This window comes from Pseudomonas sp. C9D1 (genome assembly GCF_056491235.1).
Genome location: NZ_JBSZIE010000002.1, coordinates 1 through 57,671, shown reverse-complemented (window position 1 = coordinate 57,671; position 57,671 = coordinate 1). Strand labels below are relative to the sequence as shown.

General features: G+C 66.6%; 35 protein-coding genes and 13 pseudogenes (1 of these 48 running past the window's edge). 19 read left to right on the top strand and 29 right to left on the bottom strand.

Annotated features, from left to right (window positions below; translation table 11 throughout):
* From ACXI0U_RS08645 to tagH, 8 genes and pseudogenes are all read right to left on the bottom strand, one after another.
* Positions 1-79, bottom strand: partial view of a serine/threonine-protein kinase gene (locus ACXI0U_RS08645; RefSeq protein WP_479550051.1) — the 5' end (the start) only. It extends 3,062 nt beyond the left edge of the window; 79 of the gene's 3,141 nt are visible here — the first part of the coding sequence; it begins with the start codon at positions 77-79; its stop codon lies beyond the left edge, outside the window.
* Between the two features lie 19 nt (positions 80-98).
* On the bottom strand, positions 99-773 hold the full coding sequence (locus ACXI0U_RS08640; protein ID WP_479551088.1) for a PP2C family protein-serine/threonine phosphatase: 675 nt from the start codon (positions 771-773) through the stop codon (positions 99-101).
* A gap of 54 nt (positions 774-827) precedes the next feature.
* Positions 828-1,519 (bottom strand): annotated as a pseudogene (tagF, locus tag ACXI0U_RS08635) (type VI secretion system-associated protein TagF).
* Positions 1,516-5,031: pseudogene (gene tssM, locus ACXI0U_RS08630) on the bottom strand (type VI secretion system membrane subunit TssM). The pseudogenes tagF and tssM overlap by 4 nt, the downstream one beginning before the upstream one ends.
* Positions 5,028-6,393: pseudogene (locus ACXI0U_RS08625) on the bottom strand (DotU family type VI secretion system protein). Before ACXI0U_RS08625 ends, tssM begins: the two co-directional pseudogenes overlap by 4 nt.
* Positions 6,394-6,399: 6 nt before the next feature.
* Complete coding sequence (gene tssK, locus ACXI0U_RS08620) at positions 6,400-7,734, bottom strand: type VI secretion system baseplate subunit TssK (RefSeq protein ID WP_031287027.1); 1,335 nt, start codon at positions 7,732-7,734, stop codon at positions 6,400-6,402.
* A 17-nt stretch (positions 7,735-7,751) separates the two neighbouring features.
* Positions 7,752-8,231, bottom strand: a complete 480-nt coding sequence (gene tssJ / locus ACXI0U_RS08615) for a type VI secretion system lipoprotein TssJ (protein ID WP_479550050.1) — start codon at positions 8,229-8,231, stop codon at positions 7,752-7,754.
* A 70-nt stretch (positions 8,232-8,301) separates the two neighbouring features.
* Positions 8,302-9,984 (bottom strand): annotated as a pseudogene (gene tagH / locus ACXI0U_RS08610) (type VI secretion system-associated FHA domain protein TagH).
* A 402-nt stretch (positions 9,985-10,386) separates the two neighbouring features.
* Here tagH and tssA point away from each other — a divergent pair.
* The 10 genes from tssA (at position 10,387) to ACXI0U_RS08560 (ending at position 23,340) form a co-directional block, all read left to right on the top strand.
* Entirely contained in the window at positions 10,387-11,421 is a 1,035-nt protein-coding gene (gene tssA / locus ACXI0U_RS08605) for a type VI secretion system protein TssA (RefSeq protein WP_479550049.1), read from the top strand.
* Positions 11,422-11,514: 93 nt separating this feature from the next.
* Positions 11,515-12,030, top strand: coding sequence for a type VI secretion system contractile sheath small subunit (tssB, locus tag ACXI0U_RS08600; RefSeq protein ID WP_021217506.1), 516 nt, complete (start codon positions 11,515-11,517; stop codon positions 12,028-12,030).
* 12 nt (positions 12,031-12,042) lie between these two features.
* Complete coding sequence (tssC, locus tag ACXI0U_RS08595; protein ID WP_021217507.1) at positions 12,043-13,539, top strand: type VI secretion system contractile sheath large subunit; 1,497 nt, start codon at positions 12,043-12,045, stop codon at positions 13,537-13,539.
* Positions 13,540-13,612: 73 nt separating this feature from the next.
* The gene (locus tag ACXI0U_RS08590) at positions 13,613-14,101 is read left to right on the top strand and encodes an Hcp family type VI secretion system effector (RefSeq protein WP_031287032.1); all 489 of its coding nucleotides are present in this window, start codon (positions 13,613-13,615) and stop codon (positions 14,099-14,101) included.
* A gap of 229 nt (positions 14,102-14,330) precedes the next feature.
* Positions 14,331-15,116, top strand: coding sequence for a type VI secretion system accessory protein TagJ (locus ACXI0U_RS08585; protein WP_021217509.1), 786 nt, complete (start codon positions 14,331-14,333; stop codon positions 15,114-15,116).
* 2 nt (positions 15,117-15,118) lie between these two features.
* Complete coding sequence (gene tssE / locus ACXI0U_RS08580; protein ID WP_021217510.1) at positions 15,119-15,637, top strand: type VI secretion system baseplate subunit TssE; 519 nt, start codon at positions 15,119-15,121, stop codon at positions 15,635-15,637.
* Positions 15,634-17,493 carry a type VI secretion system baseplate subunit TssF gene (gene tssF / locus ACXI0U_RS08575; protein ID WP_184490503.1) on the top strand — a complete coding sequence of 620 codons (1,860 nt, stop codon included), beginning with the start codon at positions 15,634-15,636 and terminating at the stop codon, positions 17,491-17,493. The genes tssE and tssF overlap by 4 nt, the downstream gene beginning before the upstream one ends.
* Positions 17,457-18,485 (top strand): type VI secretion system baseplate subunit TssG, encoded by a 1,029-nt coding sequence (gene tssG / locus ACXI0U_RS08570; protein WP_021217512.1) that lies wholly within the window; start codon positions 17,457-17,459, stop codon positions 18,483-18,485. Before tssF ends, tssG begins: the two co-directional genes overlap by 37 nt.
* 115 nt (positions 18,486-18,600) lie before the next feature.
* Positions 18,601-21,300 (top strand): type VI secretion system ATPase TssH, encoded by a 2,700-nt coding sequence (gene tssH / locus ACXI0U_RS08565; protein WP_479550048.1) that lies wholly within the window; start codon positions 18,601-18,603, stop codon positions 21,298-21,300.
* 126 nt (positions 21,301-21,426) lie between these two features.
* The gene (locus tag ACXI0U_RS08560) at positions 21,427-23,340 is read left to right on the top strand and encodes a type VI secretion system Vgr family protein (RefSeq protein ID WP_374981907.1); all 1,914 of its coding nucleotides are present in this window, start codon (positions 21,427-21,429) and stop codon (positions 23,338-23,340) included.
* Positions 23,341-23,694: 354 nt separating this feature from the next.
* Here ACXI0U_RS08560 and ACXI0U_RS08555 read toward each other — a convergent pair whose 3' ends face one another.
* The 5 genes from ACXI0U_RS08555 to ACXI0U_RS08535 all read right to left on the bottom strand — a co-directional run bounded on the left by ACXI0U_RS08555 (position 23,695) and on the right by ACXI0U_RS08535 (position 26,905).
* On the bottom strand, positions 23,695-24,228 hold the full coding sequence (locus ACXI0U_RS08555; RefSeq protein ID WP_021217445.1) for a hypothetical protein: 534 nt from the start codon (positions 24,226-24,228) through the stop codon (positions 23,695-23,697).
* Complete coding sequence (locus tag ACXI0U_RS08550) at positions 24,225-25,523, bottom strand: PAAR domain-containing protein (protein ID WP_479550047.1); 1,299 nt, start codon at positions 25,521-25,523, stop codon at positions 24,225-24,227. The genes ACXI0U_RS08555 and ACXI0U_RS08550 overlap by 4 nt, the downstream gene beginning before the upstream one ends.
* 46 nt (positions 25,524-25,569) lie before the next feature.
* Positions 25,570-26,004: a DcrB-related protein gene (locus ACXI0U_RS08545; protein WP_043245421.1), complete on the bottom strand. Its 435-nt coding sequence runs from the start codon at positions 26,002-26,004 to the stop codon at positions 25,570-25,572.
* Positions 26,005-26,213: 209 nt separating this feature from the next.
* A complete protein-coding gene (locus ACXI0U_RS08540; RefSeq protein WP_021217448.1) occupies positions 26,214-26,477 on the bottom strand; it encodes a hypothetical protein in 264 nt (87 codons plus the stop codon).
* Positions 26,477-26,905: a guanosine-3',5'-bis(diphosphate) 3'-pyrophosphohydrolase gene (locus ACXI0U_RS08535; RefSeq protein WP_021217449.1), complete on the bottom strand. Its 429-nt coding sequence runs from the start codon at positions 26,903-26,905 to the stop codon at positions 26,477-26,479. The genes ACXI0U_RS08540 and ACXI0U_RS08535 overlap by 1 nt, the downstream gene beginning before the upstream one ends.
* Before the next feature lie 384 nt (positions 26,906-27,289).
* Between ACXI0U_RS08535 and ACXI0U_RS08530 the strand changes: the two genes are divergently transcribed.
* The 7 genes and pseudogenes from ACXI0U_RS08530 (at position 27,290) to ACXI0U_RS08500 (ending at position 35,435) form a co-directional block, all read left to right on the top strand.
* Positions 27,290-29,515, top strand: coding sequence for a type VI secretion system Vgr family protein (locus tag ACXI0U_RS08530; RefSeq protein WP_479550046.1), 2,226 nt, complete (start codon positions 27,290-27,292; stop codon positions 29,513-29,515).
* A gap of 28 nt (positions 29,516-29,543) precedes the next feature.
* A complete protein-coding gene (locus tag ACXI0U_RS08525) occupies positions 29,544-29,990 on the top strand; it encodes a DUF6484 domain-containing protein (protein WP_021217654.1) in 447 nt (148 codons plus the stop codon).
* A 13-nt stretch (positions 29,991-30,003) separates the two neighbouring features.
* The gene (locus tag ACXI0U_RS08520) at positions 30,004-31,104 is read left to right on the top strand and encodes a DUF2169 family type VI secretion system accessory protein (RefSeq protein WP_479550045.1); all 1,101 of its coding nucleotides are present in this window, start codon (positions 30,004-30,006) and stop codon (positions 31,102-31,104) included.
* A complete protein-coding gene (locus ACXI0U_RS08515) occupies positions 31,104-32,141 on the top strand; it encodes a hypothetical protein (RefSeq protein WP_021217656.1) in 1,038 nt (345 codons plus the stop codon). Before ACXI0U_RS08520 ends, ACXI0U_RS08515 begins: the two co-directional genes overlap by 1 nt.
* Positions 32,141-33,232 carry a PAAR-like domain-containing protein gene (locus ACXI0U_RS08510; protein ID WP_021217657.1) on the top strand — a complete coding sequence of 364 codons (1,092 nt, stop codon included), beginning with the start codon at positions 32,141-32,143 and terminating at the stop codon, positions 33,230-33,232. Before ACXI0U_RS08515 ends, ACXI0U_RS08510 begins: the two co-directional genes overlap by 1 nt.
* A 225-nt stretch (positions 33,233-33,457) precedes the next feature.
* The gene (locus ACXI0U_RS08505; RefSeq protein WP_479550044.1) at positions 33,458-34,144 is read left to right on the top strand and encodes a beta propeller repeat protein; all 687 of its coding nucleotides are present in this window, start codon (positions 33,458-33,460) and stop codon (positions 34,142-34,144) included.
* Positions 34,145-34,189: 45 nt separating this feature from the next.
* Positions 34,190-35,435, top strand: a pseudogene (locus tag ACXI0U_RS08500) (TIGR02270 family protein).
* A 22-nt stretch (positions 35,436-35,457) separates the two neighbouring features.
* Here the strand turns inward: ACXI0U_RS08500 and ACXI0U_RS08495 are convergent.
* Both ACXI0U_RS08495 and quiC read right to left on the bottom strand, forming a co-directional pair.
* Positions 35,458-36,117, bottom strand: a pseudogene (locus tag ACXI0U_RS08495) (TetR/AcrR family transcriptional regulator); the annotation flags it as partial.
* 80 nt (positions 36,118-36,197) lie between these two features.
* Positions 36,198-38,111: pseudogene (gene quiC, locus ACXI0U_RS08490) on the bottom strand (3-dehydroshikimate dehydratase QuiC).
* A gap of 577 nt (positions 38,112-38,688) precedes the next feature.
* Here quiC and ACXI0U_RS08485 point away from each other — a divergent pair.
* Together ACXI0U_RS08485 and ACXI0U_RS08480 are read left to right on the top strand one after the other, a co-directional pair.
* Positions 38,689-40,070 (top strand): annotated as a pseudogene (locus ACXI0U_RS08485) (MFS transporter).
* Positions 40,071-40,252: 182 nt separating this feature from the next.
* A pseudogene (locus ACXI0U_RS08480) lies at positions 40,253-41,452 on the top strand (OprD family porin).
* Positions 41,453-42,446: 994 nt separating this feature from the next.
* On the opposite strand, the gene pcaC reads toward ACXI0U_RS08480, so the two are convergent.
* From pcaC to ACXI0U_RS08410, 14 genes and pseudogenes are all read right to left on the bottom strand, one after another.
* Positions 42,447-42,842, bottom strand: coding sequence for a 4-carboxymuconolactone decarboxylase (gene pcaC, locus ACXI0U_RS08475; protein ID WP_479550043.1), 396 nt, complete (start codon positions 42,840-42,842; stop codon positions 42,447-42,449).
* Between the two features lie 27 nt (positions 42,843-42,869).
* The gene (pcaD, locus tag ACXI0U_RS08470) at positions 42,870-43,658 is read right to left on the bottom strand and encodes a 3-oxoadipate enol-lactonase (RefSeq protein WP_479550042.1); all 789 of its coding nucleotides are present in this window, start codon (positions 43,656-43,658) and stop codon (positions 42,870-42,872) included.
* Between the two features lie 10 nt (positions 43,659-43,668).
* Positions 43,669-45,030, bottom strand: coding sequence for a 3-carboxy-cis,cis-muconate cycloisomerase (locus ACXI0U_RS08465; RefSeq protein WP_479550041.1), 1,362 nt, complete (start codon positions 45,028-45,030; stop codon positions 43,669-43,671).
* A gap of 232 nt (positions 45,031-45,262) precedes the next feature.
* Positions 45,263-46,468, bottom strand: coding sequence for a 3-oxoadipyl-CoA thiolase (gene pcaF / locus ACXI0U_RS08460; RefSeq protein WP_479550040.1), 1,206 nt, complete (start codon positions 46,466-46,468; stop codon positions 45,263-45,265).
* Positions 46,465-47,264: pseudogene (locus ACXI0U_RS08455) on the bottom strand (CoA-transferase subunit beta). Before ACXI0U_RS08455 ends, pcaF begins: the two are co-directional and overlap by 4 nt.
* Positions 47,261-48,112, bottom strand: coding sequence for a CoA transferase subunit A (locus ACXI0U_RS08450; protein WP_479550039.1), 852 nt, complete (start codon positions 48,110-48,112; stop codon positions 47,261-47,263). The pseudogene ACXI0U_RS08455 and the gene ACXI0U_RS08450 overlap by 4 nt, the downstream one beginning before the upstream one ends.
* A 124-nt stretch (positions 48,113-48,236) precedes the next feature.
* A complete protein-coding gene (locus ACXI0U_RS08445) occupies positions 48,237-49,508 on the bottom strand; it encodes a benzoate/H(+) symporter BenE family transporter (protein WP_479551087.1) in 1,272 nt (423 codons plus the stop codon).
* Between the two features lie 83 nt (positions 49,509-49,591).
* Positions 49,592-50,391 (bottom strand): annotated as a pseudogene (locus ACXI0U_RS08440) (MFS transporter).
* A 19-nt stretch (positions 50,392-50,410) separates the two neighbouring features.
* A pseudogene (locus tag ACXI0U_RS08435) lies at positions 50,411-50,713 on the bottom strand (MFS transporter); the annotation flags it as partial.
* Between the two features lie 266 nt (positions 50,714-50,979).
* Positions 50,980-51,745, bottom strand: a pseudogene (locus ACXI0U_RS08430) (1,6-dihydroxycyclohexa-2,4-diene-1-carboxylate dehydrogenase).
* 53 nt (positions 51,746-51,798) lie between these two features.
* Entirely contained in the window at positions 51,799-52,812 is a 1,014-nt protein-coding gene (gene benC, locus ACXI0U_RS08425; RefSeq protein ID WP_479550038.1) for a benzoate 1,2-dioxygenase electron transfer component BenC, read from the bottom strand.
* 45 nt (positions 52,813-52,857) lie between these two features.
* Positions 52,858-53,346, bottom strand: coding sequence for a benzoate 1,2-dioxygenase small subunit (gene benB, locus ACXI0U_RS08420; protein ID WP_350448638.1), 489 nt, complete (start codon positions 53,344-53,346; stop codon positions 52,858-52,860).
* Positions 53,343-54,701: a benzoate 1,2-dioxygenase large subunit gene (gene benA / locus ACXI0U_RS08415; RefSeq protein WP_350448637.1), complete on the bottom strand. Its 1,359-nt coding sequence runs from the start codon at positions 54,699-54,701 to the stop codon at positions 53,343-53,345. The genes benB and benA overlap by 4 nt, the downstream gene beginning before the upstream one ends.
* Before the next feature lie 907 nt (positions 54,702-55,608).
* Complete coding sequence (locus ACXI0U_RS08410) at positions 55,609-56,568, bottom strand: AraC family transcriptional regulator (protein ID WP_479550037.1); 960 nt, start codon at positions 56,566-56,568, stop codon at positions 55,609-55,611.
* Positions 56,569-57,671 lie beyond the last annotated feature (1,103 nt).

The window sequence follows — 57,671 nt, the reverse complement described above, 5'->3', positions numbered from 1 at the left end:
GGGTGGCCAGGTAGACCACGGCCATCGCGCCGTCGCCCAGCTCGCGCTCGATTTCATACCCCGGAATTTCTATGTCCATGCTGGTCTTTTTTTCTTTTTCAGGATGCTTTGACGACTACCGCCGTGATGTTGTCCGGCGCGCCCCGGGTCAAGCCCAGATGCACCAGGCTGCGGACCACCTGATAGGGGTCCTCGTGGCCCAGCACTTCACACAGTTCGTGGTCTTCGGCGGTCTTGTTCAGACCGTCGCTGCACAGCAGGAAGCTGTCGCCGGGCAGCACCACGAACCTCGTTTCTTCCACGTCCAGGTCATCCTGAACCCCCACCGCACGGGTGACGATGTTGGCCATGGGATGCACCTTCGCCTCGGCCTCGCTGAGCAGGTGGCTGTCCACCAGTTCCTGCACGTAGCTGTGGTCGCGGCTGATGGGTTCCAGCTTGCCCTCGCGCAGGCGATAAAGGCGGCTGTCACCGGCCCACAGGCAGGTGCCCTCGCTGCCCCGCGCGGCCAGCAGCACCACCGTGCTGCCCATGGTGCTCACCCCGCGATGCTGGGTCTCCGCGCGAACCAGGGTGTTGACGTGTATCAGCGCCGCGCGCAAGGCGTCGACATAGGCATCGAGCCCGTCGCCGTATTGCACGCCGCGAAGGGTATCGACGATCAGGTTGCTGACGTAGTCACCGGCGGCGTGGCCGCCCATGCCGTCGGCGACCACCCAGAGGCCGTTGTCGCCGGCATCCAGGCAGGCGTCTTCATTGACCTGGCGGACCATGCCGACGTGGCTGTGGCTGGCCGGAGCGGTATTGCGCAACCGGAGGCAATGGCATCACAGGCTCCCGAAATCGATCTGCCCGATGCCGGCGGGCTGCTCTACGGCGCCCTCGCCCACCAGGAAGCGGCTGAAATACCGCGTCGGCGGCAAGCCCGCGAATCTCACCAGCTCGGCCGCGACACGCTCTGAACCATGCCCCCACCAGAAACTGCAGCCGTCGCTGGCGATCTGCGCCAGTACCGCCTGTCGCGACTCGCCGCCCTGCACCGCGTAACGCAACGCCCCCACCTCGCTGAGCCGCGCGTCATGGCGCGTGGTCACCAGTGGGAGCGAGCCCTGCACCCCGGCTTCGAAGGCGTCGAAATCCGCCTCCGGCTCCAGGTGTACAGCAGCAAGGCTTCGGCGCGGTCGAACCAGTCATCGGCGCCACCGACGATGGCACCGAGGTTGGTGCGCTCGTCCAGCAGCACGGCGATGGCCAGCGGGAAGTAGCGGCCGACCCGGTCGATGCTGGGCATCACCACGCCGACCACGGCGTCCCCGCCCAGCAGGTTGGGCGCGATCGCGAACCGCCACAGGGGGCTGACCAGGTAGGCATCCAGCCAGGCAGCGCCCAGCTCGGCCTGGCTCTGCGCCATGCCGGCGGCCAGCCATTGGTCCCAGGCCTCGATGAAGGCCGGCGGCAGGCCGCGATGGATGAAGTCGCCGCGGCCAGCGAGCTTGCCGTAGAAGCCCGCCGTCGTCATAGGCGCTCCGGCAGGCCGAAGCCGCTGACCACACGGCTGCGGAACGGGTTGAAGGCACTGCTGGCGCGCAGCTCGCTGGAGATGCTGGCGTTGTCCACGCGCATGCGCAGGGTGAAGCGGTCCGGCGCGTTGCCTTGGGTCAGGTCCGACTGATCGAGCAGGCGGAACCAGGCCCAGGGGCCTTCCATGGTGATGGCCGAACGGCCGCTGGAGGACGGCGGCGAGATGGTCAGGCGCACCACACCCAGGCTGTTGGGGCTCGGCCACTGCATGGCCACCGGCCGGCTGGGGCCGTGGTCATAGCTGAACTGCTGGCCGTCCAGGTCGAGTTGGAACTGGTCGATGGCGGCATCCATGGCCACCGCCTTCAGCTCGAAGCGCACCATGGGCGTGGTGTTGCCGGAACGGAAGAAGGCGTCGCGGATCTGCGCGGCACGCTGGAAGGTGCCCAGCACGCCGGAGCCGATGCCGAGCTTCTCCGCCGCGCCCGGCTGCCAGCGCCAGGTGGTGGCGGAGGTGTCGACGTAGGGCTGCAGGTATTTGCGGAAGTAGCTGTCCATAACCCCGCCGACGCCGAAGAAGGCGCCGAAGTCGTCCAGGGTGGCATCGCGGGTGCTGTTGCGATCCAGCGGGTAGCGGCCGGCCAGGGACTGGCGGTAGACGTTGACCACTTCGGCCGTCCAGGCGGCGTTCAGCTGGTTGCGGATGCCGCCCATCATGGTGCTGGTGGTGGCGCTGACCACGGACTTGACCAGCCCCTGGACCAGCGGCGGCTGGCGCTCGGCACCGAGGCTGACGCGCTGGGCGGCGGCCTGGGCCTGGTTCTTCGCTTCACCCAGCAGGGCGTCGCCGCTGGCACCGCTCATGGCGCTGATCTGCACGTAGAGGGCGTTCATGTCCGCCAGCAGGCCCGTCGATGGCCGCCGGTTCGTTGTCGTTCTTGGCCACCAGGCTGTTGAGCTCGGCGAAGTGCGCGGTGATCGGGTCCTCGCTCGGCGCCTGCTGCTGTTGCGGGGCGTCGTCGCCCTGCCCCACCAGGGAGCCGAGGCGATCCTTGAGCTTGCCGACGGTGTCGCTGGTGCCCTTGAGCTTCTCGGCGGCCAGGCGTTCTTCCTTCTGCAGGTCGGTCTCCTTGGCCACCGCTTCGAGCAGCTTCTTCAGCGGCGACTGCGGGCCGGAGAGCACGCGCAGCACGTCGGCGGCCTGGGCGGTGCTGGTGATGGCGACGAAGTCGATATCGGCCAGCAGTGCATCCCATTGGCGCAGGTAGTCCTGGAAGTACAGCTGGCGCACTTCCAGGGCCAGGCTGGCGGCGTCCTGGGTGTCGTCCATGGTGCGGCCGAGTACCCATTGCTCCTCGGCCAGGGTGCCGGACTGGCTCAGGCTGGAGACCATGAACACTTCGCGGTAGCCACGCTGGGTAAAGAAGCCCGACAGCGGGTCGTTGAGCAGCTTGCCGCTCTTCGCGAGAACACCAGGGCGGCGTCGCGGCCGGCGGCTTCGCTGATGCGGAAGTCCGGCAGGCCCTGGGGCAGCTTCTGGCGTTTGACGCGGTCGTACACGCGCTGAGCGATGGACAGCTGCTGCAGCTGGCGACGGGTGTCCTGCACCAGGTTGTCGTCCAGGCGCACGGCCGGCGGCGCACGGTCGTAGAGTGCGGCCAGGTGCTCGTTGAGCGCCTGGCGCTGTTCGGGCACCAGGTCGCGCGGCAGGCTGCGATCCCAGTCCAGCGCCACCCAGGCCTTGATGAAGTCGCCGTCGTAGTGTTCCGGGTCGGCGAGCATCAGGTAGGCCTTCAGGCCCTCGTAGAGGAAGTCCGAGGAGCCGCCGCTGCGCAGCTGCTCTTCGATGCGGGCCATGACCCGCGGCGCCATCACCGCGATCAGCAGCTTGCGGTACACGCTGGCGCCTTCGGCACCGAGCATGTCGCCCTGGTAGAGGCCGTAGCCTTCCGCCCAGCTCGGCGCATCGCCGGACACGTTGCGGATGGCATTGAGCAGCGGCAGCACCGCGAGCACGTCGCGTTGTGCCGGGCTGAGGCCCTGGAGTTCACCGTGCAGCGGTTTGACCCGGCCGTCGACGGCGGCGATGTAGCTGCGGTTGGCACTGAAGCTGGCGAACCAGATGGCGGCGATGCCCAGGACCAGGATCGCCGTCGCGGCGAGCACGCCACGGGCCATCCATTTGCGCTGGCGCTCGACCTTGGGGTTGGCCCCCACCAGGCCGCGCTCGCCGAAGGCCACTTCGCGGAACAGGCGCTCGATGAAGTAGCTGCGCCCGGTGCCGGTCTGGCGGGCCAGGTGCTGGCGGTCGAGGTTCATGCTCTGCGCCATGGCGCCGATCAGGCGGTCGATGGGGCTGCCTTCCTGGGTGCCGCTGGTGAAGTAGACGCCACGCAGCAGCGCGCGCTCTTCATAGGGGTTGGGCTTGAACACGCCGTCGAGGAAGGTGGACAGCGCATCGCGCAGGGCCGCGAACTGCTGCGGGAAACCGTAGATCAGGTCGCGCCGCGCGGGGTCGCGTTCCTGTTGCAGGCGCTCCACCAGGCGCTCGTTGAGGCGCTGCTCGAGCAGGGCGAACTCGTTGCCGAACACCGACAGCGGGCCTTCGGCGCTCTTGCCGTCGTCGAGGGCGAAGGTCATGCCCCAGACCTGGGCGCGGTCTTCCTTGCTCAGCGAGTCGAAGAACTCCATGAAGCCCGGCACCAGGTCGAGCTTGGTGAGCATCACGTAGATGGGGAAGCGCACGCCGAGCTGAGCGTAGAGCTCCTGCACCCGGGCGCGGATGGCGCGGGCGTGGGCGGCACGCTCGGTTTCGCTGCCCAGCAGCAGGTCGGACAGGCTGATGGCCACGAAGGCACCGTCGATGGGGCGGCGCTTGCGCTGGTTCTTCAGCAGGTCGAGGAAGCCCAGCCAGGCAGCCTTGTCCACCTGGGCGTGGCTGTCCTGGGTGGTGTAGCGGCCGGCGGTGTCGAGCAGCACGGCTTCGTCGGTGAACCACCAATCGCAGTTACGGGTGCCGCCGACGCCACGGATGGCACCGCTGCCCATCTGCTCGGCAAGGGGGAAGTTGAGGCCGGAGTTGACCAGCGCGGTGGTCTTGCCCGAACCCGGCGGGCCGATGATCACGTACCAGGGCAGCTCGTAGAGGTTGCGCCGCTCGCTACCGCCGAGCTTGGCGCGCTTGAGCAGGACCAGGGCTTCGTCCATGCGCTGCTTGAGGGTGGCCAGCTCTTCGCTGGTGGCCACGCTGGCGGCATCCGGTGCCACGGCGACCAGGCCCTGCATCACCTTGGCGGCGTTGCGACGGGCCTGGATGATGCGCAGCACGCGCCAGCCGATCCACACCGCGAACAGCAGGCCGATGAGCACCCAGCGCACGGTGGCCGAAGCCAGGGGCTCGACGTCGCCGATGGCGATCAGCGGGCCGACGAACCAGATCACCAGGCTGAGGGCGATCAGGCCCAGCACCGGTATCACCCAGCGGGCGAGGAAACTGAAAAACGCCTTCACTCGACGCCCTCCGCAAAGACTGTGATCTCCACCCCGACGGTTGCGCGAACGGCCGTCGGCGGTGTCATTGGATGCGACCGGCTCGGTGTCGCTGCGACCCTCGGCGCGGAAGCGCTCGGGTTGGCCGCTCTTGGCCGCGAGCACGTCCATCACCTGCTGGGCGCGGTCCTGGGACAGCTTCCAGTTGGACGGGTAGCGCAGCGTGGCGATGGGCCGGTTGTCGCTGTGGCCGGTGACCAGCACATTGCCCTTCACCTTGCGGATCGCCTCGGCGATGCGCAGCAGCAGGGGCTGGAAGTCGTCGGCGATGGTGGCGCTGCCGGAGGCGAACAGCTGGTCGCCACGAATGGTCACCACCGAACGGTCGACGGCGTCTTCCACCGCGACCTTCTGCTGGCGGATCTCCTCGGCGAGGAAGCCGGCCAGGCGCGGGCGCTCGACGATCTTCGGCTGTTGCGGCGGGCGGTCGATGGTCTGCACCGGGACGTCGCCCAGGGCATGCAGGTTCTTGAACACCGGCTCGGCTTCGGCGGCCAGCTTCAGGCGCATGCCGAACAGCAGCGCCAGGAGCAGCGCGGCACCGATGGCCACAGCCACCCAGGGCGGCAGGAACTGGCGCAGGCGATCACGCGCCACCACCAGGCCGCGCCAGTGCGGCGACAGCTCGCGTTCGATCTCGCCGTGGGTGCTGCGGATGGTGCCGGCCACGCGCTCGCGCAGGGCGTCGAGCTGGCTACGGCCATCGTTCATCACCCGGTAGCGGCCTTCGAAACCGAGGCTGATGCACAGGTACAGGAGCTCCAGCAGGTTGAGGCGCTGGCGCGGGTTCTGCAGGCAATGGTCGAGCAGCTGGAAGACCTTCTCGCCACCCCAGGCTTCGTTGTGCAGGGTGATCAGCAGGCTCTGCTTGCTCCAGTCGCTGCCGCTGCCCCAGGGGGTGCTGAGCACGGCTTCGTCCAGCGCGGTGCAGAGCACGTAGCGGCTGAGCATGACCTCGTCCTGGGCGATGCCGGCGGCACGGGCCTTCTCTTCGAACTGGCGCAGGTAGCCCAGCAGTTGCGCGCGCAGGCTGGCGGGCATCGGGTGGGCGATGGTGTTGCGCAGGCGGGTGAGCAAGGCCAGCATCGGCCCGGCGGCGGCTTCCAGGGGGTTGAGGCCCTGGCCGCGCGCGGTGAGCATCGGGCCGGTGGGCGCCGGACCGACAGGCGGCGGCGTGGGCGCGTCGTAGCGCGGCGCGGCCGGGTCCGGGGCACGGCCACCGGGGCGCGGCATGATCATGGTGCGGTCGTTGTTGCCGTTACCGTTGCCGCCGCTGCCACCACCGGCGGGCGGCCCGCCGAAGGGATCGTCGATTGGATGCATCGCGAATTAACTCCGGATGGCCCAGAAGGCCAGGTTCAGGCCAGGGAACTGGCCAGCGATGTGGAAGGCGAAGCCGCCGGAATGCACCAGTTGCTTCCAGTGGTCGCTGCCGCGGTCGAGTTCGAAGTAGGTGCTGCCCGCGTGGTACGGGATCTGCCGTGGCGCCACCGGCATCGGCAGCAGCGCGATACCTGGCAGCTGCAGGTTGACCAGGTCGCGGATGTGCTCCACGGAGCCGATCTTGGCCTGCTGCGGGAAGCGCGAACGCAGCGACTCGCCGGGCACGTCGGCACGCACCACGAGGATGAACGCCGAGTTGTCCAGCAGGCTCTTGTCCGCGAGCATCGCCACGTGCACGCCGTAGGCTTTCTCGATGATGGGGATCGGCACGGCGCGGCTGTCGATGACCATCGACAGGGCCTGGCGCAGGGCGAGCATCACCGGGGCGAAGGTGGTGGCCAGGTCGTCGTGCTCATAGGCCGGGAATTCCGCCGGGCGACGGCCGCTGGCGGAGAAGGTGGAGAACTCGCCGGCCAGGCTCACCGCCTCGCGGTAGAACCATTCCGGGTGCAACGGGGTGATGTTGGCCAGGTGCGAAACCAGGGGCTCGGCACGGTTGACCAGTTGCAGCAGGAGGAAGTCGGCGATCTCCGAAGCGCCGCCGGCGCCGGAAGCGACCACGCGACCGGCCAGGGCCTCGCCGCGCTGATGCAGCAGGCCCAGCAGTTCGCTGCGGAAGGCCGCCAGGGGTTGCGAGGCGGTCACATCCAGCAGCGGCGGAATGTAGCTTTCGTCCAGCGCCAGGGAACGGTCGGCACGCTTCTCCACCACCCGCACCACGCCGACGGCGGCGTATTCGCCGAGGCCGTCACGGGCGGTGAGCAGGCGCAGGGCGCGGCCACCGATGGACACGGGGGCTCGGCTTTCGAAGGGGGCGTTGTCGTCGCGCACTTCGCGCACCGCGCTCTGGTAGCGGGCGCCACCCAGGGCCTCGCCCTCCTCCACCGTGTCGCGGGCACCGGCGCGCTTGAGCGGCAGGGCCAGGTAGATGATGCCGTCACGCAGGCTGTCCTCGACGTCCAGCGGCACCGGGGCCACATCGTCGCCGGGGATGTCGAAGGGGGTGCCGTCGGGCAGCACGCCACGAGCCGAGACGATGGCCAGCTTGCCCTGGGTGAGCAGCGCCTCGTCGATCTTCAGTTCGGAGAAACCCCAGCCGCCGGCTTGCAGTGCTCGGCAGCGGCCTTCCACCAGGGACTCCAGGTAGCGGTCGTGCTGCTGGAAATGCTGCGGGCGCAGGAACATCCCCTCAGACCAGACCACTCGGTTGTTCCAGGACATGGACGAACTCTCCGTTTCTATTTGGCCGGCTCGGCGATGGGAGCCGGCGAGACGCTGATGGCGTGGGCGCCGAATTTCACGCTGTAGGCGCTGGTCTGGTTCAGGGGCACGGTGATCACGTCACGCCAGACCGCGCTGTCGAGCTCGCGGTAGCCGACGACGATGCCGAACTGGCGGGTGGCGTCGTCCAGCTTGCGCTCCTGCATCTGCTTGTCGCCGGGCTTGACCGGCAACTCGTCCTGGGCGACCAGGTCGGTGGACAGGGTGGCCTGCGACTGCTCCACCAGGGAGAAGTAGTCGGCACGGTTGAAGGCGGTGGCGCTCTTGAGCTCGAACACCCGCACGCGCACGGGTGCGCCCTGCCCGCCCGGACCCGGGTTGACGTCGCTGGAGGCTTCGATATGCAGCTGCACCACGGTGGGCGGTGGTGGCGGCGGTGGCTCGGAAGCACATGCGCCCAGAAGCGCTACTACGGCTACCAGTAGAATCCTTGGCATTTCGATTCGTCCTCAATGACTGCTGTTGATCCGCGGGGCCGACTGCCTGGCACCCAAGGGGTTGCGGGGGTCAATGCCCGCGAAGTCTGGCGCTGTGCTCCTCGTAGGCGCGGCTGAATTCGCGCCCGAAAAGGTCGTTGAAATCGTCCTCGGCCTCCCGCGAGATGCTGGCGTAGAGGTCGGTGAACAACTCCCAGTATTGCGACTGCCGGGAACCCGGCAGCAAGGCCGAAAGCCCCGAGGGCTTGTTCAGCCGCGCTTCCAGCACCGAGGGCTCGAAGCGTTTAGAATGTGCTTGATGGCCGCCTGCACGCCGGCCATCACCGCCACTGATGGGCCTTGAGGTCGTCGAAGCTTTCGCCCACGGCCTGGTCCGGCGGCATGAACGCGGCGTTGCCGTGGCGCAACAGGAGCAACAGGGCCTCGTCGACGTTGGGGGCGAATTTGAGCGGGTTGTTCTCCACCGGTCGGATCATGGTCTGCGCCATGCGGAACTCGCCCTTGAGACTGGAGCGCGCGCGCAGCACATCCACCAGGCCTTCCACCATCAGACGATAGCTGCGACCGATGGCTTCCATCTGCGCGGCGGCTTCGGCGCGGTCGATGCGCAGTTGGCCAAGGCCGGCGCCACGCAGGAAGGCATCCATCAGTGCACCGTCGTCGCCGCTCGGTGCAGGTGCATGGGCCGGCGCCTGAGTGGCCGGGGCGGACACCGCGGCGGCGTGGGTGGCCTGGGCAGTGGGCGTCAGCGCAGGCGGTGCCGGAACCGGTGCGGGCGTGGCAACGGCAGCACCGGGATCGCCGCTGGCGCCATTTCGATGGCGGGCGGCATCGGTGCGATGGTCTGCTGGGCAATGGGCTGCGGGTCGGGGATGGGCGTCGGAATCGAGGTGGCGGCGGAGTCGTGGCCAAGCGGCGGATTGCTGAAGAAGTCCGCCGGCAATTTCGACGGCTACCGGTGCCGGTTCCAGCGGTGCCGCCGCCGTGGGCATCGGCACCGGAACGGCCGGCGCGTGCTGGGGCGCAGGGCTGGTGAGGCCGAGGTCGGCGAAGGGGTCCCAGTCGGCGGGGATCGCCGGTGCGGCGCCTGCTGGCTCGGCGAAGGCGGCAGGTGCACTCACGGGCGGCACCGGCATCGGCTCGAAACTGGGGATCGGCGTCGGCGGGCGGAAGTCGTGACGGGCTCGGCGGCACGTGATCGGGAATCGACGGTGCGGCAGCCGGTGGGGGGTTGAGGAAGTCGAACAGGTCGGGCTTGGTGTCCAGCGGCGAACCGCCACCCTGGATATGGGCCATGGAAGCCGGCGGCGGCGCCATCGGCTCGGGAATCGAAGGCGTGGAGGTCTCCGCTCATCAGCGCATCGAAGCTGCTGAAGGGGTCGCCGCCCCCGCTCATCGGCGCGGCGCTGGCGGGCTGCATGTTCATGCTCATGCCCTGCACCTGAACGAGGATCTCGTACTCGCCGAGCTTGAGGATTTCGCCATCCAGCAGCGGCTCGCTGTTACCGCGACGCAGGCGCACGCCCGACTGCGCGAGCATCACGCCGTTGGTGCTGGTGTCGGTCAGGTAGTAGGTGCCGTCGCGGAACTGGATGGTGCAATGCTGGCTGGAAACGAGGCGCTCGGGATCGGGCAACACCCAATCGTTATCGGCACTGCGGCCAATCCTCAGCTCACCACGATCAAGCTCCACCTCGGGACGTTGTCCTGGCGTCAGCTTGTGATAACTGGTGATGGTCAAACGCAGTGGCATTGCGACTCCTTGCACTTCTCACTGTGGACGCGAGCACCGAGTCCCTTCGATGCCGTGCAACTTCGATCCGGTCCCTGTTCTGCACGTGGCCCTTGGCCATACACCCATCGTATAGACGAACGGAAATATGCATGGCTTTAGCCGAAATATCTTAGATCGAAAAAAGACAAAAATGACAGCTGAAAGAGGCTAGCGTGGACTGGTGCACATCTGTCGTTTGTGCTCTGGGATTGTCTTGACAAGGGCGAAATACGACCCCAAGAATGGAAAAGAGTTGCAGCGGGTGAAGCCATGAAATTGGCGTCATCGGAACGTTGATCCAAGGGACTGTGATCAGGCCGTACGTTCACTCTGAATACTGCTCGCCTTTACCTCTGAGGCCTGACAAGGAGAACACCCACCGTGGTGGATGTGTCGCGTTTGCTATCCCCTGTTTCCGCTGATTCGCCTTGCGGCGACGACCTCGAATACGACGCTGCGTATCTCGAACTGGAACGTATTGCCCAAGGGCAACCCGAGCGCCAGATGGGCGACTCCGTACTCCCCGCCGAGCCCCCTGTCTGGCGTGATGTTCGCGAGCTGTCCAGTGAGCTGCTGCAACGCAGCAAAGACCTGCGCATCGCCAACTATTTCCTGCAGAGCACCCTCGCCCTCGAAGGGCTGCCGGGTCTCGCCCAGGGCCTGATCCTGGTGCGCGAGCTGCTGACCCAATACTGGGACGGCCTGTACCCGCAGCTCGACGCCGACGATGACAACGACCCCACCTTCCGCATCAACGCCCTCACCGGGCTGGCGGCGGAACCGGTGATCCAGCTGCTGCGCGAAAGCAGCCTGACCAGCTCGCGGGCCTTTGGCTCGGTGAGCCTGCGTGCCGCCCTCAACGCCCTCGACCTGCAGCGCTTCCCCAGTGAAACGCTGACCCCCGAGCAGTTGCAGGGCGCCTTCCGCGACAGCGATGAAGCGCTGCTCGCCAGCACCCGCAGCGCCCTGACCGATGCCCAGTCCGCGCTGGCCACCATCGAGTCGACCCTTTCCGATCGCGTGGGCTCGGCCCAGAGCGCCGACCTCGGCGCCCTCAAGCAGTTGCTGCGCCACGCCCTGCAGATCCACAAGGACCAGGCCCCCGGCGACGACGCCGTAGCCGACGAGCCGGCGGCCGGTGACGACACCGCCAGCGACGCCGGCAGTACCGGCAGCGCACCGAGCGCCCGCGCCACGCCGCGCATCTCCGGCGAGGTGACCAACCGCGACGACGTGCTCAAGACCCTGGATCGCATCCTCGAGTACTACGCGCGCCAGGAGCCATCGAGCCCGGTGCCGATCCTGCTCAAGCGTGCGAAGACCCTGGTCACGGCCGATTTCGCGGCGATCGTGCGCAACCTGATCCCGGATGGAATGTCCCAGTTCGAGAATTTGCGGGGCCCCGAGTCCGAATAGTGCAGGGCACGTTCGAAGCGGGTTCACGCATCCGTTACCGGCTAGCTGCCGATGACGCCAATACAGCCGCACAGGCAGCGAAGGAGGAGCACCATGGGTAGCACCAGCAGTCAGAAATTCATCGCACGCAACCGCGCGCCCCGCGTCCAGATCGAGTACGACGTGGAACTCTACGGCGCCGAGAAGAAGGTGCAGTTGCCCTTCGTCATGGGCGTCATGGCCGACCTCGCCGGCAAGCCGGCCGAACCCCTGGCCGCCGTTGCGGACCGCAAGTTCCTGGAGATCGACGTCGACAACTTCGACTCGCGCCTCAAGGCCATGAAGCCGCGCGTCGCCTTCAACGTGCCCAACGCCCTGACCGGCGACGGCAACCTGTCCCTGGACATCACCTTCGAGAGCATGGACGACTTCAGCCCCGCCGCCGTGGCGCGCAAGGTCGACTCGCTGAACCAGCTGCTCGAAGCCCGCACCCAGCTCGCCAACCTGCTGACCTACATGGACGGCAAGACCGGCGCTGAAGAGCTGATCATGAAAGCGATCAAGGACCCGGCCCTGCTGCAGGCCCTGGCCAGCGCGCCGAAGCCGCAAGACAACGAGCCGCAAGCTTAAGAGGACACCCAGATGGCCGAATTGATGACCGACGCTGCGCCCCAGGGCGGCGAAGCGACCGAGCAGACCAGCGAGTTCGCCTCGCTGCTGCTGCAGGAATTCAAACCCAAGACCGAGCGTGCCCGCGAAGCGGTGGAAACCGCCGTGCGCACCCTCGCCGAGCATGCCCTGGCACAGACCAGCCTGATCTCCAACGATGCGATCAAGTCGATCGAATCCATCATCGCTGCGATCGACGCCAAGCTCACCGAGCAGGTCAACCTGATCATGCACCACCCGGATTTCCAGCAACTGGAAAGCGCCTGGCGTGGCCTGCATTACCTGGTGAACAACACCGAGACCGACGAGCAGCTGAAGATCCGCGTGCTGAACATTTCCAAGGGCGAGCTGCACAAGACCCTGAAGAAATTCAAAGGCACCGCCTGGGACCAGAGCCCGATCTTCAAGAAGCTCTACGAAGAGGAATACGGCCAGTTCGGTGGCGAGCCCTACGGCTGCCTGCTGGGCGACTACTACTTCGACCAGTCGCCGCCGGACGTGGAGCTGCTGGGCGAGATCGCCAAGGTCTCCGCCGCCATGCACGCGCCGTTCATCTCCGCCGCCTCCCCCACCGTGATGGGCATGGGTTCCTGGCAGGAGCTGTCCAACCCGCGTGACCTGACCAAGATCTTCACCACCCCGGAATACGCCGGCTGGCGCTCGCTGCGCGAGTCCGACGACGCGCGCTACATCGGCCTGACCATGCCGCGCTTCCTGGCCCGCCAACCCTACGGCGCCAAGACCGACCCGGTGGAAGAGTTCGCCTTCGAGGAAGACACCGCCGGCGCCGACAGCGCCAAGTACACCTGGGCCAACTCGGCCTACGCCATGGCGGTGAACATCAACCGTTCGTTCAAACTCTACGGCTGGTGCTCGCGCATCCGTGGCGTGGAATCCGGTGGTGAAGTGCCGAACCTGCCGGCGCACACCTTCCCCACCGACGACGGTGGCGTGGACATGAAGTGCCCGACCGAGATCGCCATCTCCGACCGCCGCGAGGCCGAGCTGGCGAAGAACGGTTTCATGCCGCTGCTGCACAAGAAGAACACCGACCTGGCGGCCTTCATCGGCGCCCAGTCCCTGCAGAAGCCGGCGGAATACGACGACCCGGACGCCACCGCCAACGCCAACCTGGCGGCGCGCCTGCCGTACCTGTTCGCCACCTGCCGCTTCGCGCACTACCTCAAGTGCATCGTTCGCGACAAGATCGGCTCGTTCAAGGAGAAGGACGACATGCAGCGCTGGCTGCAGGACTGGATCCTCAACTACGTCGATGGCGATCCCGCTCACTCCACCGAAACCACCAAGGCGCAGCACCCGCTGGCAGCCGCTGAAGTGGTGGTCGAGGAGATCGAGGGCAACCCGGGCTATTACAGCTCGAAGTTCTACCTGCGTCCGCACTACCAGCTCGAAGGGCTGACCGTGTCGCTGCGCCTGGTATCCAAGCTGCCTTCGGCCAAGGGGGCCTGAGGCGCGTCACTTTAAGCGCCCGCCAGGTGGCGGGCGTCTCTGACAAAGTGGCGAAAGCCACGAAGGAGGAATGATGGCTGTAGATATGTTCATCAAGATCGGCGACGTCGAAGGCGAGTCCGCCGACAAGAGCCACGGCAAGGAAATCGACGTGCTGGCCTGGAGCTGGGGCATGTCCCAATCCGGCAACATGCACCAGGGTGGTGGCGGCGGCGCCGGCAAGGTAAGCGTGCAGGACCTGTCGCTGACCAAGTACGTCGACAAGTCCAGCCCCAACCTGATGATGGCCTGCTCCAGCGGTAAGCATTACCCGGAAGCCAAGCTGACCATCCGCAAGGCGGGCGGCGAGTCGCCGGTCGAGTACCTGATCATCACCATGAGCGAAGTGCTGATCTCCTCCGTGAGCACCGGCGGTAGCGGTGGTGAGGATCGCCTGACCGAAAACATCAGCCTGAACTTCGCCCAGGTGAAGGTCGACTACCAGCCGCAGAAAGCCGACGGCGCCAAAGATGGCGGCCCGGTCAAATACGGCTGGAACATCCGCGAGAACGTCAAGATCTGATGCTCTCTCATCCGGGCCTGCGCAAGCGGGCCCGGATGCGTTTCAAGCCACCCTCCCCCGGACCGACCATGGCCAGACCCTTGCCCGATTCCCACGCAGCGGCCTCCCCTCCGCCGGTCGACCTTCGTGACGCTGCCCACTGCCGCCTGCCCCAGGCCGCAGTGGAGAGCGCCACCTCGAGCCACACCCCCCATTCCCTTCGCGCAGCCCGGCTGCAGGCAGGACGACCATGACCGCCGAAGAACTACTGCGCGCAGGACGCGCCGACGAAGCCCTGAAGTCCTTGCAGGACCAGGTGCGTGCCCAACCTTCCAACGCCGAGCTGCGGGTGTTCCTGTTCCAGCTGCTGGCGGTGCTCGGCCAATGGAGCCGCGCGCAGAACCAGTTGAAAGTCGCCGGCGAGCTGGATGCCAGCACCCTGGCCATGGTGCAGACCTACCGCACCGCCCTGGAATGCGAAGCCCTGCGCGCCGAAGTCTTCGCCGGCCGCCTCACCCCCGTGGTGCTGGGCGAGCCCGCCGAATGGGTGGCGCCGCTGATCCAGGCCCTCAAGCATGACGCCGAAGGCCAGCACGAAGCCGCCCAGGCCCTGCGCGACCAGGCCTTCGAAGCCGCCCCCGCCGTCGCCGGCACCCTCAACGACCAGCCCTTCGAATGGTTCGCCGACGCCGACCCGCGCCTGGGCCCGGTGCTCGAACTCATCGTCAACGGCCGCTACGTGTGGCTGCCGATGCACAACATCCAGAGCCTGGTGACCGAGGCGCCCACCGACCTGCGCGACCTGGTCTGGCTGCCGGTGGAAGTCACCCTGGTCAACGGCGGCGCCACAGTGGGCCTGATCCCCAGCCGCTACCCGGGCAGCCAGGACGACGCCGACGGCGCCATCCGCCTGAGCCGCAAGACCGACTTCCTCGACGACGGCCGCCCCATCGGCCAGCGCCTGTTCGTCACCGACCAGGGCGACACCGCGCTGTTCGAACTGCGCACCCTCGCCTTCGGGCAGCCGGAGGCCTGAGCATGGCCGAGCTGACGCTGCAGGAACGTCTGCAACCCTCCCTTCTGGACCGGTTGACCGACGAGGACCCGAGCAACGCCAAGGAGAGCGTCGACAAGCGCGTGCTCTCCCTGACCCAGCTCAAGGCGTCCGTCCTGCGCGACCTGGCTTGGCTGTTCAACACCATCGCGCCGCTCGACAGCGAGACCTCTAGCGAGATCCAGGCCGGCAACTCGGTGGTCAACTACGGCCTGCCGCCGCTGGCCGGGCACACCGCCTCCAGCGTCGACGTGCAGGCCATCGAGGCCCTGCTCACCGAGACTATTGCCGACTACGAGCCGCGCATCATCCGATCCACCTTGCGCGTGCGCGCCCAGCTGGCAGCCGACCAGATGAACCACAACGCCCTGTCCTTCGAGATCGAAGGCGACCTGTGGGCCGAACCCGTGCCCCTGCGCATGCTCCTCACCACCGACCTGGACCTGGAGACCGGCCACGTGCAGATCGTCCCCGCCGACCACCTGCGGAAGCGCAACAAATGAACCCGCGCATGCTCGAGTACTACAACCAGGAGCTGCAGCACATCCGCGAAAGCGCGGCGGAATTCGCCGGTGAGTACCCGAAGATCGCCAGCCGCCTGACCCTCTCCGGCATCGACTGCGCCGACCCCTATGTCGAGCGCCTGCTGGAAGGCTTCGCCTACCTCACCGCGCGGGTGCAGCTCAAACTCGACGCCGAGTACCCGACCTTTACCCACAACCTGCTGGAGATCGCCTACCCGCACTACCTGGCACCGACCCCGTCGATGACCGTGGTGCAGCTGCAGGCCGATCCCAACGAAGGCTCCCTGGCCAGCGGCTTCACCGTGGAGCGCAATGCCTCCCTGCGCGGCCTGCTGGGCACCGACGAACAGACCGCCTGCGAGTACCGCACCTCCCAGCCGGTGACCCTGTGGCCGCTGGAAGTGGCCAAGGTCGAATACTTCGGCAACCCCGCCTCGGTGCTCGGCCGCCTCGCCGCCTCCGAGCCCAGCGCCAAGGCCGCACTGCGCCTGCGCCTGCGCACCGGTGCCGGGCTGCCGTTCAGCGCCCTGCCCCTGGAAAGCCTGTCGTTCTACCTGCACGGCGCTGACGAACAACCCTTCCGCCTCTACGAGCAGCTGCTGGGCAATGCCTGCGCGGTGTTCGTCCAGGCCCCCGGCGGCGACTGGGTCGAGCGCCTGCCGCCGGAGAGCCTGCGCCCGCGCGGCTTCGACGACGAGGACGCGGTGCTGCCGGTGGTGCCCCGCGCCTTCCAGGGCTACCGCCTGCTGCAGGAATACTTCGCCCTGCCCAACCGCTTCCTGTTCATCGACGTGGCCAACCTGCGCCGCCCGGTGCAGCGCTGCGCCGGCCAGGAGCTGGACGTCATCGTGCTGTTCAACCGCATCGACCAGAGCCTGGAAGGCAGCATCGGCACCGAGCAGTTCAAGCTGTTCTGCACCCCGGCGGTGAACCTGTTCCCCCGGCGCGCCGACCGCATCCACCTGAGCGACCGCGTGCACGAGCACCAGGTGATCGTCGACCGCACCCGCCCGCTGGATTTCGAGGTGCATTCGCTCACCGAGGTCAGCGGCCACGGCGCCGGCCCCGAGCAACCCTTCCAGCCCTTCTATGCCGTGCGCGACCCGTCCCGCTATGGCCGCGAGCAGGCCTGGTACACGGTGCGCCGCGAGCCCCGCGTGCTGTCCAGCAAGCAACGCCGCAAGGGCCCGCGCTCCACCTACATCGGCAGCGAGACCTTCATCTCCCTGGTGGACGCCAACCAGGCGCCCTACCGCCACGACCTGCGCCAGCTGGGCATCGGCGCGCTGTGCACCAACCGCGACCTGCCGCTGTTCATGCCGGTGGGCAACGGCCGCAGCGACTTCACCCTGGAAGACAGCGCCCCGGTGGTGTCCGTGCGCTGCCTGGCCGGGCCGAGCCGCCCGCGTGTGAGCCGCGCCCACGACGCCAGTGCCTGGCGCCTGATCAGCCAGCTGTCGCTCAACTACCTGTCGCTGAGCCAGGAAGGCCAGGGCGCCGCCGCCCTGCGCGAACTGCTGCGCCTGTATGGCGACCCCACCGACTCGGCGCTGCAGATGCAGATCGAAGGCCTGCGCCAGGTCACCAGCAAGCCCTGTACGCGGCGCCTGCCGATGCCGGGGCCCATCGTCTTCGGCCGCGGCCTGGAGATCGGCCTGGAGTTCGACGAGAACGCCTTCCGCGGCACCGGGGTCTTCCTCCTGGGCGCGGTGCTGGAACGTTTCCTGACACGCTATGTGTCGATCAACAGCTTCACCGAAACGGTGATGCGGACCACTGAACGGGGCGAGGTGATGCGATGGCGGGCGAAGCCCGGACGCCGTCCGAATCTGTGAACACCCTCGCGGCCATGGAGACCGCGCCCTGGAACTACGATTTCTTCCAGGCGCTGCGCCGCATCGAGTGCGAATTCCCCGAGCGCCCGCGCCTGGGGCATTCCGTGCGCCTGGCCGACGACCCGCTGCGCCTGGGGCAGAAACCCGATTGCGGCTTCGCCCCCTCGACCCTGGCCAGCGTCGAGCACAACCCCGACGGCACGCCGCGCATCGAGCAGTACTTCTTCGGCCTCACCGGCCCCAACGGCCCGCTGCCGCTGCACCTGACCGAATACGCCCGTGAGCGCCAGCGCAACAACGCCGACGCCACCTTCAAGCGCTTCCTCGACGTCTTCAACCACCGCCTGCTGACCCTGTTCTACCGCGCCTGGGCCGAAGCCCGGCCGACCGTGAGCCAGGACCGCCCCGGCGACGACTACTGGTCGCCGCGCCTCGGCGCCCTCTCCGGCCGCGGCATGCAGAGCCTGATGGGCCAGGGGCCGATCGACGACGCCGCGCGCTACTACTTCACCGGCCACCTGGCGGCACAGACCCGCTACCCGGACGGCCTGCGCACCATACTCGCGGAGTTCTTCGGCGTCCCCGTGGCCATCGAGGAGTACGTCGGCCAGTGGCTGGAACTCCCCGAGTACAGCCGCCTGGGCGCCCAGGCCAGCACCCTGGGCGTCGACCTGTGCCTGGGCACCCACGTGTGGGACCGCCAGCACAAGTTCCGCATCCGCATCGGCCCGCTGGGGCTCTCGCAGTACCAGCGCTTCCTGCCCGGTGGCGAGCTGTTCCATGAACTGGCCGCCTGGGTCGCCGAGTACCTGGGCGAGGAGCTGGACTGGGACAGCAACCTGGTGCTGGAACGTGACGAAGTGCCGCCCATGACCCTGGGCGGCGGCGACCGGCTGGGTTTCAACACCTGGCTGGGCAAGCCCGAAGGCGACGCCGACGACCTGCTGCTGGCGGTGAGCCACCTGAACCACGGTGCGGAAGCGCGCGCCTGAGTGCGCGCCACCGCGACCCGCCGATAGAAAACAACACGAAGCGCATGGAGTGCTTCAGACAGGACCAACCACACGGCCATCACAGCAAGCGTGCCGTCAGGAAAAGGAGAGCAAGATGAGCGAAATCAGTCGTGCCAAGCTGTTCGGAAAGCTGAACAGCCTCGCCTACAAGGCGATCGAAGCGGCCACGGTGTTCTGCAAGCTGCGTGGCAACCCCTATGTCGAGCTGGTGCACTGGTTCCACCAGGTCCTGCAGCTGCAGGATTCCGACCTGCACCAGATCATCCGCCAGTTCAACATCGAACCCGGGCGCCTGGCCAAGGACATCACCGAGGCGCTGGATCGCCTGCCCCGTGGCTCGACCTCGATCACCGACCTGTCCTCCCACGTCGAGGAAGCGGTGGAACGCGGCTGGGTCTACGGCAGCCTGATGTTCGGTGAGAGCCAGGTGCGCACCGCCTATCTGGTGGTGGGCATCCTCAAGACGCCGAGCCTGCGCCACGCGCTGACCTCCATTTCCCGCGAGTTCGACAAGATCAAGGTGGAAACCCTGATCGAGCGCTTCGACGAGATCGTCGGCAGCTCCCCGGAAAACGCCCTGACCGCCACCGACGGTTTCAACGCCGGCGCCGCCCCGGGCGAAGCCAGCGGTGCCATGGCCCCTTCCGCCATGGGCAAGCAGGAAGCGCTGAAGCGTTTCACCGTCGACCTCACCGAGCAGGCCCGCAGCGGCAAGCTGGACCCCATCGTCGGCCGTGACGACGAGATCCGCCAACTGGTGGACATCCTCATGCGTCGCCGCCAGAACAACCCGATCCTCACCGGCGAGGCCGGCGTGGGCAAGACCGCCGTGGTGGAAGGCTTCGCCCTGCGCATCGTCGCCGGCGACGTGCCGCCCTCGCTGAAGGACGTCGAACTGCGCGCCCTGGACGTGGGCCTGCTGCAGGCCGGCGCCAGCATGAAGGGCGAGTTCGAACAGCGCCTGCGCCAGGTGATCGAAGACGTACAGAGCTCGCCCAAGCCGATCATCCTGTTCATCGACGAAGCCCACACCCTGGTCGGCGCCGGTGGCGCCGCCGGTACCGGCGACGCAGCCAACCTGCTCAAGCCGGCCCTGGCGCGCGGCACCCTGCGCACCGTCGCAGCCACCACCTGGGCCGAGTACAAGAAGCACATCGAGAAGGACCCCGCCCTCACCCGCCGCTTCCAGGTGGTGCAGGTGGACGAGCCGTCCGAGCACCGCGCCATCCTGATGATGCGCGGCGTCGCCTCGACCATGGAGAAGCACCACCAGGTGCAGATCCTCGACGAAGCGCTGGAGGCGGCGGTCAAGCTGTCCCACCGCTACATCCCCGCGCGCCAGTTGCCGGACAAGTCGGTGAGCCTGCTGGACACCGCCTGCGCCCGCGTCGCCATCAGCCTGCACGCCGTGCCGGCCGAGGTGGACGACAGCCGCCGTCGCATCGAGGCCCTGGAAACCGAGCTGGCCATCATCGGCCGCGAGCACGCCATCGGCGTCGCCATCGGCAGCCGTCGCACCGACGTCGACAACGCGCTGGCGGAAGAGCGCGGCCGCCTGGCCGAGCTGGAAGCCCGCTGGAACGAAGAGAAAGCCCTGGTGGACGAGCTGCTGGCCACCCGCGCCAACCTGCGCGCCGCCGCCGAGCCGGTGGACGGCACCAGCCGCGAAGGTGGCGCCGATGCGCCGAGCCTGAGCGAAGACGAGCTCAATGGCCTACGCGCCAAGCTGGCCGACCTGCAACAGCGCCTGAGCACGCTGCAAGGCGAGAACCCGCTGATCCTGCCGACCGTGGACTACCAGGCCGTGGCCTCGGTGGTGGCCGACTGGACCGGCATCCCGGTGGGCCGCATGGCCCGCAACGAGATCGAGACCGTGCTCAACCTGGGCACCCACCTGAAGAAGCGCATCATCGGCCAGGACCACGCCCTGGAGATGATCGCCAAGCGCATCCAGACCTCCCGCGCCGGGCTCGACAACCCCAGCAAGCCCATCGGCGTGTTCATGCTCGCCGGCACCTCGGGCGTGGGCAAGACCGAAACCGCGCTGGCCCTGGCCGAAGCCATGTACGGCGGTGAGCAGAACGTCATCACCATCAACATGAGCGAGTTCCAGGAAGCCCATACCGTCTCCACCCTCAAGGGTGCCCCGCCCGGCTACATCGGCTACGGCGAAGGCGGCGTGCTCACCGAGGCGGTGCGGCGCAAGCCCTACAGCGTGGTGCTGCTGGACGAGGTGGAGAAAGCCCACCCGGACGTGCACGAGATCTTCTTCCAGGTGTTCGACAAGGGCGTGATGGAAGACGGCGAAGGCCGGGTGATCGACTTCAAGAACACCCTGATCCTGCTCACCACCAACGCCGGCACCGACCTGATCGCCAGCCTGTGCAACGACCCCGAGCTGATGCCCGAACCCGAAGGCATCGCCAAGTCGCTGCGTGAGCCGCTGCTGAAGATCTTCCCGCCGGCCCTGCTCGGCCGCCTGGTGACCATCCCCTACTACCCGCTGACCGACGAGATGCTGAAGAGCATCACCCGCCTGCAGCTGGGCCGTATCAAGAAGCGTGTGGAGGGCTCCCACAAGGTGCCCTTCGACTTCGACGACAAGGTGGTGGACCTGGTGGTTTCCCGCTGCACCGAAACCGAGAGCGGCGGTCGCCAGATCGACGCCATCCTCACCAACAGCATGCTGCCGGACCTCTCCCGCGAGTTCCTCGGCCGCATGCTGGAAGGCCGCAAGGTCGAGAAGGTGGTGGTGGGCGCCGAGAACGGCGAGTTCACCTACAGCTTCGATTGAAGCGACGCGGCGCACTCCACCCAGGAGTGCGCCGCCTGATATAAACGGTTCCGGCGCGTCGGAACCCGGCAGTGACGCGCGCAGCGCTAAGGAAGTAGTGGGATGGCGATTACGCAACGGGCACGCATGGCCAAGGTCAGCAGCCCGCTGGGCGGCGATGCATTGCTGCTGGACCGGCTCGACGGCCATGAGGAACTGGGGCGGCTGTTCGACTATGAACTGAGCCTGATCTCCGAGGATCACTCGATCCAGCTCGACGCCCTGCTGGGCAAGCCCATGGGCGTTTCCCTGGAGCTGCCCGACGGCAGCCAGCGCTACTTCCACGGCATCGCCTGCCGCTGCAGCCAGGCCGCCGGCACCGGCCAGTTCGCCGCCTACCAGGTGAGCCTGCGGCCGTGGTTCTGGTTGCTGTCGCGCACCTCCGACTGCCGCATCTTCCAGAACAAGACGGTGCCGGACATCATCAAGCAGGTGTTCCGCGACCTCGGCTTCTCGGATTTCGAAGACGCCCTCACCCGCCCCTACACCGAGTGGGAGTACTGCGTTCAGTACCGCGAGACCAGCTTCGAGTTCGTCAGCCGGCTGATGGAACAGGAAGGCATCTACTACTACTTCCGCCATGAACAGGCGCGCCATGTGCTGGTGCTCTCCGATGCCTACGGCGCCCATGCGCCGGTGGCCGGCTACGCCACGGTGCCCTTCTACCCGCTGGCGGACCAGATGCGCGAACGCGACCACGTCTATGACTGGTACCTGGCGCGCGAGGTGCAGCCGGGTTCGCTGTCCCTCAACGACTACGACTTCCAGCGCCCCAGCGCCCACCTGCAGGTGCGCTCCACCGTCAGCCGCGCCCACAGCAACGCCGAGCACCCGCTGTACGACTACCCGGGCGAATACACCCAGAGCCAGGACGGCGAGCAATACGCACGCAACCGCATCGAAGCCATCCAGACCCAGTTCGAGCGCGTGCAGCTGCGCACCAACGCCCGCGGCCTGGGCTCGGGCCACCTGTTCAAGATGAGCGGCTACCCCCGTGCCGACCAGAACCGCGAATACCTGATCGTCGGCGCGCGCTATTCGGTCAGCCAGGAAAGCTATGAAAGCGGCGCCTCGGGCGGCCCGCTGCAGTTCGACAGCTCGCTTGATTGCATCGAGGCGCGCCAGCCCTTCCGCCCCATGCCCACCACCATCAAGCCCATCGTCCAGGGCCCGCAGACGGCCATGGTCGTTGGTCCGAAAGGCGAGGAAATCTGGACCGACCAGTACGGCCGGGTGAAGGTGCATTTCTACTGGGACCGCCACGACCAGTCCAACGAAAACAGCTCCTGCTGGATACGCGTATCCCAGGCCTGGGCCGGCAAGAACTGGGGCTCGGTGCAGATCCCACGCATCGGCCAGGAAGTGATAGTCGGCTTCCTCGAAGGCGACCCCGACCGCCCGATCATCACCGGCCGCGTGTACAACGCCGAGCAGACGGTGCCCTACGAGCTGCCCGCCAACGCCACCCAGAGCGGCACCAAGAGCCGTTCCAGCAAAGGCGGCACGCCGGCGAACTTCAACGAAATCCGCATGGAGGACAAGAAGGGCGCCGAGCAGCTGTACATCCACGCGGAACGCAACCAGGACATCGCCGTCGAGCACGACGAATCCCACTGGGTCGGCCACAACCGCACCAAGAGCGTGGACAACGACGAGCTGGCACGCATCGGCCAGGACCGCACCCGCGCGGTGAAGCGCAACGACACCCTGATGGTGGGCGGCGCCAAGACCGACAGCGTGAGCACCCAGTACCTGATCGAAGCCGGCGCGCAGATCCGCCTGGTGTGCGGCAAGAGCGTGCTGGAGTTCAACGCCAGCGGCGAGATCAACATCTCCGGCACCGCCTTCAACCTCTACACCAGCGGCAACACCGCCATCGACACCGGCAGCCGCCTCGACCTCAACTCCGGGGTCGCCAGCGAAGTGCCGAACAAGGGCAAGGGCATCAAGGGCACCATCGACGCCATGGTCAAGGCGCTGTTCCCACCACCCAAGGCCTGACCGCCCTGCCCGGCCGCCGGCTGATCACCCATGCCCCGCCGCGTAGGGTGGACCCCGCGCCATCGGTCCACCTTGCGTGTTCGCCGGCCACTCCGCTGGTGGATGAAAAAGCGCCATCCACCCTACGAACTGCTCAGGCGCCGTGGGAGCGAATTCATTCGCGATGGCCGATCACCCATGCCTCCGCCGCGTAGGGTGGACCACGCTCCATCGGTCCACCTTTCGTGCTCGCCGGCCACTCCGCTGGTGGATGAGAAAAGCGCCATCCACCCTACGAAGGTGTCACGGCACGGCGCCTGGGTTGGGGATGGTGTAGGGGCGAATTCATTCGCCCAAGGGCAACGGCGTTGCCCCTCAGGCGTTGGCCGGCACGAAGTCCGGGCCGCCGAGCTTGTCGCGCACGGTCACGGCGGTGCGCAGCAGCGGGGTCCACATGCCGTCGGGGCTGTTCCAGGCGGCGCCGGCCCAGCGGGTGTCGGCCTGCAGGGCGGCCTTGTTGGCTTCCAGCTGTCGTTGCAGGGCTATCGCCACGCCGTTCATGTCCACCTCGAACAGCTCGCCATAGGGCCCTTCGGGCTGGGCGCGTTTCTTCGCCAGGCAGAAGCGGTAGTACCAGACCCAGTCGTGGGCCAGGTAGATGGCGCGGTTGCGGTCCGGGTAGGTGGCCAGGATCTTCAGCAGTGCCGCGACGAAGCGCTGGGGGAAGGCCGGGTCGCGGGTTTCACGCCAGTACGGCACCACCAGCTGGTCGAAGGCGGCCACCACGTTCTGCGGTTCGTCGTTGTCGCTGCGCGCTTCGAGGAAGTAGAACGGCTCGCCCACCAGGAAGCGGTCCAGTTCATCGTTGGCGAGGGCGAGGAGCAGGACGTTGTCCAGTTTCTGATTCATTGGATTCTCACGACGTCGTGGGCCGACTTCAGTACGTTGATGTCGTTTCCGTGGCTGATGGCGACATTATCCAGCACCGCTTCGCGCATGCCACCCGGGTGCGTCAGGCCGCCGGGGCGCCAGAGGGAGTTCACCCCGCCTTCGTTGCCGGTGGGCATCAGCACCTTGGGGTTCTCCACCTTGAGCATGTAGATCTCCTTGCCCGCCAGGGAGCCGGGATCATAGCCGAGCGCCGACTCCAGCACGGAGACATCGCCGGTCTTCTTGTACTGGGCCACCACCGAGGACAGGTCGGAGTCGGCCATGACGAACTTGTTGGGGTTGAACGCGGCGTATTTCGGGTTGGCGATATCGTCCGCCGTGAACAGGAAGGCGCCGCCTTCGTCCTTGAAGGTCTTCAGGTGCTTGTCGATGTAGGGCTGCTCGAGATAGTCGCCCGGTGGCGGCCGCGAGCCCTTGGGAATGCCCATGATGTCCGCCTCGGTGACGCCGGCCTTGTAGGCGGGCGTACGCGTGGTCGGAGTCGGCTTGCCCAGGCGCGCCATCTTCGGCCCCAGGCCGAGCATGGCCATGCCGGCCACGCCCTGCAGCAGGTCGCGGTAGCCGGGGCCGAGGCGGTCGCCCAGGTCACCCAGCAGCTCCATGCCGCCATAGATGGCACCGCCGATCAGCACGGTGGCCGCCAGGGCGGCCAGGCCGGCCATGGCCGCCACCACCAGGCCGACACCCAGGGCAGCCAGGCCCAGGGCTTCGAGGCCGCTGTGCATCCAGCCTTCGATATCCAGCACGAAGGCGACCCGCTCGGTGGGGCCGCCGATGAAGGTGTTCTCGCTGCCGCTCTTGATGTGAGCGCCACAGACCATCTTGCTGGTGATGCGCGCCGCCGGCTTGCCGTTGATGTAAACGGTGGCGCTGCCCTCGGCGATGGTCACCTCGAAGGGCCAGATGGGGTGGTTGCAGGGCAAGCCGCTGCAGGAGGACGAAGCATCGTCCCCGGCGCGCATGGCGGCGCGGATGTTGATGAAGACGTTCGGGCTGCCCCGTATCAACACCCCCGTGGTGGGTTCGGGAAGGTTGAAAATGGTGTTCAGGCCCTTGAGGATCTGGAACATCGACAGGCCGCCCGCAGCGATGGAGCCGGCCATCGCCGCCAGGGCCACGCCGCCGGTGGCCGCCGTGGCGGCGATCACCGCTGCACCGATCAGCGCACCCGCCACCGCGCCGGCAACCATGGCCGCCACGCCGAAACCGTGGGCTATCTCATCACCGAGCCGTGCTGCTGCCTGTGCATCCATGGGTTACGTCTACATCCTTGTTGCGGGGTGCCTCGCGGCGCTCGGTTCAGGCCGCCGGGGGCAGCGGCTTGAAGGTCTGCATCGCCTGCTTCCAGGCCGGCTCGTGGTACGGCAGGTCCTGGGGCGTGGTGGTGAGGGTGGCGATCAGCACCGTGGCGCTGAGCTCGATGAACACCTGGCGCAGCATCAGCTGGCGGCCTTCGCGCTGCCAGGTGTAATCCAGCAGCACGGCGGGCGAGCCCTGGATGTTGATGTCCCACTGTTTGATCAGGGCGAAGCCCGGCAACTGCTGGCGCGCATTGGAAAGCTGCTGCTCGATGTAATCGGCGAACGCGCCATCGCCCTTGCTGGGGTCGCGGCTGATGACGAAGCTGGCTTCCTTGGCGGGGCCCGCTGCGGGCAGTTTGAAGATATTGATGCTCTGGTCCTGCCAGGAGTCCGGAATATCCAGATCCGCCTCGTGGAGTCGGTAGAGAGTCACTGCTGAAGGCCTTCCCTAGTCTGTATCGCGCATGAGCGGGTCGCCGAATACCTCGTCGCGACCCGGGGGTGCGGGTTCGACAACCGGTGAGGCGAAAAGATTTTCGGGGAACGCGAAACAAACATCAAGGAGCAAGGCCGCTGGATATGCCCCAGGTCTCGATTTATCTATGCGGGGAGCGGCCTGTCGGGTTTCACCCGACCTATAGGTCAGCCTGGAATCCCCCGGTCGGCGCCGGGAGGCTCCAGCAGCAGGTGATCCATGAGCCGTGCCCGGCATTGCTCGACGAAGGGCAATGCGCTGTCGAGGTCGCGGCCATAGCGCTCGAAATCCTCGACGCTGATGGCGTAGCGCTCCTCGTAATCCACCAGGCGATTGCTCACGGGGATGGCCAGGTAATGGCGGCCGCTGCCCTCCTCCACGCCGATGGCGAAACGCCCGGCGCGGCTCACCGCCACATCACGCCAGGCCATCAGCCCTCTTGCTCCAGCACCTGCAACGCCCTGTGGTACTTGGCCACCCGCGCCAGGTCCTTGTCATCCAGGTGCGGCAGGCGCGAGACGTCGAGGTTGTCGCGGATGTCGGCGAGCTTTACCCGGCGGGCCAGCGGGTTGGGGCGGATGCGCTCGATGAAGGCCTCGTAGCCTTCGCCTTCGCGCTTGCTCAGGCAGTCGATGGCGGCCAGCACCGGTTCGGGGATGCCGAGGGCGCGCAGGTCGTCGAGGCCGACGTCGCCATCTTCCACCACGTCGTGGAGCACGGCGACCATCTGCGACTCGGCATCGTCGAAGCGCAGCATCAGGCGCAGGGGGTGGAGGATATAGGCCTTGCCGGCCTTGTCGCGCTGGCCGGCGTGCACGCGGCAGGCCAGGGCGATGGCACGTTCGAGGGTGTCGTTCATGGAGGGCTCCGGGGTTCGGGCAGGCGGCGAGCATAGCACCCGGCCCCCGTCTCCCCCTCACCCGCCCCGTTGCCATGAATGTGAACCCCGTCTTGAAGTGGAGCGCGCATCGGGCACTCGAAGAACGGGCGTCTGGACAGCGGAGCCGCTCTGCACTACAACAATCGCCGGCGAGACTCTGCCGCATGATCGGCACCGTTGTTTCTCGCCACCCCCGAATGGATTCGCGGATATCGGAAAAAGCGCCCGGGACGAGCGTCGTCTGCTAATACTTCGACCAAGGTTTCCCCGGAAATCCCGGCCTGCCCGCCCCGCGTCGATACCCTGACGTCGGCCCGTTGGCGGTTCGCTCCGATCCCCAGTGGTATACGAGGCAAGGACAGCATGGCAATCACACAACAGGCCCGCATGGCCAAGGTCAGCAGCCCGCTGGGGCCCAACGTGCTGGTCCTGGACCGGCTCGACGGCCACGAGGAGCTCGGCCAGCTCTTCGACTACGAACTGAGCCTGGTTTCGGAAAACTACTCGATCAAGCTGGATGCCCTGCTGGGCAAGCCCATGGGCGTTTCCCTGGAGCTGCCCGACGGCAGCCAGCGCTACTTCCACGGCATCGCCTGCCGCTGCAGCCAGACTTCCGGCACCGGCCAGTTCGCCGGCTACCAGATCAGCCTGCGCCCCTGGTTCTGGCTGCTGTCGCGCACCTCCGACTGCCGCATCTTCCAGAACAAGACGGTGCCGGACATCATCAAGCAGGTGTTCCGCGACCTCGGCTTCTCCGACTTCGAAGACTCGCTGTCACGCTCCTACCGTGAGTGGGAATACTGCGTGCAATACCGCGAAACCAGCTTCGAATTCGTCAGCCGCCTGATGGAGCAGGAAGGCATCTACTACTACTTCCGCCATGAAAAGGAGCGCCACGTGCTGGTGCTCTCCGATGCCTATGGCGCGCACAAGACGGTGGCCGACTACGCCTCGGTGCCCTTCTACCCGCTCGAAGACCAGATGCGCGAGCGCGACCACATCTATGAGTGGTACCTGGCCCGTGAGGTGCAACCCGGTTCCCTGGCGCTCAACGACTATGACTTCCAGCGCCCCAGCGCGCGGCTGGAAGTGCGCTCCACCGTGAGCCGCCCCCACAGCAACGCCGAACACCCGTTGTACGACTACCCGGGCGAGTACGTGCAGAGCAAGGACGGCGAGCAGTACGCGCGCAACCGCATCGAAGCCATCCAGACCCAGTACGAGCGCGTGCAACTGCGTACCAACGCCCGCGGCCTGGGCTGCGGCCACCTGTTCAAGATGACCGGCTACCCCCGCGACGACCAGAACCGCGAGTACCTGATCGTCGGCGCGCGCTATTCGGTCAGCCAGGAAAGCTACGAAAGCGGTTCGGCCGGCGGCGTGCTGCAGTTCGAAAGCGCCCTCGACTGCATCGAGGCCTCCCAGGCCTTCCGCCCCATGCCCACCACCATCAAGCCCATCGTCCAGGGCCCGCGGACCGCCATGGTCGTCGGCCCCAAGGGCGAGGAAATCTGGACCGACCAGTACGGCCGGGTGAAGGTGCACTTCTATTGGGACCGCCACGACCAGTCCAACGAGAACAGCTCCTGCTGGATGCGCGTCTCCCAGGCCTGGGCCGGCAAGAACTGGGGCCATATCCAGATTCCGCGCATCGGCCAGGAAGTGATCGTCAGCTTCCTCGAAGGCGATCCCGACCGGCCGATCATCACCGGCCGCGTGTACAACGCCGAACAGACCGTGCCCTACGAGCTGCCCGCCAACGCCACCCAGAGCGGCACCAAGAGCCGCTCGAGCAAGGGCGGCACGCCGGCGAACTTCAACGAGATCCGCATGGAGGACAAGAAGGGCGAAGAGCAGCTCTTCATCCACGCGGAGAAGAACCAGGACATCGAGGTCGAGAACGACGAGACCCACTGGGTCGGCCATGACCGCACCAAGACCATCGACCACGACGAAACGGTGCACGTGAAGCACGACCGCACCGAGACCGTGGACAACAACGAGACCATCACCATCGGCGTCGACCGCACCGAGAAGGTCGGCAACAACGAGAAGATCACCATCGGCGTCAACCGCACCGAGGACGTCGGCAGCAACGAGACCATCACCATCGGTGCCAACCGCACCGAGAAGGTCGGCAGCAACGAGAACATCACCATCGGCAGCAACCGTACCGAGAGCGTGGGCAGCAACGAGAACATCACCATCGGCAGCAACCGCACCGAGAGCGTGGGCAGCAACGAGAACATCACCATCGGCGCCGACCGCACCGAAAGCGTGGGTGCCAACGAGCAGGTGGACATCGGCAGCAACCAGACCACCAGCATCGGCAAGAATGAGTCGCGCAGCATCGGCCAGAACCGCAGCACCGACGTCGGCCAGAACGACAGCGTCGACATCGGCAAGAGCTTCTCGCTCAACGCCGGCGACTCCATCAGCCTGGTCACCGGTTCCGCCAGCATCACCATGAAGAAGGACGGCACCATCGTCATCCGTGGCAAGAACATCACCATCGACGGCTCCGGCGCGATCAACATCAAGGCCAGCAGCAACGTCGTGGTCAAGGGTCAGAAGATCCTGCAGAACTGAGCCCGCGCTCGGTCAGGGAGTACAGAGCATGACAGTCCAGATCCACACCCCCGCCGCCACCCGCCTCGACGGCGTGGTGATCGGCATCCTCCTCGACGTACCCGAGGCCTCCAGCCCGGTGGTGGCCTTCCCCGGCTGCCCGTCGGAGACCGGCATCGCCGCGACCACCACCACGGTGCTCGCCCGCGAGGACATCGGCACCCAGGTGGCGCTGATGTTCGTCGGCGGCGACCCGGCCCAGCCCCTGGTGATCGGCCGCATCCAGCGCCTGCCGGAAACCCGCAAGGAACCGGCGGTGGCGCATATCGACGGCGAGCGCCTGGAGTTCTCCGCCGAGCGCGAGATCGTCCTGCGCTGCGGCAAGGCCAGCATCACCCTAACCCGCGAAGGCAAGGTGCTGATCAAGGGCGCCTACCTCTCCAGCCGCTCCTCCGGGGTCAACCGCATCAAGGGCGGTTCGGTGCAGATCAACTGACAGAGCCGCGCACATGGAATTGCTCAACGCCACCCGCCTGATGGCCACCTACACCCAAGGCCTGGCCCCCGACGGGCGCGAGTCCCTGGTGGTGGTCGCCAAGGGCACCTTCGACCTGCCGCTGGACGGCAGCGAAGCGCGCCTGGCCGAGGTCCAGCGCCCGCTGCTGATGGCCGACGAATACGTCGGCGAGCCCGGCCTCTCGGCGCCACGCCAGGAAATGGACTTCGCCCCGCTCAAACCCTTCTGCGACGTGCTGGTGATGGGCAAGGCCCACGCCCCCAACGGCCGCCCCGCCACCCAGATCACCGCCGGCATCCGCGTCGGCCGGGTCAGCAAGGCCTTCAGCGTGCTCGGCCCGCGCCAGTGGCAGCCCGGCATGCTCGGCGCCAGCCCCGGCGTGCCGCAGCCCTTCCTCGAACAGGACATCGGCTACGCCCACGCCTTCGGCGGCAGCCGCGCCATGGCCGACCGCCCGGATTTCGCCGAAACCTACCTGCCCAACCCGGCCGGCACCGGCTGGTACCCGAAGAGCGCCGGCACCGCCGAGATCGTCGGCATGCCCATGCCCAACACCGAAGCCCTGGGCCAGCCCATCGACGGCCCCCACGGCGACTTCACCCCCATGGCCCTCGGCCCCATCGGCCGCCACTGGCCGCCGCGCATCGGCTACGCCGGCACCTACGACGACGCCTGGCTGGCCGACCACTTCCCCTTCCTGCCACCGGACTTCGACACCCGCTACTACCAGGCCGCCCCGCCGGACCAGCAGACCGAGCACCTGCAAGGGGGCGAGGACGTGCTGCTGCTCAACCTGACCAAGCAGGAACGCGCCGGCTTCAAGGTGCCGAGGATGCAGGTGCCGGTGACCTTCTTCCTGAAGAAGGGTGGCCACGAGACGCTGCAGGCGGTAATCGACACGCTGGTGGTGGACACCGATGCCGGCAAGGTGGAGATCACCTGGCGCGCGAGCCGGGCGTTGAGGAGGAACATGTTCGAGGTGGAGCAGTTGCTGGTCGGCTCACGTTCCCGTGCATGGTGGCGGGCACGGGAGCTTGGCAAGACCTACTACCCGTCCCTGGACATGCTGCGACGCAAGGAAATCAACCCGTGATGCAGGCACTCAGTATCAAGGGCGTCGGGATGGTCACGGCCGTCGGCCATGACGCCCTGTCCACCTGTGCAGCGATACGCTGCGCCATCGACAACTTCCAGGACACCCGTTTCCTCGACAAGGGCGGCGAGTGGCTGGTCGGCTCCAGCGTGCAGCTCGAAGAGGCCTGGCGCGGCCAGACCAAGCTGGTGAAGATGGCGGCCAGGGCCGTTGCCGAAGCGATCGCCTCCACGCCTGGCCTCGATCCCGCGAAGACCCCGTTGCTGCTCTGCATCGCTGAAGAAGACAGGCCCGCCCGACTCGCCGACCTCGGCCCGCGCCTGATTCGCGGCATCCAGAAAGAGCTGGGGGTGGAATTCCATGCCGACTCGAGCTTCATCGCCCGCGGCCGTGTCGGTGCGGCGGTGGGGCTGCTCAATGCGCGCAAGCTGATTCATGAACTCGGCCACCGCCATGTGCTCATCGCGGGCGTCGACTCGTTTCTCAACGCCCCGGTCATGGAGGCCTACGAACGACGTGATCGCCTGCTCACCAGCCTCAACTCGAACGGTTTCATCCCCGGAGAAGGCGCCGCGGCGGTGAGCCTCTGCGCCCCGGTCGCGGAAGACCAACCGCAGCTGGTCTGCACGGGCCTGGGCTTCGGCATGGAGCCGGCCACCGTCGAGTCGCTCGACATCCCCCTGCGCGCGGATGGCCTCACCCAGGCCTTGCGCGCCGCACTGCAGGAGGCCGGTTCCCGCATGGAGTCCTACGACTACCGCCTCACCGATCTCTCGGGAGAGCAGTACTACTTCAAGGAAGCGTCCCTCGCGCTCAGCCGCAACCTTCGGGTACGCAAGGAGTTCTTCGACCTCTGGCATCCCGCCGACTGCATCGGTGAATGCGGCGCGGCGATAGGCCCGGCGATGCTGGCACTGGCGCACTCCGCCAGCCGCAAGGGCTACAGCCCCGGCAACAACATCCTCTGCCACCTGGGCAACGATGCCGGCCAGCGCGCGGTCGCCCTGTTGAGCTATCAGCGCGTGAGGGCTGCCTGATGGCCAACCAGGTCTACGCGAACAACATGGAGGTCTCGTGCAAGGCGGCCGACGGCAAGTCCGTGGCCTGCTTCCCCGACGTCTGCTTCACGCCTCCGCAGGCTCCTCCCACCCCCACCGGCGTGCCCATCCCCTACCCCAACACCGGGATGGCCAAGGACACCACCAACGGCACCCGGACCATCAAGATCTCCGGCCAGGAAGTGATGCTCAAGAACAAGAGCTACTTCAAGACCAGCTACGGCGACGAGGCGGGTTGCGCCCCCAAGAAGGGCGTGGTCACCAGCAAGATCAAGGGCAAGGTCTACTTCACCGCCTGGTCGATGAACGTGAAGTTCGAAAGCCTCAACGTCGTGAGGATGATGGACCTGACCACCCACAACCATGCGTCCTTCCCCGGCAACACGCCCACCTGGCCCTACATCGACGAGGTGGCCACGGGAGCGCCGGGCAAGGGCTGCGAGGAGGAGCGCGAGAACGTCAAGCAAAAGTGCTCCGGGGACCATGACAAGGACTGCAAGGACGACGCCTGCCAGAACGCCAAGAAATGCATGCTGGTGCCCTACACCGCACGCTCGACGGAAAACCAGAAGGGCTGCTGCGAAGGCGAGACCCCGCACCACCTCGTGGAAGTCCACTGCTTCACCGAGGCCGGCGGCAGGAAGGAGAAGACCCGCCTGAGCGGCTTCAGCGCATACGACGACACGCGTGCGCCCTGCGTGTGCGTCACGGGGTCACGCTATACGGAGACCCACGGCAACATGCACGCCATCCAGAACACGGCCGAGAAAGGCTACATGGTGTCGGAGAGCGCCGGCGGCGCCCGGTCGCAGATGGGCGGCAAGGACAACACCTGGAACTACGGCGCCGCGAAGAAGACCGGAATCTTCGCCCACCAGAAGACCTTCCCCACCTCCGGCAAGGATGGCAAGCCCTGCAGCGAAGGCTGCCTGGAAGCCCAGCTCGACAACTACCACAAGCAGGTCGGCGTTAAGAACAACGATACGCCGCTACGCGCGGACCGTTCGCCGCTCAAGGACGAGCAGAAGGAATGGGGCGCCAAGCAGCTCGAATCGATGGATGACGATTGAAGAGTGATGTGAACAACATGAATGACGGAAACGTAACCTTTGCCAGGTGTTCGATAGTCAGGCGTGACCTGGTGTTCATCAGCGCCCAGGTCACCGAGCTGAACGAACGCAACGTCGATCACACCAAGGTGCTGCGCTGGAAGGACGGAGCCTTCGTGCACTTCATGATCGACTGGGCCACCACCGCGATCAGCGCGACGACGCCCCCCCCTGACCCTGCTGTCGATGGGGCTCGATGGCGACATCCATGTCTTCCAGGGCTCCAACAGGACCACCGAACGCATCGTGGGACCGGGCGATTTCGGCCCACTGCGCGACATGCGCCTGATCGCTGGTACGCACTATGCCGCGGGCATGCAACGCCAGGTCTACCGGCGCAACGACGACGGCAGCTGGCAATCCATCGCCGACGCCATCCTCAACCGCGAGGGCATCAAGGGCTTCAACGCCATCGACGGCTTCACGCCGAACGAGCTGTACACCGTCGGCATGGATGGCGAGATCTGGATATTCGACGGCCAGCGCTGGCAGGCCCTGGAAAGCCCGACCTCCGTCGCGCTGCAGGCCGTGCACTGCAGCGAAGATGGCACGGCCTATATCGTCGGCCAGGCCGGCGTCGTGCTGTTCGGTCGAGGGGACCAATGGGACTTCATCGACTTGAGCGACTTCAGCGAAGACCTGTGGGGGGTGCAGACCTTCGACGGGCCCCTGTTCGTCGCGTCCTCCAAGGGCGTCTACCGGATCATCGACGGCGAGCTGAAGAAAGCCGATATCGGCTCGGTCGGCACCGGCTCGGCGTCCTACCTCACCAAGGGGGACGGCGTGCTCTGGTCCGTTGGCAACCGGCACCTCGCCTATACCGCCGACGGCGAAAACTGGACGGTCGTGGATTATGACGATGCCAGCTACTGATACGCCCTTCGCCTTTTTCCCGGTGCTCCCGAGTGCGGTGTGCCCATGAACCAGCCTGTCTTGCGCGTCCTCGACCAGCACGCCGAAGAGGCCGGCTTCCTCGCCGGCCTGCGCGACTATGCCGTGCGCGCGCCGCATTACGACCTCAAGCACCTGCGCACCCTGGATGGCCGCATCGAGGCGCACCTGGACGGGCTGCTGATCGCCGGGCTCAAGGGCCTGGACCTGCTGCTCAAGGGGCTGCATCCGCTGGCCACGGGCGAGGTGTTCGCCGCCACCGCGCTGGCCTTCATGGCCGGCAACGGCCCGGCGCTTGTCCACCCTCGCCGAGCACCTGCGCAAGGCGCCGGACGGCGAGCGGGCCTTCACCGCCGCCCTTGGCTGGCTGGAATGGGACAAGGTCGAACCCTGGACCGAGCGCCTGCTGGCGTCCCAGGAGCCGCTGTTCCGCCGCCTGGGCCTGGCCGCCTGCGGCATGCACCGCCGCGACCCTGGCCCGGCGCTGATCGCCGGACTCTCCCACGCCGACCCCTGCGTGCTGGCCCGTGCCGCGCGCACCGCCGGCGAACTGCGCCGGCGCGACCTGATGCAAGCCATCCGCGCCCATCGCCTGCACGCCGACGAGGCGGTTCGCTTCTGGGCCAACTGGGCAACGGTGCAGATGGGTGACGAAGAGGCCCTGGGTCCCCTGCGCCTGCTGGCCGAGCAGCAAGGCGTGTTCCGCCTGCGGGCCCTCAACGCCCTGCTCTGCTGGCAACCCCGCGAGGCCAGCATCGCCTGGCTGCGCGGGCTGATGCAGAGCCCCGAGCATCGACGCCTGGTGATCCAGGCCACCGGCCTGTTCGGTGACCCGGTGACGGTGCCCTGGCTGATCCAGCAGATGGGCGACCTGCCCCATGCCCGCGTGGCCGGCGAAGCCTTCACCCTGATCACCGGGGCGGACCTGGCCGAGCTGGACCTGGAGCTGAAGGTACACCCCGACTACGACGCCGGGCCCACGGACGACCCCGACGACCCGAACGTGGAGATGGACCCGGACACCGACCTGGCCTGGCCGGACCCGGCACGGGTGGAAGCCTGGTGGCAGGCCAACCAGGAGCGCTTCACCAGGGGCAGCGGCTACCTGCTGGGCCAACCCCTGAGCGAAGCACGCTGCCTCGAGGTGCTGCGCACCGGCTACCAGCGCCAGCGCATCGCCGCCGCCTGCGCCCTGGCCCGCTACATCCCCACCCGCCCGCTGTTCCCCACCAGCGCCCCGGCCGTGCGCCAGCGCCAGTTGCTGGGTACCTGACCCCGCCCGGGGTCAGGCCTGGGAGAAAGCGCAGGATCGACTCGACGATCATGTCCCGGTGGCGCGCCTTCACTTCGTCCTCGTTGAGGTCGATGGCGAAGATCGCGCCCAGGGTGTGGCGGTTGGATACGCGGTAGAAGCAGAACGACGACATCAGCAGGTGCACGTCCATCGCCTGCACGCCGGTGCGGAAGGCGCCCGCAGCCACGCCACGGCGGAGGATGTCGTCGAGGCTGGCGAGGATGGTGACGTTGAGCGAGCCGATGGCATCGGACTCGCGGATGTACTGCCCGTGCTGGATGTTCTCGATGCTGACGATGCGCACGAAGTCGACGTTGCGGTCGTGGTGGTCGAAGGTGAACTCGACCAGGCGGCGGATCGCCTCGCGCGGTTCCAGTTCCGCCAGGTGCAGCTGCGCCTCGGTGTGGCGGATGTCGCCGTAGAGCTTCTCCAGCACGCGCAGGTAGAGCTGCTCCTTGCTCTCGAAGTAGTAGTAGATCATCCGCTTGGAGGTCTGGGTGCGCTCGGCGATGGCATCGACCCGGGCACCGGAGAGGCCCTCAGGACGAACCCGACGATGGCCGCCTGGAGGATGTTCTCGCGGGTCTTCTCCCCGGGTTGTTCTTGCGGCTCTTGCGGGGTGTTTGACAGGCTCGTCGGGCAGGTCAGCGGTAAGGGTCATAACGGACTCAGGCCAAATGCATACCGGCCGGATTATAGGGCCGGTCGCCCATGCGAAGGAAGCGCCGGCCCACCCATCGGCTAGAGCTTCGCCCCCTGGCGTGCGGTGCCACTGCGCGCCTTGGCCATGGCCGCCAGGCGCACCGCCACGTTGGCCGCGCCGTAGCCGGCATAGCCGCCCTTGCGCTGAGCAATTAGAAGAAGCGCCCCTCGAACGGCTCGGTGTGGACGTGCGAACAGTTCGCCGCCCTGGGCGTCGCGGTCGAAGAGCACGTTGTAGTAAGCCAGCTCGCTGAGGAACTCGTCGTCGAAGTCGAAGCGCGCGGCCAGGTCGTCGTAGTAGTTGAGCGGGATGTCCAGCAGCGGCACGCCGGCGTCCTTGGCCCGGGCGATCTCGGCGAACAGGTCGTCGCAAAAACGAAGGCGATGTGGTGCGCACCCGAGCCCCGGTAGCTGGACAACGCGTGGGAGATGGCGGTGTTGCGGTTCTCGAGATGTTCAGGGGCAGGCGCACGCTGCCGCAGCGGCTGCGCAGGGCGCGGCTCTTCACCAGGCCGTCGGGGTCGGGCAGCACCACCTCGTCGTCGGCCTCGAAATCCAGCAGGCCCTTGTAGAACAGCACCCAGCTGTCGAGCCCATCGGCCGGCAGCGCCATGGCCATGTGGTCGATGCGGGTGAGGCTGCCGCAGCTGCGCGGTGGCGTCGAGGCGGAAGTCGCTGTCGTAGATGGTCTGCCCTGGCGCTGAGGGCTCCGCCAGGTAGATCAGGCTGCCGTCCGGCGCGCGCACGGCGGGGATTTGCCGCTCGTTGGGGCCGACCAGGCCGCGATAGGGCTGCCCGCGATAGGCCCGCGCCCGCTCCAGGGCCGAGGCGCTGTCGCGCACGCGCAGGGCGGTGGCGCAAAGCGACGGACCGTGGGCCTCGAAGAAGCCGTGGGCGAAGGAATAGGGTTCGGCGTTGTAGGACGATGTTGATATCGCCCTGGCGCAGCAGGCTGACGTCCTTGGAGCGGTGCTGGCCGGCGCGAGCGAAGCCCAGGCGCTCCAGCCAGGTGGCCAGCCGCGCCCCTGCTCGCCATCGACGGCGAACTCGAGGAACTCCACGCCGTCGTAGCGGCCGGCCGGCGGCGGCGCGAACAACGCATCGAGGTCGGCGGGCGGCGCCGGGTCCTGGCGCAGCAGGTCGCGAGTCTTCTCCTCCAAGTACAGCAGCGAGCGCAGGCCGTCGGCGGCATTGGCCCGGGGCGGTGCGGCGCGGAAGCCGTCGTTGAAGATCTCCAGCGACGCGGCCGCGATAACCGCTGCGCAGGATGGGCGCGAGGAAGCCCCGGCAGGTCGAACTCGCCCTGCCCCGGGAAGCAGCGGAAGTGGCGGCTCCACTCCAGCACGTCCATGGCCAGGATCGGCGCGTCGGCCATCTGCACGAAGAAGATCTTCTCGCCGGGGATATCGGCGATGGCCCAGGGGGTCGCCCTTGAGCGACAGGGTGTGGAAGCTGTCGAGGATCACCCCCACGGCCGGCCGGGTGGTCGGCCTGGCGTACCAGGTTCCAGACCTGCTGCCAGGTGTTGACGTGGCGGCCCCAGGCCAGGGCCTCGTAGCCAATGCGCAGGCCACGCGCGCCGGCGTGCTCGCCGAGCAGGCGCAGGTCGTCCACCAGGGTGCGCTCATCGCCCAGGGAATCAGCGGCGACGTTGCTGCACACCAGCACCAGGTCGGTGCCCAGCTCCTGCATCAGGTCGAACTTGCGTTCGGCGCGGTCGAGGTTCTTCTGCAAGCGGTCGCGGCGGCAGCCCTCGAAGTCGCGGAACGGCTGGAACAGGGTGATGGCGAGCCCGAGGTCGGCGCACAGCTGGCGCACTTCACGGGGGCTGCCGGCGTAGTAGAGAAGGTCGTTCTCGAAGATCTCCACACCGTCGAAACCGGCGGCGGCGATGGCTTCGAGCTTTTCCGGCAGGGTGCCACTCAACGAGACGGTGGCGATCGAACGCTGCATGCTTCAGCTCCTGATCGAGGGCGCCGGCTCTGCGGTCGGCGGCAGGGGTGATCGCCGCGATTTCCGACCCGAAGTCGGAGGATTTTGCGCGGCAGCCGTAGCGCAATCGACTTATTCGTAGCTAAAGTCCGCCCAGCAATTGAAATGTACGAACTGGTTAGTTTTGTGTTCGATTACCGAACAAAGGTCGGTTATCGAATTGACGGTATTTCGCTCACTGCGCAACCATCTTCACCACATTGCAACCCGCCGTCGGCACAGCCTGCTGAAAACGCCACGGCAAAACGCAATCGAAACCCAGCGTCACCACATAACAATTTCAAGAATCGGGTAAATCCTCATGCTCACGCCAAGCCGCCTCACCGCACTCCCCCCTCCCCCAGCCATGCCGTGCCCCGACCCCCGGGCGCGACGGCCTGGCCCATCCCCGGCAGCACTCCCTGAACCAGACCGGTCAACCCGGCACGTGCCCCTAGGGCACCGCCGTCCGGCCAAGCCTGCGTGCACCTCATTAACCGGCACAATACCGGTCGAGCCCGCTTGCCCGGCGTACAGACGAGAAACAACGGAGACAACGATGGCTACTCCCTCAAGCTCCCGAGCCAAGAAAGCAACTGCCAGCGGGTGGATACGCTCGCCCTCGAGTACTACGACTTCTTCATCTACGCCCAGGCAGCGGCGCTGAGTCTTCCCGCAGATCTTCTTCCCCTCCACCGACCCGAAGATCGCCATCGTCGCCTCGCTGGCCACCTACGGCGTCGGCTACCTGGCGCGCCCATCGGCGCCTTCGTGCTCGGCCACTGGGGCGATACCCGCGGCCGCAGAAGAACGTGTTGCTGCTGTGCATGTTCCTCATGGGCATCTCCACCATGGCCGTGGGCCTGCTGCCCACCTACCACGACATCGGCATCCTCGCGCCGGTGCTGCTGGTGGTGCTGCGCCTGGTAGTCGGCTTCGCCGTGGCCGGGGAAATCTCCGGGGCCAGCTCGATGATCATGGAGCACGCGCCCTTCGGCCGGCGCGGCTACTACGCCAGCTTCACCCTGCAGGGCGTGCAGGCCGGCCAGGTGATGGCCGCCGCGGTGTTCCTCCCACTGGCCTACTTCATGCCCAGCGATGCCTTCAATGAATGGGGCTGGCGCATTCCCTTCCTGCTCAGCGCCTTGGTGCTGGTGGCCGGCTACATCATCCGCCGCGAAGTCCACGAGACCCCGGCCTTGATGAACGAGGAGGCGCAGCAGAAGGTCGCCAAGTCGCCGGTCACCGAGGCCTTCCGCCACAGTTGAAGACCTGATCCTGGTCGCCTTTGATCGGCCCTGATGAACGCCGTCCCGGTGGTGGCCACCATCTTCGGCGCCGCCTACGCGGTGCAGCCGGCCTATGGCATCGGCTTCGACAAGAGCGTCTACCTGTGGATACCGGTGGTGGGCAACATAGTCGCGGTGCTGGTCATCCCCTTCGTCGGCAACCTCTCCGACAAGATCGGCCGCCGCCCGACCATGATCACCGGCGCCCTATTCAGCTCGGCCTGCTGGCCTTCGCCTACCTCTACGCCATCAGCATCCACAACGTGCCCCTGGCCTTCTGCATGTCGATCCTTCATGTGGGGCATGGTCTACCAGGGCTACAACGCCAGATGTACCGAGCTTCTTCTCCGGAGCTGTTCCAGACCCGCTACCGCGTCTCGGCCATGGCCATCTCGCAGAACATCGGCACCATGTTCACCGCCATGCTGCCGGCGCTGTTCGCCGCCGTCGCCCCGCCCGGCTCGGACAACGTCCCGGTGATCGTCGGCAGCCTGGCCTTCGCCATCACCTGCATCTGCGCCCTCGCTGCCTACCTGGCGCCCAGACCTATCGCCTCGGGCATGGAGGACCTCGGCGGCCCAACACCAAGCCCATGGACAAGACCCAGTACGACAGCAGCCGCGAAAACAGCCTGCGCGTCGCCAGCCACTGACGCCCCGGGGCTCCTCCGGGGCCCCGCACTCACCTGCACCACTCAACGCCTTTCGCGCCACGGCGCGCGAGCGGCTTCGCCATGTCTGAAAACAACAAGCAAAGAGGCACGATCACCATGCAACAGCCGCATCGCAACCGCCTTTCCCACGCCCGCCTGCCGCTGGCCGTCGCCCTGGCCCTATGCGCCGGCGCCGTGCTGCAGAGCCCGGCTTCGTCGAGGACGCCACGGCCACCCTGACGGCGCGCAACTTCTACATGAACCGCAACTTCGTCGGCGGCACCACCCAGGCCCAGGCCGAGGAATGGACCCAGAGCTTCATCCTCGACGCCCGCTCCGGCTTCACCCAGGGGCCGGTGGGTTTCGGTGTCGACATGCTCGGCCTGTCTTCCCCTCAAGCTCGACGGCGGCAAGGGCACCCGGGGCACCCAGCTGCTGCCGGTACATGACGATGGCCGCCCCCCGCCGACGACTTCGGCCGCCTCGGCGTGGCCGGCAAGATGCGCCTGTCGAAGACCGAGCTGAAGGTCGGCGAATGGATGCCGGTGCTGCCCATCCTGCGTTCCGACGACGGCCGCTCCCTGCCGCAGACCTTCGAAGGCGCCCAGCTGACCTCCAAGGAGTTCGACGGCCTGACCCTCTACGCCGGCCAATTCCGCGGCAACAGCCCGCGCAACGACGCCAGCATGGAAGACATGTCCCTCAACGGCCGCGCGGCCTTCACCTCGGACCGCTTCGACTTCGCCGGCGGCGAATACGCCTTCAACCAGGGCCGCACCCTGCTCGGCGCCTGGCACGCCCGACTGGAGGACATCTACCAGCAGAACTACCTGCAACTGACCCACAGCCAGCCCCTCGGCGACTGGACCCTGGGCGCCAACATCGGCTGGTTCAACGGCAAGGAAGACGGCAGCGCCCTGGCCGGCGACCTGGACAACCGCACCTGGTCCGGCCTGTTCTCGGCGAAGATCGGCGGCAACACCTTCTACCTCGGCCTGCAGAAGGTCAGCGGCGACGATGCCTGGATGCGCGTCAACGGCACCAGCGGCGGCACCCTGGCCAACGACAGCTACAACTCCAGCTACGAGAACGCCAAGGAAAAGTCCTGGCAGCTGCGCCACGACTACAACTTCGTCGCCCTCGGCATCCCCGGCCTGACCCTGATGAACCGCTACATCCACGGCTCCAACGTGCACACCGGCAGCGTCACCGACGGCAAGGAATGGGGCCGCGAAAGCGAACTCGCCTACGTGGTGCAGTCCGGCACCTTCAAGAGCCTGGCGGTGAAATGGCGGAACTCCAGCCAGCGCCGCGACTGGGGCAACACCAACAGCTTCGACGAGAACCGCCTGATCGTCAGCTACCCGTTCTCGCTGCTCTGAATCCCCGCTTCATCCTCGTAGCTGCAACCCCTCGCCCGTCCTTGTGACGGGCTTTTTTATGGGGTGGGTAGAACCCGCGAAACCCGGCGCAGGGGTCGTCGGGCCGCACGGACCGCCCATCTCGTGCGAATTCATTCGCGATGGAGTGCCCGGCCATCCACAGCCAGGTGCCGGCGGAAGGTCTTTCGCGGCTGAAGCCGCTCCCACAGGGGACGCCCGCAGCGAGGCCGAACCTCGCACCGTTGGGCCTCGCTGCGCTCGGCGCCAACCTACGGCGCCGTGCCCAACCCGAACCACGGCGCTAACCGATGTGTAGGGTGGATGACGCTCTTTTCATCCACCAAGGGGAGTGGCCGGGAAGCACGGTGTCGGGCAGCCCTGCGGTCTGCTTGGCGAATGAATTGGCTCTGTCTGCGTTAAGTGTTGCTAGAAGATTTGGACCCAGCTGATTGCCGAGTTTTGTTGGTGCTTCTGATTTCGCCCCCCCGGGCGAGTCCCTTTTAACAATCGCCTTAAAAGGAACCAAAAGGGCTTGCCCCATCATCCGGCCCCGGCTTCGCCGGGGTTCCCTCACTCCATCGTTGCTCTGGGGGCCGGCGCGATGGGCCATCCATGGCCTGGCGCGCCTCTCGCGGCATCCATGCCGCTCGTCCCCCGGCGCAACGACTGCGTTCGGCCTCCTGGAGGGGCGTTGGCGGCTGCTCCAACCTTCTCTGCTCAAATCCACACATTGATGTGCGCACCAACCCAACGTGCACGTAGCGGCGGCTTTCGTAGGATGGCGTAGAGCGAAGCGAAACCCATGCTGTGGAGGTGGAAGAAATCCATAAATGCCCGGAAAGCACCGTGCTTGAGCGCTTGCATTAAAACCACAACAGTTAACGCAGACAGAGCCAATGAATTCGCCTCTACAGGTGCCATGGGCGGGATACGCCGCACACACAAAAACGCCGCCCGGATGCGGGATCCGGGCGGCGTTTGTGTGGCTCGCGGGTCAGTCTTGCAGCGATTCCACGCCCAGCTCGTCCCACACCGACTCGGCCAGGTGGAAGGTGGCATTGGCGGCTGGAATGCCGCAGTAGATGGCGCTCTGCATGATCACTTCCTTGATCTCGTCGCGGGTCACGCCGTTGTTCTTCGCCGCACGCAGGTGCAGGCGCAGCTCGCCCTCGCGGTTCATGCCGATGAGCATGGCGATGGTCACCAGGCTGCGGGTGTGGCGCGGCAGGCCCGGGCGCGTCCAGATATCCCCCCAGGCGTGGCGGGTGATCATCTCCTGGAACTCTTCGTTGAAGGGCGTGAGGTTCTGCAGGCTGCGGTCGACATGGGCATCGCCCAGCACCGCACGGCGCACCTGCATGCCGGCCTCGTAGCGTTGTTTCTCGTCCATCGGTGGCTCCTCGCTAACCCTGGGCCTTCAGGCGATCAGGAAGTCCAGCACCCGGCGGGTGAAGGCCTCGCCGGCCTGGACGTTGGACAGGTGCGCCGCGTCGAACTCCACAAGCTCCGCGCCAGCAATAAGCGCCTGCAGGAAGCGGCCGTGCTCGGGCGTGGTCACCGCATCGCCACTGCCGCAGACGATCAGGGTCGGCGCGCGGATGGCGCCCAGTTGCTCGCGGAAGTCGGCGTCGCGCACCGCCGCGCAGTTGGCGGCGTAACCCTGGGGCGAGGTCTGCGCCAGCATGGCGACGAGGGGCTCCACCTTGCCCGGTTGCGCCTCGGCGAAGTCCGGGGTGAACCAGCGGGCGATGGAGGCATCGCGCAGGGCCGCCATGGCCACCTGGCCATCGCGCAGCACCGTCTCGATGCGCGGGTTCCACACATCCGGGGTGCCGATCTTCGCCGCGGTGTTGCACAGCACCAGGCGCTGGATGCGCGCCGGCGCATGGATCCCCAGCCACTGGCCGATCAGCCCACCCATGGACAGGCCGCAGAACGAGGCCTGGGCGATATCCAGCGCATCCAGCAGGGCCAGCACGTCACGGCCGTTCTGCTCGATGCTGTAGGGGCCTTCGGTCACGAGCGAGGCGCCGTGGCCACGGGTGTCGTAGCGCAACACACGAAAGTGCTCGGTGAAGGCCGGGACCTGCGCGTCCCACATGTGCAGGTCGGTGCCCAGGGAGTTGCTGAGCACCAGCACCGGCGCACCGGCCGGGCCTTCGAGCAGGTAATTCAGGTCGCCATCGGCGAGTCGTACGGCAGGCATGCAAAGGCTCCTAACGCGAGAAATTCTGATGCTCGGCCACGGCGCGGTCGACCCAGCGACGCGCCTGTCCGAGGTAATGGGCCGGGTCGAGCAGGCGGTCCAGCTCGTCGGCGGAGAGTTGCGCGGTGACCTCGGGGTTGGCGCCGAGCACGGCACGCAGGTGCGCGCCCTCCTTCACCGCCTGACGGCAGCATTGCTCAACCAGGTGGTGGGCGGCGTCGCGGCCGATGCGTTGGGCCAGGGCGATGCTCACCGCCTCGGCCAGCACCAGCCCCTGGGTCAGGTCCAGGTTGTGGCGCATGCGCGCGGCGTCCACCTCCAGGCCCGGCACCACCAGCAGCGCTTGCTGCAGGGCGCCGGACACCAGGCAGCAGAGCTCCGGCAGGGTTTCCCATTCGGCGTGCCACAGGCCCAGGCTGCGTTCGTGTTCCTGGGGCATGGCGGCCAGCAGGGTCGCCACCAGGCCCGGCGCGCGGGTAGCGGCGCCGATAAGCACGGCGGCGCTCACCGGGTTGCGCTTGTGCGGCATGGTGGACGAGCCGCCTTTGCCCGGCGCGGCGGGCTCGAAGACTTCGCCCGCCTCGGTCTGCATCAGCAGGCTGAGGTCGCGCCCCAGTTTGCCCAGGCTGCCGGCGACCAGCCCCAGCAGGCTGGCGAACTCCACAAGGCGATCACGCTGGGTGTGCCAGGGCTGCTCGGGCAGGGTCAGATCCAGCTCCTCCGCCAGGGCGCCGGCCACGGCGAAGGCCTTGTCGCCCAGTGCCGCGAGGCTGCCAGAGGCGCCGCCGAACTGCAGGCACAGCAGGCGCGGTTTCAGCTCGACCAGGCGCTGGCGGTGACGGGTCACCGCGCCCAGCCAGCCGGCGATCTTCATGCCCAGGGTCACGGGCGTGGCGTGCTGCAGCCAGGTGCGCCCAGCCAGCGGCGTATCGGCATGCAGGCGGGCCTGGCTGGCGAGTGCATCAGCCAGGGTGGCGAGGTCGTTTTCCAGCAACGCGATGGCGGCGCGCAGCTGCAACACCAGGCCACTGTCCATGGCGTCCTGGCTGGTGGCGCCCAGGTGCACATGGCGCTCGGCCTCGGCGTCGCTGGCGGCGATGCGCTTGCCCAGCGCCTTGACCAGCGGGATCGCCGAGTTGCCGGCGCTGCCGATGGCCACGGCCAGGGCGGAGAAGTCATACAGCTCGGCCTTGCAGGCCGCCTCGATGGCCGCCACCGCCTCGCCGGGAATCACCCCGACACGGGCCTCGGCACGGGCCAGCGCGGCCTCGAAATCCAGCATGCCCTGCACCCGGCCGTGGTCGCAGAAGATCGCGCGCATGGCCGGCGCGGTGAAATAGGCATCGAAAAGTTGGTTGCTCGGGCTGTTCAAGCCAGTGCTCCGGAAATCAGGAAGGTGAATCGTTTTATAGCAGCCAGCCCGTCACGACCAGCCTTTACGCACTTCGCCTGGCACATCAGGCGTAGCGAGCTCAAACCGCTTCGTCGGATGGGTCATGGTGGGCTGAAGCCCACCCTACGACTGCATCACGCCGCCAGCCGTAGGATGGGTAGAGCGAAGCGAAACCCATCATGTGCATACGCATGGGTTTCACAGCCAAGCCTTACACCCTCTCGATGACGAGGGCGAGCCCTTGCCCCACCCCCACGCACATGGTGGCGAGGCCAAGCTTGCCGCCGGACTTCTCCAGCTGGTGCAACGCGGTCTGCACCAGGCGCGCGCCGCTGGCGCCCAGGGGGTGGCCGAGGGCGATGGCGCCGCCGTTGGGGTTGACCCGGGCGTCATCGTCGGCGAGGCCAAGGTCACGGGTCACAGCCAGCCCTTGGGCGGCGAAGGCTTCGTTGAGTTCGATCACGTCGAACTGGTCGATGCCCAGGTTCAGGCGCTCCAGCAGCTTGCGCACCGCCGGCACCGGGCCGATGCCCATGACCCGTGGCGCCACGCCGGCGCTGGCCATGCCCAGCACTTTCGCGCGCGGGGTCAGGCCGTGCTTCTTCACCGCCTCGGCGCTGGCGAGGATCAGCGCCACGGCGCCGTCGTTGACTCCCGAGGCATTGCCAGCGGTGACGGTCTTGCCTTCACCGTTGACCGGCTTCAGCTTGGCCAGGGCCTCCAGGGTGGTGTCCGGGCGCAGGTGCTCGTCCTGGTCGATCACCGTGTCGCCCTTCTTGCCCTTGATCACCACCGGGACGATCTCCTCGGCGAAGAAGCCCTCGGCCTGGGCACGAGCGGCGCGCTGCTGGCTGCGCAGGGCGAAGGCGTCCTGGTCCTCGCGGCTGACCTGATGGTCGTCGGCAACGTTGTCGGCGGTCTGCGGCATGGCGTCGACGCCGTATTGCGCCTTCATCAACGGATTGATGAAGCGCCAGCCGATGGTGGTGTCTTCGATCTTCTGGCTGCGGCCAAAGGCGCTGTCGGCCTTGCCCATCACATAGGGCGCGCGGGACATGGATTCGACGCCGCCGGCCAGGGCCAGCTCCATCTCCCCGGCAGCGATGGCGCGGAAGGCGGTGCCCACCGCGTCCATGCCCGAGGCGCAGAGGCGGTTGAGGGTGACGCCGGGAACGCTTTCCGGCAGGCCCGCCAGCAACAGCGCCATGCGCGCGACGTTGCGGTTGTCTTCGCCGGCCTGGTTGGCGCAGCCGAGGAACACCTCGTCGACCTGCTCCCAGCGCACCTGCGGGTTGCGCTCGATCAGCGCCTTGAGCGGGATGGCCGCCAGGTCGTCGGCACGCACCGGCGCCAGGCCCCCGCCGAAGCGGCCGATGGGCGTGCGCACGGCATCGCAGATGAATACGTCGCGGCTCATTCCTCACCTCCCTGCTGGCCGTGGGCGGCGGCGGTACGGGCCTCCAGGGCACGCAGCGCGGCCAGTTCCTCGGCATTGGGGGCGAGGGTTTCGCTGACGCTGTCGGCGAAGCGGATCGCCCAGCCGGTGGCCTCGACCACCTGCTCGCGGGTCACCCCCGGGTGCAGCGAGGTGACGATGAATTCGTGGGTGCCGGCTTCCGGCTCCATGATGCACAGGTCGGTGATGATGCCCACCGGCCCCTTGCCGGGCAGGCCCAGGCGCTTGCGCGAATCGCCGCCTTCGCCATGGCCGACCGAAGTGACGAAGGCCAGCTTGTCGACGAAGGTGCGGTGGGACTGCTTGAGGATGATCAGCACTTCCTTGGCGGAGCCGGCGATCTCCGGCGCGCCACCGGCACCGGGCAGGCGCACCTTGGGCTTGTGGTAGTCGCCGATCACGGTGGTGTTGATGTTGCCGAAGCGGTCGACCTGGGCGGCGCCGAGGAAACCAACGTCGATGCGCCCGCCCTGCAGCCAGTAGCGGAAGATCTCGCCGGTGGGCACCACGGTGTCGGCGGTCTCGGCCAGCTCGCCGTCACCGATGGACAGTGGCAGCACCGTGGGCTTGGCACCGATGGCGGCCGGATTCGTAGATCAGCACCACGTCCGGGGACTGAGGTCAGGCGCGCCAGGTTGGCGGCCTTGGACGGCAGGCCGATGCCGACGAAGCAGACCGCACCGCTCTTCAGGCGGCGGGCGGCGGCGACGGTCATCATTTCATTGGTGCTGTAGCCGAGTGTGGATGGGGCGCTCATTGCTTGGCCTCCGCAATTTTCTGCTGGAACTGGGCGAAGTCCTCGGTGCCGCGGATGTAGTCGTCGATCCAGGCGCTGAAGGCCTCGCGGTCGCGGGCGATCGGGTCCCAGGCCTGGTAGAAGCGGTTGTCGCGCTCGTAGTAGCCGTGGGCGTAGGACGGGTGTGCGCCGCCGGGCACATGGCAGACGGCGGTCAGGGCCCAGGTGGGCAGCACGCAGGCGTTCATCGGCGCGTCGAGGTCGTCGACGATCTCTTCCACCGTGACGATGCAGCGCTTGGCCGCCAGGGCCGCTTCCTTCTGCACGCCGAGGATGCCCCAGAGCAGCACGTTGCCCTTGCGGTCGGCCTTCTGTGCGTGGATCACGGTCACGTCCGGGCGCACCGAGGGCACGGCCGCCAGCACTTCGCCGGTGAAGGGACAGGTCACGCTCTTGATCAGCGGGTTGACCTTGGGCAGGTCGGAGCCGGCATAGGCGCGCAGCACCGCGAACGGCAGCCCGGAGGCGCCGGCCACATAGGCGTTGGCCAGGTCGGCGTGGCTGTGTTCCTCGATCTCCAGCTCACGGGGCCAGCCCTTCTCCACCGCGTCACGCAGGCGGTGCAGCGAGCCCACGCCCGGGTTGCCGCCCCAGGAGAACACCAGCTTCTTCGCGCAGCCGGCACCGATCAGCAGGTCGTAGACCAGGTCGGGCGTCATGCGCACCAGGGTCAGGTCGCGCTTGTTCTGGCGGATCAGCTCGTGGGAAGCGGCCGTGGGAATCAGGTGGGTGAAGCCTTCGAGGGCGACGGTGTCGCCGTCGTTGACGAAGCGCTCGACCGCTTCGCGCAGGGAGATGATTTCAGCCATGTCGATCTCGTTTTGTTATCCAGGGCGGAAGGTTCGCCGGGTGAGGGAAAGCTACCCCCGGCCCGGCCGTGGAACAATCCGATAATCGACTATCCGTTCGATAATCGAACAACTCTGTACCTTGCTAAGCATTTCTCTCGGCACCGGGAGCCTGCCGACGGATTTCCCCCGGGCGCGTAGGCGCGGCCTCCTCGTCCAGGGCCAGCAGCCCAGGCCGGGCTTGGGCCCGCGGTCGATGCACGCCCAGCAGCAGGTGCGCGGCCAGGCCGAAGATCAGCGCCCAGAAGGCCGCCGACAGCCCGAGCAGGGACATGCCGGACGCCGTGACCAGGAAGGTGATCAGCGCCGCCTCGCGGTCCTCCGGCACCGCCATGGACCCGGCCAGCGCACCGGCGATGGCGGCGAACAGCGCCAACCCGGCCAGGGCCGCGACCAGCTCCCGGGGGAAGGCGCTGAACAGCGACACCAGGGTGGCGCCGAAGAGGCCCAGCAGCAGGTAGAACAGGCCGCCGACCACGCCGGCCACGTAGCGCCGGCCCGGGTCCTCGTGGGACTCGCGGCCGCTGCAGATGGCGGCGGTGATGGCCGCCAGGTTGAGGCCGTGACAACCGAAGGGGGCCAGCAGCAAGGTGCCCAGTGCGCTGCTGGCGATGATCGGGCTGGCGGGCGTGCCGTAGCCGTCGTTGCGCAGCACGGCGATGCCCGGCACGAACTGCCCGGTCAGCGCCACCATCACCAGCGGCAGGGCGATGTTCAGCGTGGCGTGCCAGCTGAATTCCGGGGTGATCCACACCGGGGTGGCGAAGCCGATCACCAGGGCCGAGGCGTTCATCTCCCCGGTCGCCAGGGCGATGCTGCAGCCAGTCACCAGCACCGCCATCACCGCATAGCGCGGCAGCAGCCGCTTGCCCAGCAGGTAGGCGGCGAACATCGCCAGCACCAGCAGCGGTTTCTCCTTCACCGAGACGAACAGCTGGGTGCCGAAGCTGAACAGGATGCCGGCCAGCATCGCGGCGGAAATCGCCGCGGGCAGCCGGCCGATGATGCGATCGAAGGCACCGGACAGCCCCACCAGCAGGATGAGCAGGCTGGAGAGCAGGTACGCGCCCACTGCCTGGTTGAGACTAACGCCCGGCAGCGAGGCCACCAGCAGCGCCGAGCCAGGCGCGGACCAGGCGATCACCAGCGGCACCTTGAAGCGCAGGCTGAGGACGATGCCCAGCACGCCACTGCCGATGGAGATGGCCCAGACCCAGGACGACAGCACCGCGTCGGGCAGGTTCGCGGCCTTGGCCGCCTGGAAGATGATCACCAGCGGCCCGGCATAGGAAATGACCGTGGCGATGAAGCCTGCCACAGCCACCGACAGCGAGAAATCACGGATCAGGGTGCGCAGGAAGGTTGCCTGTCGCGTGGCCATGGCCAGCTCTCCTGTTTGTCTTCCGGGTCAGGCGGGGCGTCGCCGACGCCCCGCGCGCTTCAAAGCCACGCCCGCCGACAGCGGGAAGCCTGGGGCGCCCGCAGCGAGACGAAGCACATGGCCAATGCGGCAATGGCGCCGGGGATGGCGAAGGCCATGAAGTTCAGCTGCAGCGGTAGGTTGATGCCCAGCAGCGCACCGCCCAGCAACGGCCCGACGATGGCGCCGTTGCGGCCGATGCCGGAGGCCCAGCCAAGGCCGGTGGAGCGGATGGCCAAACCGTTGAACTGCGCCGCCGTGGCATACAGCAGGATCTGCGTGCCGATGGTGGTGGCGCCGGCGATGCCGATCAGCAGGTAGAGCAGCGGTGTCGGGCTCTTGAAACCGAGCAGACTGATGGACAGCGCCGCGACGATGAAGAAGGCCGCTACCACCCGAGGCAGGTTGAAGCGATCACCGAGGAAGCCGCCGGCGATGGCGCCGAACATGCCGCCCAGGTTCAGCGCCAGCAGGAAGGACAGGCTCGAACCCAGGCTGTAGCCGGCGTTGGCCATCAGCTCGGCAGCCAGGAACTGAGCGCGTAAACCATCAGCAGGCAGCAGAAGAAGGCGATCCACAGCATCAGCGTGCGCAGGGCGCGCCCTTCGCGGAACAGCTCCAGCACCGGTGCGCCCTGGGCCTTCACCTCCACCAGTTCGAGCAGGTCGTCATCGCGCAGCTCCCGCTGCGGGTCGACCTTGCGCAGGATGGCCCGCGCCTGTTCGGTGCGGCCCTGGCGCAGCAGGAAGCCGACGGACTCGGGCAGGTACCAGAGGATCAGCGGTAGCAACAGCAGCGGCACGGCGGCGGCGAAGAACATCGCCTCCCAGCCGAAACGCGAGCAGCATGTAGATGCCGACGCCGGCGGAGAGCATGCCGCCCAGGGAATAGCCACTGAACATGATGGCGACCAGGGTGCTGCGCAGCCGCTTTGGCGCGTACTCGTTCATCAGCGCCACCACGTTGGGCATCAACCCGCCGATGCCCAGCCCGGCCATGAAGCGGCAGATGCCGAACTCGGTGGGGTTGCGCGCCAGGCCGTTGAGCACGGTGAAGCCGGAGAACAGCACGAAGCAGATGGCGATGCCGCGCTTGCGGCCGATGCGGTCGGCCAGGGGGCCGAAGAACAGCGCACCGAACATCATGCCGAACAGCGCGTAGCTGCCCAGGGCGCCCGCTTCCAGGGGTGTCAGCCCACTCCTTCATCAGTACCGGCAAGACCACGCCGTAGATGAACAGGTCATAGCCGTCGAAGATCAGCAGCAGGGCGCACCAGCCCATCACCATCCAGTGGAAGGGCGTGAAGCGCGCGTCGTCGATGATCGCGTGTACGTCGAGTTTTCGCATGGCATTCGTCTCTTGTTCTTGTTGTCGAGAAAGCGTTGCGGGTGGAACCGCGGCTCGGGTTTCAGCCCAGGTCGCCACCGCCTACCGGCAGGGTCACGCCGGTGATGTAGGAGGCTTCGTCGGAAGCCAGGAAGAGGATCGCGGCGGCCTGTTCGTCGATGCTGCCGTAGCGTTTCATCAGGCTGCTGTCGAGGGTCTGGTCGACGATCTGCTGGTACCAGATCTTCTCCTGGGCGCTCTGCTCCGCCGTGTTGCGCGGGATACGCCGGGGCGGTGCCTCGGTGCCACCGGGCGCGGTGGCGTTGACGCGGATGCCGCGCCCGGCGTTCTCGAACGCCAGGCAGGCGGTGAGCGCGTTGACGTTGGCCGCGCCATAGGGCACGCGGTTGAGGCTGCGGGTGGCGATGGAGGAAACGTTGACGATGGCTCCCGCGCCCCGCTCCAGCATGTAGGGCAGCGCCGCGTGGCAGCACCAGAGCGTGGGGAACAGCGAGCGCCGCACCTCGGCCTCGATCTCGTGCACTTCGTAGTGCTCAACGGCTTGGCCCAGAGGGTGCCGCCGACGTTGTTGACCAGCACATCGAGGCGCCCGAAGCGTGCCACCGCCGCCGCCATCACCCGGCTGCATTCGGCGTATTGCTCGAGGTCGGCGGTCAGCGCCAGCACACGGCCTTCCCCCAGCTGTTCGCGCAGCTCGAAGACCGCTCGGAGCGGTCCACCGCCACCAGGCGGGCGCCCTCTTCCACCAGGCGCTCGGCCACACGGCGGCCGATGCCCTGGGCCGCGCCGGTGACCAGCGCGACCTTGTCGTTGAATCTGTTGCTCATGACGGTCCTCTGCCGTTGCCGGCCACCAGGAGGTTCACGGGTCGGGGTCGTACTCAGGCGGCGCGGGCGGCGAACTTCTCGTAGTAGAAATTCGCCGGCTGCACGCCCTGCTCGCGGATCAACCGGCTCACCGCCTCCACCATCGGCGGCGGGCCGCAGAGGTAGATGTCGACGTCGCCGTCGTTGAGGTGGCGCGGTTCGATGTGCTGGGTGACGTAGCCCTTGTGCGGGTAGCCGCTCTCGGGGTTGGCCACGCAGGCGCTGAAACTGAAATTGGGGATGCGCGCGGCGAAGGCCTCCAGGCGATCCAGCTCCACCAGGTCGAAGTCGTTGGTCACGCCGTAGATCAGGTGCAGGGGGTGTTCGCTGCCCTGCTCGGCGACCTTCTCCAGCATCGCGGTGAAGGGCGCCAAGCCGGTGCCACCGGCCAGCAACAGCAGTGGCCGGCGGATGTCGCGCAGGTAGAAGCTGCCCAGCGGCCCCACCAGGCTCATGCTGTCGCCGGCCTTCGCCAGCCCGGTGAGGAAGCTGCTCATCAGGCCGCCGGGTACGTTGCGGATCAGGAAGCTGACCTCGCCGTCCTTCTGCAACGAGCTGAAGGAGTAGGCGCGGGACTGTTCGCTGCCCGGCACCCTGAGGTTGACGTACTGTCCCGGCAGGAAGGCCAGGCGGCTCAGGGACTCGCCCTTGATCGACAGCGAGATGGTGCTGTCGGACAGCTGGCGCACGGCGCTGATGGCCGCGTCGAAGCTGGCCTGCTGGGTCTTGCACAGCGCGGACGAGGCCGGCACCCGCACCACGCAATCGCTGGCCGCGCGCATCTGGCAGGTGAGCACGTAGCCCTGCTCGGCCTCCTCCGCGCTCAGGGCATCGTCGATGTAGTCCTGGCCCAGGTCGTAGCGGCCCGCCTCGGCGAAGCACTTGCAGGTGCCGCAGGCGCCGTCGCGGCAATCCAGCGGGATGTTGATGCCCTGGCGATAGGCCGCGTCGGCCACGGTCTCGTCGGGGCTGGCGTCGATGAAACGGGTGACGCCGTCTTCGAAGGTCAATGCGATGTGATGAGTCATGTCGGGCTCCACGGAGCGCGGCCTATGGGTGGCCGGGCCGGGTGTTCAGATGTGGTAGATGTCGATGACCTGGCGCACGTAGTCGTTTTTCAGGACCACCTTCTTGGCCTTGATCAGCGGCTGCTCGCCCCGCACGTCGAGGCTGTAGAAACTGGTGCCGAAGTAGCTGTCCACGGTCTTGTAGCGGTAGCTCAGGGTGTGCCAGTTGAAGCGCACCCGGCACTCGCCGGCGGCCTGGTCGAGGAGCTCGATGTTGCTGATGTTGTGGGAGGTGCGGGTGTCCGGCATGGTCGCGCTGGAGCGGTCGGTCTTGATGCGGAACACGCGGTCCTCCAGGCCGCCCCGGTTGCCGTACCAGATCAGCGAGATCTCGGTCTGCGGGTTCTCGGTCAATTCGTCGCGGTCGTCCCAGGCCGGCATCCAGAAGCTGGCATCGGCGGCATAGAGCTCCAGCCAGCTGTCCCAATCCTTGTCGTCCAGGTAGCGCGCCTCGCGGTAGAGGAAGTCGCGCACGGCGTCATGGGTGATGCTCATTGCACGGCCTCCACGGGGATCAGTCGCTGCTCGGCCGCGGCGGCCTCGAGCATGGTTGCCTGCCAGTACTTGTGCTGCAGCACGAACAGGCCCTCGTCCTCGGTGCGCACGCCGGACAGCAACGGGTGCAGGTCGATCTCGCGGGCGGCCTCGTCGGCGCCTTCCACCCAGTGTGCGGCGCCGCGGGACATGTCGTTCCAGCCACGGTTGCCCTGGTAGCCGAGCTGGCAGGAGCGGAATTCCTCCAGGTCGTCCGGGGTGGCCATGCCGCTGACGTTGAAGAAGTCCTCGTACTGGCGGATGCGCCTGGCGCGCGCTTCGGCGCTCTCGCCCCGTGGCGCGATGCAGTAGATGGTGATTTCCGTCTGGTTGACGGAGAGAGGTCGGGCGATGCGGATCTGCGAGCTGAACTGGTCCATCAGGTAGACGTTGGGGTACAGGCAGAGGTTGCGCGAGTTCTCGATCATCCAGTCGGCACGGGCACGGCCGAAGTCCCGGGCCAGCTCGTCGCGGCGCTCGTAGAGGGGGCGGTCCTCGGGGTTGGCCCAGCGCGTCCAGAGCAGCAGGTGGCCCTTGTCGAAGGAGTAGAAGCCGCCGCCGTTCTTGGCCCAGCTGCCGGCGCTCATGGTCCTGATCTCCTCCCCCGCCTCGCGCTGCTTGCGCTGGTTCTGGGTGGCGGCGTAGTTCCAGTGCACGGAGCTGACGTGGTAGCCGTCGGCGCCGTTCTCGGCGGTCAGCTTCCAGTTGCCTTCGTAGATGTAGCTGCTGGAGCCGCGCAGCACCTCCAGGCCCTCGGGGGACTGGTCGACGATCATGTCGATGATCTTCGCCGACTCGCCCAGGTGCTCGGCCAGCGGCACCACGTCCGGGTTGAGGCTGCCGAAAAGGAAGCCACGGTAGGACTCGAAGCGGGCGACGCGGGTCAGGTCGTGGGAGCCTTCGCAGTTGAAGCTTGACGGGTAGCCCGCCTCGGCCGGGTCTTTGACCTTGAGCAGCTTGCCGCTGTTGTTGAAGGTCCAGCCGTGGAAGGGACAGGTGTAGGACGCGCGATTGCCGCTCTTGTGCCGGCACAGCTGCGCACCGCGATGGCTGCAGGCGTTGAGGAAGGCGTTGAGCTCCCCGTCCTTGTTGCGCGCGATGAAGACCGGCTGCCGCCCCATGGTCAGGGTGAGGTAGTCGTTCTTCTCGGGAATCTGGCTCTCGTGGGCGAGGTACAGCCAGTTGCCTTCGAAGATGTGCTTCATCTCCAGTTCGAACAGACGCGGATCGGTGAACATCTCCCGCTTGCAGCGGTAGACGCCCTTCTCCTTGTCTTCCTCTAGCAGCGAATGCAGGAACTCGAATCCCAGGGACATGGCCAGGGCCTCCATTGTTATTGTTCAGGCAGGCTCAGGTTAGGGAGGCGCGGGCAACGGCAATATCCGCTTTGTGCAGATCGCTATCCGTTTTGTGCAGAGGGGTTACGGGGTGTTGCGGATAGCGGGCGTGGCGGCCGCTTCAAGGCACAGATGCGTTTTTTGTAGGGGCGAATTCATTGGCTCTGTCGGCGTTAGCAGTTGTGGTTTTAATGCAGGCGCTCAAGCACGGTACTTTCCGGGCGCTTGAGGGTTTGTGCCACCTCCACCGCATGGGTTTCGCTTCGCTCTACACCATCCTACGAAAGCCCGTGCGCACCACATGGCGATGCGCTGGACGAAGAAAGGTGGGGCAGCCGCCAACGCCCCTCCAGGAGGCCGAACGCAGTCGTTGCGCCGGGGGACGAGCGGCATGGATGCCGCGAGAGGCGCGCCAGGCCATGGATGGCCCATCGCGCCGGCCCCCAGACGACGCTTGCGGCGAACGCACTTCAGTGCGGCCCGAAGGGCGAGCGTAGCGAGTAACGGCGATGGGGTGAGGGAACCCCGGCGAAGCCGGGGCCGGATGATGGGGCAAGCGTTTTTGGTTCCTTTTTTGTGGTTCGGCATCTCGACGATTGAAAAAAGGGACTCGCCCGGGTGGGCGAAACCAGAAGCATCACCAGAGCTCGGCAATCAGCTGGACTCAAATCCTCTAGCAACACTTAACGCAGACAGAGCCAATTCATTCGCCAAGCAGGCCGCAGGACTGCCCCGGCCCAGAGCCCCATGCAGCACCGCCAAGGTGGAGGTAAAAAGCGACCTCCACCCTACCCGTAGGTTGGCGCCGAGCGCAGCGAGGCCCAACGCATCGATGATCGTTGACCTGTAGACACCTGCCACAGCACAGGGCTGCCCACGACAGGCACTACAAACCGCGCCGCTTCAAGGTATCCGACGGCAACTCGCCGAACTGCGCCTTGTAGCTCTCGGAAAAACGCCCGAGGTGCAGGAAGCCGTAATCCAGGGCCAGCTCGGTGACATTGCGCACGCAGCAGTCCGGATCATTGAGGCAGGCGTGGATGCGCTCAAGCTTCTTCTGGCGGATGTAGTGCCTGGGCGTGGTACCGGCGTGACGTTCGAACAGGGCGTAGAGCGAGCGCAAGCTCATCTGCGCCTGGGCAGCCAGTTCCTCGCTGGTGATGTCCTGCTTGAGGTTGCGCTCGATGTGATCGGCGATGCGCTCGAAGGACGCCGCCTGGGAACCGAGCTGCTCACGACTTACGTTGGTGCGCATCAGGGTGAGCATCTTGCTGGCGACGATCTGGGTGTAGTGGTCCTGCACCCGCAGCAAGGGGTCGCTGCTTTCCGCCTCCTGGCAGACCATGGCCAGCAGGTTGATGAAGCCGTCCAGTTCCAGCAGGCGATAGCGGTTCTGCAGGAAGCGCACGCCGTCGCCCGGGCGCAGCCAGCGCTGCTCGTCGCAGACCGCCTCCATGAGCGCCACCGGCATCTTCAGGATGAATTTCTCGCAGTCGTCTGAATAGGTCAGGTCGACCGGGTCGTCGGGGTTGATCAGCAGCAGCTCGCCCGGCGCCAGGTAGTGCTCCTGGCGATGCCCGCGCCACAGGCAATTGCCGCGCAGCAGCACCTGCAGGTGGTAGATGGTCTCCAGGGCCGGAGAGGTGACCCGCACGCTGCCGCCATAGCTGATACGGCACAGGTCCAGGCTGGCGAACTTGCGGTGATTGAGGCTGGCCTCGGGTCGCCCCACGGTGGGCAGACGGATATCGTGGGAGCCGACATGCTGGTTGACGTAACCCGACACCGGGTAAGGGTCGGCACGCTCAAACACCATGCTGCGCTCGCTCAGCAGGCAATTTTCCATGTCCAACGCACTCTTGTTGTTATTTACGGAGCCATAGTGACCGGCACGGTATCCGCCGGGCTCGCGAACCAAGCAATTCGTCGGCGGATATCTGTTCGATTATCGGACACAGCAGTAGTTTAATGAGCCAGGCCAAAGGCTGGCGAGGCCAGCACTAGCCGCTACCATTCGCCCCTACCGGCAAACTCATAGCTGACGAGCGCTCATCCCATCAAGGAGGCACAATACAGGCAAAAGCGCTTGCAGATTCCTAAATCAGAGCCATTGACACCCTCGGTGCCATAAACCCAAAAAGGAAAAAAAAATGGACCGAAAAAGCTAGAAATTTTAATGAATAATTTTATCAACGAATCAGACACAAACATCAGTGCTTCCAACAACCTTGAATCGCTATTGGACGACCATTTTCCAGACGATGAATTCGTGCAACAGACCGTTGAAATGCTGTCTTGCTATCCACCGAAGGAAGACTTTCTCTTTAACAAGCAGCAAATACAAAAACGCCTCATCGAGACAAGAACCCATTTAGAGCAAACCCAGAGCACGCATAATTAGATTTAAAGAAGTCTCATAAAGATACATCCCAGCAGTTCAAATTACTCAACCCCTTAGAAATCTGAACAAAAACATCCAATGAAGAGAATAGTATTTGATGGCAGCGCAGCCCAAGTGAAATTAGTATTTGATGAGTATGGAAGTGGAAATCTATCCGTGGTCTGCCCAAAATGTTTAGAAGAAGCAATAGTTATTACAACCAACGAAGATTAATAAATACACCAAAGAGCCCCCGGGGTATACTGCCCTCACGACCACTTTATACTTGTTATGAATAGATCCTCACGCCCTCCAAAAACCTAGCCAGCAAGCAATTACTGCGAGGATTTTTTCAACGCGCCCTATGGACCAAACAGACTAAAGGAGCCACCACAAGCAGCTCTAATCTCTGACAGAACGCCCCATATATACACCCCATTATTCAAAGTGCGGATAGCACGTAGTCACCAACATTATTTCTCTCACGACTAATCGCATAGAGGCCGACCAGCTTTTTATGGATAAGCTCTGAGGCGATCTCGGGGGAGGCAAGCCTTACATCACTTTTG

Bases quoted from the DNA above. Each gene is read 5' to 3' on its own strand.
- ACXI0U_RS08640 (WP_479551088.1), bottom strand. From the start codon at position 773: ATGGTCCGCCAGGTCAATGAAGACGCCTGCCTGGATGCCGGCGACAAC.
- tssK (WP_031287027.1), bottom strand. From the start codon at position 7,734: ATGTCCTGGAACAACCGAGTGGTCTGGTCTGAGGGGATGTTCCTGCGC.
- tssJ (WP_479550050.1), bottom strand. From the start codon at position 8,231: ATGCCAAGGATTCTACTGGTAGCCGTAGTAGCGCTTCTGGGCGCATGT.
- tssB (WP_021217506.1), top strand. From the start codon at position 11,515: ATGGGTAGCACCAGCAGTCAGAAATTCATCGCACGCAACCGCGCGCCC.
- tssC (WP_021217507.1), top strand. From the start codon at position 12,043: ATGGCCGAATTGATGACCGACGCTGCGCCCCAGGGCGGCGAAGCGACC.
- ACXI0U_RS08590 (WP_031287032.1), top strand. From the start codon at position 13,613: ATGGCTGTAGATATGTTCATCAAGATCGGCGACGTCGAAGGCGAGTCC.
- ACXI0U_RS08585 (WP_021217509.1), top strand. From the start codon at position 14,331: ATGACCGCCGAAGAACTACTGCGCGCAGGACGCGCCGACGAAGCCCTG.
- tssE (WP_021217510.1), top strand. From the start codon at position 15,119: ATGGCCGAGCTGACGCTGCAGGAACGTCTGCAACCCTCCCTTCTGGAC.
- tssF (WP_184490503.1), top strand. From the start codon at position 15,634: ATGAACCCGCGCATGCTCGAGTACTACAACCAGGAGCTGCAGCACATC.
- tssG (WP_021217512.1), top strand. From the start codon at position 17,457: ATGGCGGGCGAAGCCCGGACGCCGTCCGAATCTGTGAACACCCTCGCG.
- tssH (WP_479550048.1), top strand. From the start codon at position 18,601: ATGAGCGAAATCAGTCGTGCCAAGCTGTTCGGAAAGCTGAACAGCCTC.
- ACXI0U_RS08560 (WP_374981907.1), top strand. From the start codon at position 21,427: ATGGCCAAGGTCAGCAGCCCGCTGGGCGGCGATGCATTGCTGCTGGAC.
- ACXI0U_RS08555 (WP_021217445.1), bottom strand. From the start codon at position 24,228: ATGAATCAGAAACTGGACAACGTCCTGCTCCTCGCCCTCGCCAACGAT.
- ACXI0U_RS08550 (WP_479550047.1), bottom strand. From the start codon at position 25,523: ATGGATGCACAGGCAGCAGCACGGCTCGGTGATGAGATAGCCCACGGT.
- ACXI0U_RS08540 (WP_021217448.1), bottom strand. From the start codon at position 26,477: ATGGCCTGGCGTGATGTGGCGGTGAGCCGCGCCGGGCGTTTCGCCATC.
- ACXI0U_RS08535 (WP_021217449.1), bottom strand. From the start codon at position 26,905: ATGAACGACACCCTCGAACGTGCCATCGCCCTGGCCTGCCGCGTGCAC.
- ACXI0U_RS08530 (WP_479550046.1), top strand. From the start codon at position 27,290: ATGGCAATCACACAACAGGCCCGCATGGCCAAGGTCAGCAGCCCGCTG.
- ACXI0U_RS08525 (WP_021217654.1), top strand. From the start codon at position 29,544: ATGACAGTCCAGATCCACACCCCCGCCGCCACCCGCCTCGACGGCGTG.
- ACXI0U_RS08520 (WP_479550045.1), top strand. From the start codon at position 30,004: ATGGAATTGCTCAACGCCACCCGCCTGATGGCCACCTACACCCAAGGC.
- ACXI0U_RS08515 (WP_021217656.1), top strand. From the start codon at position 31,104: ATGCAGGCACTCAGTATCAAGGGCGTCGGGATGGTCACGGCCGTCGGC.
- ACXI0U_RS08510 (WP_021217657.1), top strand. From the start codon at position 32,141: ATGGCCAACCAGGTCTACGCGAACAACATGGAGGTCTCGTGCAAGGCG.
- ACXI0U_RS08505 (WP_479550044.1), top strand. From the start codon at position 33,458: ATGGGGCTCGATGGCGACATCCATGTCTTCCAGGGCTCCAACAGGACC.
- pcaC (WP_479550043.1), bottom strand. From the start codon at position 42,842: ATGGACGAGAAACAACGCTACGAGGCCGGCATGCAGGTGCGCCGTGCG.
- pcaD (WP_479550042.1), bottom strand. From the start codon at position 43,658: ATGCCTGCCGTACGACTCGCCGATGGCGACCTGAATTACCTGCTCGAA.
- pcaF (WP_479550040.1), bottom strand. From the start codon at position 46,468: ATGAGCCGCGACGTATTCATCTGCGATGCCGTGCGCACGCCCATCGGC.
- ACXI0U_RS08450 (WP_479550039.1), bottom strand. From the start codon at position 48,112: ATGGCTGAAATCATCTCCCTGCGCGAAGCGGTCGAGCGCTTCGTCAAC.
- benC (WP_479550038.1), bottom strand. From the start codon at position 52,812: ATGACTCATCACATCGCATTGACCTTCGAAGACGGCGTCACCCGTTTC.
- benB (WP_350448638.1), bottom strand. From the start codon at position 53,346: ATGAGCATCACCCATGACGCCGTGCGCGACTTCCTCTACCGCGAGGCG.
- benA (WP_350448637.1), bottom strand. From the start codon at position 54,701: ATGTCCCTGGGATTCGAGTTCCTGCATTCGCTGCTAGAGGAAGACAAG.
- ACXI0U_RS08410 (WP_479550037.1), bottom strand. From the start codon at position 56,568: ATGGAAAATTGCCTGCTGAGCGAGCGCAGCATGGTGTTTGAGCGTGCC.